At 46.0% G+C, this 56,613-nt stretch carries 44 protein-coding genes, 1 tRNA gene, 1 pseudogene and 1 CRISPR repeat array; of the genes and pseudogenes, 15 read left to right on the forward strand and 31 right to left on the reverse strand.

Annotated features, from left to right (window positions below):
- The 3 genes and pseudogenes from C942_RS20090 to sstT all read left to right on the forward strand — a co-directional run.
- Nucleotides 1–357 (forward strand): annotated as a pseudogene (locus C942_RS20090) (hypothetical protein); the annotation flags it as partial.
- A 7-nt stretch (nucleotides 358–364) separates the two neighbouring features.
- A complete protein-coding gene (locus tag C942_RS20095; RefSeq protein WP_007469672.1) occupies nucleotides 365–2,092 on the forward strand; it encodes a BatD family protein in 1,728 nt (575 codons plus the stop codon).
- A gap of 286 nt (nucleotides 2,093–2,378) precedes the next feature.
- The gene (gene sstT, locus C942_RS20100) at nucleotides 2,379–3,626 is read left to right on the forward strand and encodes a serine/threonine transporter SstT (protein ID WP_007469674.1); all 1,248 of its coding nucleotides are present in this window, start codon (nucleotides 2,379–2,381) and stop codon (nucleotides 3,624–3,626) included.
- Nucleotides 3,627–3,718: 92 nt separating this feature from the next.
- Here sstT and C942_RS20105 read toward each other — a convergent pair whose 3' ends face one another.
- The 24 genes from C942_RS20105 to C942_RS20220 form a co-directional block, all read right to left on the reverse strand.
- A complete protein-coding gene (locus C942_RS20105) occupies nucleotides 3,719–3,919 on the reverse strand; it encodes a YtxH domain-containing protein (RefSeq protein WP_007469676.1) in 201 nt (66 codons plus the stop codon).
- Nucleotides 3,920–4,043: 124 nt separating this feature from the next.
- Nucleotides 4,044–5,054 (reverse strand): hydrogenase nickel incorporation protein HypB, encoded by a 1,011-nt coding sequence (hypB, locus tag C942_RS20110; protein ID WP_007469678.1) that lies wholly within the window; start codon nucleotides 5,052–5,054, stop codon nucleotides 4,044–4,046.
- 1 nt (nucleotide 5,055) lies between these two features.
- The gene (hypA, locus tag C942_RS20115; protein ID WP_007469679.1) at nucleotides 5,056–5,397 is read right to left on the reverse strand and encodes a hydrogenase maturation nickel metallochaperone HypA; all 342 of its coding nucleotides are present in this window, start codon (nucleotides 5,395–5,397) and stop codon (nucleotides 5,056–5,058) included.
- A gap of 42 nt (nucleotides 5,398–5,439) precedes the next feature.
- Nucleotides 5,440–6,432, reverse strand: a complete 993-nt coding sequence (gene hypE / locus C942_RS20120) for a hydrogenase expression/formation protein HypE (protein ID WP_007469681.1) — start codon at nucleotides 6,430–6,432, stop codon at nucleotides 5,440–5,442.
- Nucleotides 6,433–6,449: 17 nt separating this feature from the next.
- A complete protein-coding gene (gene hypD / locus C942_RS20125) occupies nucleotides 6,450–7,562 on the reverse strand; it encodes a hydrogenase formation protein HypD (RefSeq protein ID WP_007469683.1) in 1,113 nt (370 codons plus the stop codon).
- Nucleotides 7,559–7,816 carry a HypC/HybG/HupF family hydrogenase formation chaperone gene (locus C942_RS20130; protein ID WP_007469685.1) on the reverse strand — a complete coding sequence of 86 codons (258 nt, stop codon included), beginning with the start codon at nucleotides 7,814–7,816 and terminating at the stop codon, nucleotides 7,559–7,561. Before C942_RS20130 ends, hypD begins: the two co-directional genes overlap by 4 nt.
- A 34-nt stretch (nucleotides 7,817–7,850) precedes the next feature.
- Complete coding sequence (gene hypF / locus C942_RS20135) at nucleotides 7,851–10,247, reverse strand: carbamoyltransferase HypF (protein WP_007469686.1); 2,397 nt, start codon at nucleotides 10,245–10,247, stop codon at nucleotides 7,851–7,853.
- 16 nt (nucleotides 10,248–10,263) lie between these two features.
- A complete protein-coding gene (locus C942_RS20140) occupies nucleotides 10,264–10,842 on the reverse strand; it encodes a HupE/UreJ family protein (protein WP_007469688.1) in 579 nt (192 codons plus the stop codon).
- A gap of 34 nt (nucleotides 10,843–10,876) precedes the next feature.
- The gene (gene fdhD, locus C942_RS20145) at nucleotides 10,877–11,701 is read right to left on the reverse strand and encodes a formate dehydrogenase accessory sulfurtransferase FdhD (protein WP_036801305.1); all 825 of its coding nucleotides are present in this window, start codon (nucleotides 11,699–11,701) and stop codon (nucleotides 10,877–10,879) included.
- A gap of 88 nt (nucleotides 11,702–11,789) precedes the next feature.
- Nucleotides 11,790–13,847 carry a sigma 54-interacting transcriptional regulator gene (locus C942_RS20150; protein WP_007469692.1) on the reverse strand — a complete coding sequence of 686 codons (2,058 nt, stop codon included), beginning with the start codon at nucleotides 13,845–13,847 and terminating at the stop codon, nucleotides 11,790–11,792.
- 219 nt (nucleotides 13,848–14,066) lie between these two features.
- Nucleotides 14,067–16,211, reverse strand: a complete 2,145-nt coding sequence (fdhF, locus tag C942_RS20155) for a formate dehydrogenase subunit alpha (protein ID WP_083882381.1) — start codon at nucleotides 16,209–16,211, stop codon at nucleotides 14,067–14,069.
- A 25-nt stretch (nucleotides 16,212–16,236) separates the two neighbouring features.
- Nucleotides 16,237–16,785, reverse strand: a complete 549-nt coding sequence (locus C942_RS20165) for a 4Fe-4S dicluster domain-containing protein (protein WP_036801309.1) — start codon at nucleotides 16,783–16,785, stop codon at nucleotides 16,237–16,239.
- A gap of 225 nt (nucleotides 16,786–17,010) precedes the next feature.
- On the reverse strand, nucleotides 17,011–17,469 hold the full coding sequence (hycI, locus tag C942_RS20170; RefSeq protein WP_007469698.1) for a hydrogenase maturation peptidase HycI: 459 nt from the start codon (nucleotides 17,467–17,469) through the stop codon (nucleotides 17,011–17,013).
- Nucleotides 17,466–18,005 carry a formate hydrogenlyase maturation HycH family protein gene (locus C942_RS20175; RefSeq protein ID WP_007469699.1) on the reverse strand — a complete coding sequence of 180 codons (540 nt, stop codon included), beginning with the start codon at nucleotides 18,003–18,005 and terminating at the stop codon, nucleotides 17,466–17,468. The genes hycI and C942_RS20175 overlap by 4 nt, the downstream gene beginning before the upstream one ends.
- On the reverse strand, nucleotides 17,995–18,804 hold the full coding sequence (locus C942_RS20180) for an NADH-quinone oxidoreductase subunit B family protein (RefSeq protein WP_007469701.1): 810 nt from the start codon (nucleotides 18,802–18,804) through the stop codon (nucleotides 17,995–17,997). Before C942_RS20180 ends, C942_RS20175 begins: the two co-directional genes overlap by 11 nt.
- Nucleotides 18,801–19,349, reverse strand: a complete 549-nt coding sequence (locus C942_RS20185; RefSeq protein ID WP_007469703.1) for a formate hydrogenlyase complex iron-sulfur subunit — start codon at nucleotides 19,347–19,349, stop codon at nucleotides 18,801–18,803. Before C942_RS20185 ends, C942_RS20180 begins: the two co-directional genes overlap by 4 nt.
- A gap of 10 nt (nucleotides 19,350–19,359) precedes the next feature.
- A complete protein-coding gene (locus tag C942_RS20190; RefSeq protein ID WP_007469705.1) occupies nucleotides 19,360–21,105 on the reverse strand; it encodes a hydrogenase large subunit in 1,746 nt (581 codons plus the stop codon).
- A 9-nt stretch (nucleotides 21,106–21,114) separates the two neighbouring features.
- Nucleotides 21,115–22,068 (reverse strand): respiratory chain complex I subunit 1 family protein, encoded by a 954-nt coding sequence (locus C942_RS20195; RefSeq protein ID WP_007469707.1) that lies wholly within the window; start codon nucleotides 22,066–22,068, stop codon nucleotides 21,115–21,117.
- Nucleotides 22,068–24,014: a hydrogenase 4 subunit B gene (gene hyfB, locus C942_RS20200; RefSeq protein ID WP_007469709.1), complete on the reverse strand. Its 1,947-nt coding sequence runs from the start codon at nucleotides 24,012–24,014 to the stop codon at nucleotides 22,068–22,070. The genes C942_RS20195 and hyfB overlap by 1 nt, the downstream gene beginning before the upstream one ends.
- 4 nt (nucleotides 24,015–24,018) lie before the next feature.
- Nucleotides 24,019–24,624, reverse strand: a complete 606-nt coding sequence (locus C942_RS20205; protein WP_007469711.1) for a 4Fe-4S dicluster domain-containing protein — start codon at nucleotides 24,622–24,624, stop codon at nucleotides 24,019–24,021.
- A 248-nt stretch (nucleotides 24,625–24,872) separates the two neighbouring features.
- Nucleotides 24,873–26,702 (reverse strand): selenocysteine-specific translation elongation factor, encoded by a 1,830-nt coding sequence (gene selB, locus C942_RS20210; protein ID WP_007469713.1) that lies wholly within the window; start codon nucleotides 26,700–26,702, stop codon nucleotides 24,873–24,875.
- Complete coding sequence (gene selA, locus C942_RS20215) at nucleotides 26,686–28,107, reverse strand: L-seryl-tRNA(Sec) selenium transferase (RefSeq protein ID WP_007469714.1); 1,422 nt, start codon at nucleotides 28,105–28,107, stop codon at nucleotides 26,686–26,688. Before selA ends, selB begins: the two co-directional genes overlap by 17 nt.
- A gap of 108 nt (nucleotides 28,108–28,215) precedes the next feature.
- Nucleotides 28,216–28,307, reverse strand: a tRNA-Sec gene (locus tag C942_RS25190).
- 229 nt (nucleotides 28,308–28,536) lie between these two features.
- Nucleotides 28,537–28,998 carry a TetR family transcriptional regulator gene (locus tag C942_RS20220; RefSeq protein ID WP_007469716.1) on the reverse strand — a complete coding sequence of 154 codons (462 nt, stop codon included), beginning with the start codon at nucleotides 28,996–28,998 and terminating at the stop codon, nucleotides 28,537–28,539.
- Nucleotides 28,999–29,622: 624 nt separating this feature from the next.
- On the opposite strand from C942_RS20220, the gene C942_RS20225 reads away from it, so the two are divergent.
- Together C942_RS20225 and C942_RS20230 are read left to right on the forward strand one after the other, a co-directional pair.
- Nucleotides 29,623–31,269: an AMP-binding protein gene (locus C942_RS20225; RefSeq protein WP_198160272.1), complete on the forward strand. Its 1,647-nt coding sequence runs from the start codon at nucleotides 29,623–29,625 to the stop codon at nucleotides 31,267–31,269.
- A 290-nt stretch (nucleotides 31,270–31,559) separates the two neighbouring features.
- Nucleotides 31,560–32,585: a YdcF family protein gene (locus tag C942_RS20230; RefSeq protein ID WP_007469720.1), complete on the forward strand. Its 1,026-nt coding sequence runs from the start codon at nucleotides 31,560–31,562 to the stop codon at nucleotides 32,583–32,585.
- Here the strand turns inward: C942_RS20230 and C942_RS20235 are convergent.
- Both C942_RS20235 and C942_RS20240 read right to left on the reverse strand, forming a co-directional pair.
- Nucleotides 32,572–33,882 (reverse strand): ATP-binding protein, encoded by a 1,311-nt coding sequence (locus tag C942_RS20235; protein ID WP_157372664.1) that lies wholly within the window; start codon nucleotides 33,880–33,882, stop codon nucleotides 32,572–32,574. The genes C942_RS20230 and C942_RS20235 overlap by 14 nt on opposite strands.
- Before the next feature lie 13 nt (nucleotides 33,883–33,895).
- On the reverse strand, nucleotides 33,896–34,594 hold the full coding sequence (locus tag C942_RS20240; RefSeq protein ID WP_007469724.1) for a response regulator transcription factor: 699 nt from the start codon (nucleotides 34,592–34,594) through the stop codon (nucleotides 33,896–33,898).
- Between the two features lie 498 nt (nucleotides 34,595–35,092).
- Between C942_RS20240 and C942_RS20245 the strand changes: the two genes are divergently transcribed.
- A complete protein-coding gene (locus tag C942_RS20245; RefSeq protein WP_036801323.1) occupies nucleotides 35,093–35,794 on the forward strand; it encodes a VV20781 family protein in 702 nt (233 codons plus the stop codon).
- 128 nt (nucleotides 35,795–35,922) lie between these two features.
- Here C942_RS20245 and C942_RS20250 read toward each other — a convergent pair whose 3' ends face one another.
- A complete protein-coding gene (locus tag C942_RS20250; RefSeq protein ID WP_007469727.1) occupies nucleotides 35,923–36,315 on the reverse strand; it encodes an ACT domain-containing protein in 393 nt (130 codons plus the stop codon).
- A gap of 238 nt (nucleotides 36,316–36,553) precedes the next feature.
- Complete coding sequence (locus tag C942_RS25380; RefSeq protein WP_007469729.1) at nucleotides 36,554–36,709, reverse strand: hypothetical protein; 156 nt, start codon at nucleotides 36,707–36,709, stop codon at nucleotides 36,554–36,556.
- Nucleotides 36,710–37,286: 577 nt separating this feature from the next.
- Between C942_RS25380 and C942_RS20255 the strand changes: the two genes are divergently transcribed.
- The 8 genes from C942_RS20255 to cas2 are packed head-to-tail and all read left to right on the forward strand — an operon-like array spanning nucleotide 37,287 to nucleotide 50,436.
- Nucleotides 37,287–39,038 carry a Cas10/Cmr2 second palm domain-containing protein gene (locus tag C942_RS20255; RefSeq protein ID WP_007469733.1) on the forward strand — a complete coding sequence of 584 codons (1,752 nt, stop codon included), beginning with the start codon at nucleotides 37,287–37,289 and terminating at the stop codon, nucleotides 39,036–39,038.
- Complete coding sequence (locus C942_RS20260; RefSeq protein ID WP_036801317.1) at nucleotides 39,035–41,227, forward strand: RAMP superfamily CRISPR-associated protein; 2,193 nt, start codon at nucleotides 39,035–39,037, stop codon at nucleotides 41,225–41,227. The genes C942_RS20255 and C942_RS20260 overlap by 4 nt, the downstream gene beginning before the upstream one ends.
- Nucleotides 41,220–42,740 carry an RAMP superfamily CRISPR-associated protein gene (locus tag C942_RS20265; protein ID WP_007469736.1) on the forward strand — a complete coding sequence of 507 codons (1,521 nt, stop codon included), beginning with the start codon at nucleotides 41,220–41,222 and terminating at the stop codon, nucleotides 42,738–42,740. Before C942_RS20260 ends, C942_RS20265 begins: the two co-directional genes overlap by 8 nt.
- Complete coding sequence (locus tag C942_RS20270; protein WP_157372665.1) at nucleotides 42,737–43,348, forward strand: hypothetical protein; 612 nt, start codon at nucleotides 42,737–42,739, stop codon at nucleotides 43,346–43,348. Before C942_RS20265 ends, C942_RS20270 begins: the two co-directional genes overlap by 4 nt.
- The gene (locus tag C942_RS20275; RefSeq protein WP_007469740.1) at nucleotides 43,345–45,345 is read left to right on the forward strand and encodes an RAMP superfamily CRISPR-associated protein; all 2,001 of its coding nucleotides are present in this window, start codon (nucleotides 43,345–43,347) and stop codon (nucleotides 45,343–45,345) included. Before C942_RS20270 ends, C942_RS20275 begins: the two co-directional genes overlap by 4 nt.
- 2 nt (nucleotides 45,346–45,347) lie before the next feature.
- Nucleotides 45,348–47,393, forward strand: coding sequence for a hypothetical protein (locus C942_RS20280; protein ID WP_007469741.1), 2,046 nt, complete (start codon nucleotides 45,348–45,350; stop codon nucleotides 47,391–47,393).
- Complete coding sequence (cas1, locus tag C942_RS20285) at nucleotides 47,394–50,144, forward strand: CRISPR-associated endonuclease Cas1 (RefSeq protein ID WP_007469744.1); 2,751 nt, start codon at nucleotides 47,394–47,396, stop codon at nucleotides 50,142–50,144.
- A gap of 1 nt (nucleotide 50,145) precedes the next feature.
- Nucleotides 50,146–50,436 (forward strand): CRISPR-associated endonuclease Cas2, encoded by a 291-nt coding sequence (gene cas2 / locus C942_RS20290; protein WP_007469746.1) that lies wholly within the window; start codon nucleotides 50,146–50,148, stop codon nucleotides 50,434–50,436.
- A 241-nt stretch (nucleotides 50,437–50,677) separates the two neighbouring features.
- Nucleotides 50,678–51,550: a CRISPR direct-repeat array (repeat unit 35 nt; unit sequence GTTGCAGCATCATTTGCCGTTAAGGCAGTAGAAAC).
- A 158-nt stretch (nucleotides 51,551–51,708) separates the two neighbouring features.
- Here the strand turns inward: cas2 and C942_RS20295 are convergent.
- The gene (locus tag C942_RS20295; RefSeq protein ID WP_007469754.1) at nucleotides 51,709–53,595 is read right to left on the reverse strand and encodes a hypothetical protein; all 1,887 of its coding nucleotides are present in this window, start codon (nucleotides 53,593–53,595) and stop codon (nucleotides 51,709–51,711) included.
- 718 nt (nucleotides 53,596–54,313) lie between these two features.
- On the opposite strand from C942_RS20295, the gene ylqF reads away from it, so the two are divergent.
- Nucleotides 54,314–55,264 (forward strand): ribosome biogenesis GTPase YlqF, encoded by a 951-nt coding sequence (gene ylqF, locus C942_RS20300; protein ID WP_007469756.1) that lies wholly within the window; start codon nucleotides 54,314–54,316, stop codon nucleotides 55,262–55,264.
- A gap of 82 nt (nucleotides 55,265–55,346) precedes the next feature.
- Here the strand turns inward: ylqF and C942_RS20305 are convergent, their stop codons facing one another.
- Nucleotides 55,347–56,033, reverse strand: a complete 687-nt coding sequence (locus C942_RS20305) for a hypothetical protein (RefSeq protein ID WP_007469758.1) — start codon at nucleotides 56,031–56,033, stop codon at nucleotides 55,347–55,349.
- A gap of 91 nt (nucleotides 56,034–56,124) precedes the next feature.
- On the reverse strand, nucleotides 56,125–56,556 hold the full coding sequence (locus C942_RS20310) for a c-type cytochrome (protein ID WP_036801318.1): 432 nt from the start codon (nucleotides 56,554–56,556) through the stop codon (nucleotides 56,125–56,127).
- Between the last annotated feature and the right edge of the window lie 57 nt (nucleotides 56,557–56,613).

Genomic DNA, 56,613 nt, shown 5'->3' on the forward strand with positions numbered 1-56,613 from the left:
AATCAGCAGAATCAGCAGAATGCTGACAGCCAAAAGAGTGAACAGCAAGAGTCTGGTGAGCAACAGCAGGATAATAATCAACAGGCACAGAATAAAGACAGTAAACAGAGTGAAGCGGATAAGGAGCAATCCTTAAGCCGCCAGCAAACTGACAACAAAGATAACGGCAAACAGCCGGAGAAAGCTGAACCTGTGGCTGTTAACAGTAAGGAGCAACACAACTCACTGTCAGCCAGCGACCCTGTACTGAAAAAGCTAGAACAGGTGCCTGATGACACCAGTGAGTTGATTCGTGCCCAATTGATCCTTCAGGCACGTCAGAAAGACGCTCCGCAAGCGACTGAGAATTCATGGTAAGACATAAATGGATATGATGAAGAACAACAGCATCCCACTTATCGGCAACTTTCGCCGGGCCTGCTCAGGCATCAATAAAGGGATTATCTACAGCATACTGGTTATGGTATCAGCCATAATGATGCCCTCGTGGGCTCAGGCAGCACAAGCAGTGGCCACAGTGTCAAAAAATATCGTTGCCGTTAACGAAGTGTTCCAGCTGACTGTTGCTATTGATGACAGCGTCAGCAGCAACGCATTAGACCTTTCACCACTGGATAAAGACTTTATCTATGGTACGCCAAACGTCAGCAGTAACACATCTATGATCAATGGCGTGGTTACCCGCAACACACAATGGCGGGTTGCAATCGCAGCGAAAGAGATTGGTGACTTCACTATCCCGAGTTTCCGTATCGGTGCAACAACAACCGAGCCGATTGTCCTCACCTCAATGAAAAGCAGTACAACCAGCTCGAAACCACTTAACCAGCCAGCTATCCGACTTGATGCCGACCTGGACAAAAAGCAACTCTACGTCGGAGAGAGTTTCCGCTACAAAGTTCGGCTGCGCATTGGTGAACAAATGAGCCAGGCTTCTCTGGCGCCACCTTCCGGTGACGGGCTTGAAGTGAGGCAAATAGGTGATGATCGCCAGACAGAGACCGTTCTGAACGGTCGCCGCTATGTGATCATTATGCGTGACTACCAAATCACGCCGACCAAAGCAGGCTCAATTACCCTTAAGGGAGCTGAATTCAACGGCAGTGTGATCAAAGGTGGCCGTGGTTTTGGCTCCCGTTTGCAGGTTCCTGTCACTCAGCAACCAGAGGACATTACCCTTTCCGTCAAAGGCAAACCTGCTGGTTATCAGGGTCTGTGGATCCCGACCGAAGATCTTCAACTTGAGCAAAACTGGCAACCGGCTGGCGCTGAGCTGAAAGTCGGTGAACCTCTGACCCGTATAATCAGCCTGCGTATCAAAAATGCTGAACAGAGCAACATGCCGAACCTGACACTGCCCTACCCGAATTCGGTGAAGGTCTATGATGAAAAACCGGTTTACGGCAATGAAGGGGATTATACGGTGATGACCCTTAAACAAGTGATCATCCCACGCTCTGAAGGCAAACTATCACTTCCTCCTTTGGCTGTGAACTGGTGGAATACTCAAACTGATAAACAGGAAACCAGTAAGATTGCAGGGAGGGAACTCAACGTTCTGCCTGGTGATAACACCAATAATATTGTCCTGCCGTCTGTCAGCAACTCTGTTCCCGTACCACAGGATCAACCAACGGCTCCGGTTGAACCTCAGGTGATCACACAGGTAGTCACAGATGCAGGCTTCTGGCCGTGGCTGACAGCTTTGTTTGCCGCGTTATGGCTGTTCACTACGGTTCTGTGGCTGAAAGCCCGATTCTCAAAACAGCATGTGATTGTGCCTGGCAGCGGACAAAAAATAGTTCCTCCTACTCCTCTTACCGGGATGAAGCAAGCCGCAGAAGCTAAGGAGCCGATTAAAGTTCATACCTATTACAAGCAATGGGCTGAGAGTAATCCGGAACATCCTCAGCAGGAAGCACTTCACCAACAAGTCACCGCAATGATGAATGCGCACTTTGGAAAAGAGCCTGAGCAATGGGACAGTAAAGAGCTGATAAACCTGCTTCGTTCACTGAAAAAGAACAAACCAGCAAAGAATAAAGTAATTTCAGAAAATCAGGCACTGGCTCCGCTGGTTCCTGAAAGATAATTACAGTTATTCGCCCTGCCTATCCTTAAAAATTAAAGCTCGCGCCTAACGCGAGCTTTTTCTTAACATTTTTCCTTTCCCACCTGTTATTCATTGTTAACGTGCCACTCTGCAAAAGCCCCATATTTAAAGCGTCGCCCTCAAATAGCAAAAAATCACGTTAAAGACTTGTAAATTTAAAGTTTATTAAAAGAATAGTGGAAAAATTACAACGTTCCTGTTAAAAACAATTCTGTGAGTAAAATATAATGCTTCAACCATATAATAAATTTATACAGGAATTAGTATGAACCAAGCACAACAACCCTTTTTAGCCCGTGTTGCTAACGGAAGTCTGGTTGTCCAGATTCTCGTTGGTATCATCGCCGGTATCCTCTTTGCGTCTGTCGCACCGGAATCAGCAGTCAAAGTCGGTTTTCTTGGTGGCCTTTTCGTTAGCGCCCTTAAAGCCGTAGCGCCGATCCTGGTATTTATCCTGGTAGCCTCTTCTATTGCAAATCAGAAGAAAGGCGCTCATACCAATATGAAGCCAATCATCGTTCTGTACCTGTTCGGTACACTGATGGCTGCCCTGACTGCTGTTATCATGAGTTTCCTTTTCCCAACCACTCTGACTCTGGTAGCAAGCGCAACGAGTGCCACTCCACCGGAAGGCATTACTGAAGTTATCAATACCCTACTGTTCAAGATCGTTGATAACCCGGTTAACGCTCTGATGACTGGTAACTTCATCGGTATCCTGGCATGGGCTATCGCACTTGGCTTCGCACTGCACCAGGCAAGTGATGCTACTAAGCAGGTTTTCCATGACGTTTCTAACGGCATCACTATGATCGTTCGTTTCGTTATCCGTCTGGCTCCTATCGGTATCTTTGGTCTTGTTGCTAACACTTTCGCGGCAACTGGTTTTACCGCTATTGCTGGTTATGCTCACCTGCTGGCCGTTCTGCTTGGCTCAATGTTTATTATCGCGCTGGTTGTTAACCCGCTGATCGTTTTCTACAAAACCAAAGAAAACCCATACCCACTGGTACTGCGCTGCCTGCGTGAAAGTGGTATCACTGCTTTCTTCACTCGTAGCTCTGCTGCAAACATTCCGGTTAACATGCAGCTATGTAAAAACCTGGATCTGCACGAAGACACTTACTCTGTATCTATCCCTCTGGGTGCAACCATCAACATGGGTGGTGCGGCAATCACTATCACAGTGCTGACTCTGGCTGCGGTACACACACTGGGTATTCAGGTTGATATGGCAACAGCAGTACTACTGAGTGTTGTAGCGGCGGTATCTGCATGTGGTGCATCAGGTGTTGCCGGTGGTTCACTACTGCTGATCCCTCTGGCTTGTAGCCTATTTGGTATCTCGAATGACGTTGCAATGCAGGTTGTTGCTGTTGGCTTCATTATCGGTGTGATTCAGGATTCTGCGGAAACAGCACTGAACAGTTCAACAGACGTTATCTTCACAGCAGCCGCATGTAAGGCAGCTGAAGCAAAGATGGAAGCGTCTGAAGTGGCGCAGCAATCATAAAAAATATAAGCAAGCACACACATCGCAAATAACAAAGAGGCAGCCAACTGGCTGCCTCTTTTATTATCTTTTTTGTTCCCGCTAATTGGCTGTTACTGAGCCTTTGATTTCAGCTCTTCGAACTTTTCACTCAAATCACTTGCCACATCTGAAGCTTGGTCAGTAGCATCCTCAAATGCATCATGAACCTCTTCCATTGAGCGAGAATCTGTCAAATCTTCAATTTGGTCTTTATATGTAACGCCAATATAAATACCAACGCCCACCAAAGCCAACATAATGTACTTCATCATGAGTTTTACTACCTGTATATAACCAACATTTTGATTATATCAGCTTGCCGGGGCAGGCTCATAAAAATTCCACAGAAAAATACCAAACGTCGGCAAACGTGCTTTAAATTAACGTATTGTGTGATTAAAGGCGTGACACTTTCTCAGCCAGCAGACCTTTTAACCAACTGGTCCAGGCCTCCATTCCCTCGCCGTTCTTCACCGATAACTTAATGACCTGAATATTCGGATTAACCTTACGGGCATTCTCGATACAGCGTTCAATATCAAAATCGACGTAAGGCAAAAGATCCGTTTTATTAATGATCATCAGTGAAGATGCTGCAAACATATTCGGATACTTCAGCGGCTTATCTTCCCCTTCGGTTACAGACAGAATAACCACCTTACTATCTTCACCTAAATCAAAGCTGGCAGGACAAACCAAATTGCCGACATTCTCAATGAAGACAATTCCCGACTCCTGAAGATCCAACTGATGACAGGCATCATGGACCATCTGAGCATCAAGGTGACAACCTTTTCCGGTATTAACCTGAACAGCCGGAACTCCGGTTGCACGAATCCGATCAGCATCATTGCTGGTTTGCTGATCCCCTTCGATAACTGCACACAAATGATCATTTTTCAGCAACTGAATGGTTTCTGTCAGTAAAGTAGTTTTACCTGAGCCAGGACTGGAAACCAGATTCAACACCAACTGACCGCCAGCACTGAAATGCTCCCTGTTATGTGCAGCCTGATGGTTGTTATTACCCAGAATGTCCTGTTCGAGTGTCAGCAACTGGCGCTGCGACACACCGGCGACATGCACCTGAGCTTCGCCTTTTCCATAATGCAAATCGCCATGCTGCATTTTTTCCGGCTGATGATGATCACCATGAACATGGTGTACTTCGTGTTCATGGTTATGCGTTGAAGAAGGTAAAGATGCTGCACTGCTAGCATCATAATGAACATGATGGTGAACATCGCCCTGATGGTAATAATGGTGATGAATCACCACTGGTTGCTGTGTTTCAGGCGCAACATGCGGGTGTTGATGATGGTGAGCTGTATCATGATGATGATCGTCACCGTGACTGTGGTGGTGCCCCTCGATATGACTGTCACCGCAACCGCAGACATTACACATATTATTCAACCTCTATATCTTTAATTTTCAACTCTTCGCCGGTTTCGATTGCCAGCCGGTATCCCTGGCAATTCGGGCAACACATTCCACGGGCCTGAAGCGAAACGGACTGACAACAGTCCTCGCACCAGGCCTTTGCCGGGATCATTTTAATTTCCAACCCGGCCCCTTCAGCCATCGTTCCCCGACAGGCAAACTCAAACCCGGTCTGTAACGCCTGTGACTCAATACAGGACAGGGAACCAATTGCCAGCCTGACTTTGGTAACCCGACGAAAACCTTGTTGCCTTGCGTGTTCAACAACCGCATCCACGGTATTCAGGCTCAGAGACAATTCGTGCATGACTTTTCCTTTATCTGATGTCTTTCACTGTTTCTGAGTGTTTCAGCAAATACGAGGCAATAGCTCACCGCCCGGTAAATCTAAATACCGACGACTTCCCCAAGGGCTATTCAGAATGACTTTATTCGGTGTAGCGGCTTCAGCCCTGCCGACAATAGCGGCTTGACCTGAAAACGCTTTAAGCACAGCCAGTGCAGCGTCAGCAGCATCCGTCGGAACGGCCATAACAAACGTTCCTTCATTTGCTAAATCATAAGGATCGAAACCAAACAGCTCACATACCCCGCGGACATGATCACTGACAGGTATAGCCTCTTCATCCAATGACAACTGAACCTTTGAAGCCTCACACCATTCATTCAGCACCGCAGAAATACCGCCACGAGTCGCATCTCGTAAGCTGTGAATAGGAATATTCTGCTCAATACAAGCATGAATAACCGGCCATAATGTTGCGCAGTCGCTTTGTAACGGGCTCGACAATCTCAATGATTCGCGGGCAGATAACAGACAAGCACCGTGACAACCGATATCACGGGAAATAAGAATGGCATCACCGGGACAAACATTACGTGCAGAAATCCCCGGCTGGCGGATATGGCCGATACCTGTGGTATTAATAAACAAGCCGTCAGCGCAACCTTTCGGTACCACCTTGGTATCACCGCAGACAATACGAGCTCCTGATACAGTCAGTTCCTCCGCCATGGATTTAACAATCTGCTCCAGTTCATCAAGCAACAGACCTTCTTCAATGATGAAACTACAGCTGAGATACTGTGGTTCTGCCCCCATCATCGCCAAATCATTCACCGTTCCGGCAACGGCAAGTTTGCCGATATTACCGCCAGCAAAAAACAACGGTGAAACAGTAAAACTGTCCGTTGTCATCGCAACGCTGCCATTACATTCCAGTACCGCTGCATCCTCTGTACGAAGGAGAATGTCATTGCCTAAATGACGGAAAAAAAGCCGGTTGATTAATTGATTCATTTCCTGACCGCCGCCACCGTGGCTAAGTTGGATTCGTTTCATTTCTTTCTCCTTCAAAATCAGCCAAGGTAACGGTAATAGGCATTGCAGGCGCCTTCTGAGCTCACCATGCAACTACCCATTGGGCGATTAGGTGTACAAGCTTTGCCAAAAACTTTGCAGTCCGGCGGTGTTGCCAGACCTTTCAGAATGTCACCACAACGGCAGTGCTTGTGATCGGGGGTATAGATGTGAGTGAAATGTTCCGCGAACTTGAGTTCGGCATCACGGTGCTGATATTCAGGTTTCAGCTTCAGCGCAGAATGCGGGATATTCCCCAGGCCACGCCAGTTAAATTCATTCCGCAAAGTGAAAACCTTATCCACCTGCTGCTGGGCTGTAACATTGCCCTGATAACTCGCAGCGCGGCGATACTGAAGTTGTAATTCAGCCGAACCGGATACCGCTTGTTCAGTAAGCATCAACACAGATTCAAGTACATCAACAGGCTCAAAACCGCCGACTACCAGTGGGACCTGATAGCCTTCAACAATAGGCTGATATAACTTAGCACCGGTGATCACACTGACATGAGACGGACCGATAAAGGCGTTAATGCAAGATTGACCATCGGCCAGCACTGCATTCATTGCCGGGATCACCAGCACATGATTAATATGGAAATAGAGATTTGCGAGCTGTTGCTGCTCAGCACACTCCACCAGCAATGCGGTCATTGGCGTGGTAGTTTCAAAACCGATGGCAAAATACACCACCTGCTTATCCGGGTTTTCGCGGGCGATTTTTAGCACATCCATTGGGTCGTAAACTGCTTCAACATGACCGCCTTTTGCCCGGCATTGCGCCAGTGTGCTTTTTGAGCCGGGAACTCGAACCATGTCTCCCAGCGTAACCAGAATCACATCCGGCAAACCAGCCAGAGCAATAGCCTGATCAATGCGTTCTTTCGGCATAATACAAACCGGACAACCCGGCCCGTGAACAAATCGAATGTTATCCGGCAGTAACTGCTTCAGACCGTATTTCATGATGGTATGAGTATGACCACCACACACTTCCATGATATACAGCGGGTGTTCCAGCAACTTGGCTTTATCAGCGATTTTTTCAGCCAGCGCTTTAATCACATCCGGCTGGCGAAAACCTCGGTAAAGATCGACATTCATACTCATGACAACAGTCCTTTCACGTCATCTTCATCCATTTCTGCGATTAACTGTCGGTAAGCTGCCAGATTTTCCTGCGCTTCATCCAGATCCATTTTGCTGATGGCAAAACCGACATGAATTAAAACATGATCACCGCAGGCCAAAGGCTCCGAAATCAGATGGGTACTGACCTGGCGTTGAACACCCAAGGTTTCTACCAGCGCAGAAGACTGCTCCGGGTAGACTTCTACGATGCTAGAAGGAATACACAAACACATTATTTCCTCGATATATGAACATGGCCTTTTTACATCACGCCTTTGCGTCATGATGTATGGCGTACCACAACTGACCTGCGGCTAAACCTCCGTCGTTAACAGGAATCGTCTCGCCGCAATATAAAGGTTGGGGTGATGCTGAAAACAACTGATGCACCCGGTTAAGAAGGATTCGGTTCTGGAATACCCCGCCGGATAACACGACGGGATAATCAGAATAAGATGAAGCGATTTTTTTTATGCTGACAGCAATGGCATCAAGCAAAGCTATACTGAAATTTTGAATTTGAGTGGAAGTAAATTCAGAGTGGTTTAATTTCGATGCGTGAAGCGTTTTTTCCAACAGAGGTTGCCAGTCAATTACACCGTCATCAGTAACCGAAAAGCCGTCTTCGCCACAAGCCGTGACACTGTCACCCAAATGAGCTGCCTGCTCAAGCAACAAACCACACTCGCCCTCGTAGTCCACCTCATCAACCAACTCCAATAACGCAGTCCAGGCATCAATTAAGCGGCCCATTGATGAAGTAAATGGAGAACGATTCCCCGAACGCCACAACTGGTAGAGGTTGTCCATTTCGCTTTCGGACCACCGGTTAAACACACCAAGCCGCATTAGCTTGATTTCATCTAACTCATAGCATTCCAACAGCATGGCAAGGACAAGACGTGCTGGTTGTCTTATCGCTTTCTCTCCACCGATGAGACGAAAAGGACGCAAGTGGCAGACACGCTCAGACTGTTGCGTATTGGCCAGCAATACTTCTCCGCCCCACACCGTTTCATCATCACCCCACCCCGTACCGTCAAAGGCAAAACCCAGAACAGTCTGAGTCAACTGATGCTCTGCCATCACTGACAGAATATGGGCATGGTGATGCTGAACCTGAATCAGATTAGACTCTGATTCACTATCTGAACCTTCTTGTGAAATTCGATCTCTGGCAACACGAGTTGAGACATAACCCGGATGCTTATCGCAAACCACAGTTGATGGCTTTACGCGATACAATGATTCGAAATTATCAATGGTTTCGAGATAGCGTTGCTGGGTGTCGATATCATCAATATCACCGACATACGGCGACATAATCCATTGCTGCGGCAAAGCTAAACCTATCGATGCCTTCTGCTGTGCCCCCAGCGCCAGAACCGACTGCTGCCCTGTTGCTATAGATAAATGTTGACTATATGGCGCGTATCCACGAGCCATTCTCAGCACGCGGGCTTTACTTCCAGCAATATGAACCACACTGTCATCACAAGCGTGAAGGATGGGACGATTATGATCGAGAATACCGTCGATTAAGCCACCAAGCTGCGCCTTTACTTCATCGAATTCAGTGGTAATCGGCATCCCGGAGCGATTGGCACTGGTCAGTACAACAGGGAAATCCAGAAGATCGAACAAAAGCGCATGCAAAGGGGTGTACGGCAACATAACTCCGAGATAAGGGCCGGACGCTGCAACATTATTGGCAAGCGAGCTGAAACCGGAATGCTTACGCATCAGCACTATTGGCTTGGCCTGAGACTGCAATGTTTGCCACTCCTGTTCATCACCATGAACCAGAGAGCGAGCCATTTCACAATCGCTCACCATCACAGCCAAAGGCTTTCGCCGACGCTTTTTAAGCTCTCGTAAACGGGCTACAGCCTTTAAATTGCGAGCATCACAAGCCAGATGAAAACCACCCAGCCCTTTGATGGCAATTACGCCTCCCTGTCGGATAACATTAGCCACCCTTTCTATTGCTTCATCCTTAACAGCGTTCTGAATGCCATTAAAAGACACATAGCGAATCTGCGGGCCGCAATGAGTACAGCTTATCGGCTGAGCGTGATAACGGCGATCCAGCGGGTTCTGATAAGCGTGTTTACATGGCTGGCAAAGTGCGAAATCACGCATTGTTGTCGCCACACGATCATAAGGTAACGATTTGATGATGGTGTAACGCGGGCCACAATGCGTACAGTTGGTAAACGGGTAATGATAAAAACGGGAACTGGGATCGCGCACTTCTGCAAGACAAGCATCACACAGCCCCTGATCAGGAGAGAGGCAAACACTGGTGCTGTTTCGCTCACGACTTTGCTCAATGGTGAAATCATCCACTGAATGAAGCGGCTTATCCTCAACAGATATCTGATCAATCCGGCTCAGCGGCGGCGCCAGTTCGGAAAGTCTATTAATGAACTCACGAACTATTTCCGCTTCCCCCTGAACATCAACTTTGACGCCTTCGGAGTCATTAATCACTGTTCCTGCAAGTTTTAGCCGGGTTGCTTGTTGGTAGACAAACGGCCGGAAACCGACACCCTGCACTATACCTGTAATATGTATAAACTTGCGTTCAGGAATGCCATTAACATCATTAATTTCGCTTCCGCAATGCATGTCTTTACCAATATTCCCGTTTACCATCTTCATCTTGCTACTTCGTGGATTAAGACAGCATCAGGGAGCCACCAAATACGGCCATCACCGCGCCGGTAACTCGCATAACACGACGATTAGACGAACAGGCAGCAATAAGCTGAGCAAGAAAAATACCGGTAACATGCAACATTGCGGTTGCCAGCACAAAGCCGCTGAAGTACCAGAATGCCTGAGAGTCCATCGGCATTTCCATACCGTGTGCCATACCATGAAACAATGCAAAGCCCATTACTAAAGCCAGAATCGCTTTTTCAGACAAATGAGCACCAGAGCAAAGCATCACGCCCATAGCAACGACAGAGATTGCGATACCTGTTTCAACGCCCGGAACAACCAAACCGGATACGCCAAGCGCACCACCAATTATCATCACAGCAACAAAAGCCAATGGCATACGAAATTTCGCCTTACCGCCAACCAGAGCAGCCAGCATTCCCACACCCAGCATGACGCTAAGGTGATCCAAACCTGTCAGTGGGTGGATAAAGCCGCTTTCAAAACCATGTGAACCAATATGACCGGGATGAGCCAGCGCCAACGGAGAAAACAGAGCAAACAGTGCTGGTAATAAATATTTCTTTTTCATGTGAAATGTCTTCTGAAAATATAAAGGAAGGAAATCAAATCATGCCGTAGACACGCTCCGGGTGGGCATACACATCTGCACGCCCCGGACGACAATATCCAAGCAAAGTAACGTTAAGTTTTTCTGCCAATTCAACAGCCATATTTGTGGCCGATGAGATAGCGAGGAGTATTTCGATGCCGGCGGCAGCAGCCTTCTGTACCATTTCAAAACTGGCGCGACTGGTCACTAATACTGCACCGCCTTCTAGCCGGTGGCGGTGGATATATCCCACCAATTTATCAAGCGCGATATGGCGACCGACATCTTCAAAGATGGCTTTTACCTGACCGTCTTTATCCAGGTATACCGCAGCGTGAGCAGAACCTGTAAGCTGATTGAGCTGCTGTTTAGCTAACAATTGCTCAAGCGAGCTTTCCAGTTTGCAGATATCAAACGTTGAAGAGGTCGTCAGCGGTGACAGGATCCGGCATACGGTTTCCAGCTTTTCCTCACCACAAATGCCACACCCGGTCATTCCCGCCAGAGAGCGACGTTTTTCTTTCAGCGTTCTCAGACAACGGTTTGCGACCGTAACATCAACAGCAATACCATTTGGGCCGGGATTAATTTCGATATCATGCACTTCCCGGTGATGTTGAATAATGCCTTCAGACAACGAAAAGCCGATAACAAAATATTCGATATCCCTTGGGGTACACATCATTACGGTATAAGCAATTCCATTAAATGAAATGGCAACCGGCCTTTCTTCAATAATATAATCCCTGTCCTCCCAGCTTTCCCGCCCTTTACGAAAACGAACAATAGGCAATTCAAGAGCATGGTTGGACGTTGGAACTGAAATCAATTCACTCATATTCAGGCTCAAATATACTTTCTCATTTGCATACAGATATCCCCTCCCAGTCCAATAGGAAGGAGTTGCATTTAACTATTAATCATTGTTATGCGTTGCTGACTAACGCATCATTCAGATAATCATCACTCTTAATTCCCATCTTTTGCATTCGGGATAATAAGGTTGTACGTTTTAGTCCTAATTTAACAGCAGCCCCTCTGGCACCACCAATAATCCCATTACTTTCTTTAAGAGCACTTATAATCGCATGACGTCCTGTCTCACCCGCAGATAAGTTAATTACCGGTGGATTATTAGACTTAATATCTGCCGACATTTGCTTTCTGGCGAATCTAAGTTCATCAACAGGTACATTTAATACATTGCCTCGAGTCAGTATGACTGAGCGTTCAATGATATTTCTCAATTCCCTGATATTGCCCGGCCATGGAAAACCGGATAAAGACTCCATTGTTTTAACCGGGATCTTATTAATATCTTTACCCATTTTTTTAGAAAGAGTCCGGGTAAAGTGTTTCACCAGTAACGGGATATCTTCAGGTCGCTCCCTGAGCGGTGGAACCCGGATTGGAAATACATTCAGTCGATAGTAAAGATCGCTGCGGAATTCCTTTGATTCCACCATAGATAAAAGATCCACATTTGTTGCACATACGATGCGGACATCCACAGGAATAAGTTGGTTACGCCCTACTCTTTCGATTTCATTTTCCTGTAAAGCTCGCAGTAGTTTAGGTTGCAGATCCAATGGCATATCACCGATTTCATCAAGGAAAAGCGTCCCTTTGTGAGCTTGTTCAAAACGCCCCACTCGCTGACTTATGGCTCCAGTAAAGGCCCCGCGTTCATGACCGAAAAGCTCACTTTCAAACAAACCGGCTGGCACTGCTGCACAGTTCATTTTCACCATACGGGTTTTACTGCGACGACTCAATTTATGAATCGCTCTGGCAATCAACTCTTTACCAGTACCCGACTCTCCCAGAATCAGAACAGTACTGTCACAGTCGGCCACCATCGCCACTTTCTCCAGCACCTGATTCATCACCTCACTCTGGCTGATAATGTCATCGAAAATTGCGTGCTCAGTGTAGCTGTCTTCTATCGTGATATAGTCCGTTTTCGGTGCTGTGCGGATAATCGCCTGATGCACTTTCAAGCTGTGGATTGCCATCGCAACCCTGGCTGCAATCGGCATAAACAGCTCAACATCAGCGGCCTTAAATGGCGCGTTTTCCCGCTGCATGTAACAAATGTAGCCATTAGTATGATTACGGAATATCAACGGCACGATACAAGCGCTTTTCACCTGAACGGGGAAAAAGGGAACGTTGTTTTCAAGACTCAACTGACGAATATCTTCAGCAGAAAGAAATACTGGCTTCTTTTTTTCGACGGCATCCTTGATCACACTATCGTTGGTAAAAAAATGACAGCGATAATCAATCTTCCCTTCGTTATAACCACACGAATGCTGACCATAATGTCCTTCATGTGGCTGGATAATAGATAGATCACTAATACCGAAATACTGATACAAAAATTTCAAAAGAGCGGTCATCAGTTCTTTTTTTGTACTTCGGCTTATTACCGCGTTAGTAACATCAACCAGTAACTGGTAGTTGCTGTCATGCTGAATCATCTGCTGTGTCACACTAGACACATGTTCATGCTCAATAATATGTTCAACAATAGATGCGATCATATTAGTGAACAGCTTTAATTGTTTTTCAGCCCCTTCATCATCACGCAAATTGATGTTAATAAACTCAATCGCACCCAATGGCTTACTGGCAGAAAAAAGAGGTATTTTACAATAGCTACTGATATTCCGATAAGCCGGGTGTTCTTCTAATTGTGGATAGCTGAAATAAAGCGCATCCCCTTTAATATCATGGGTACAGTCATCATTAACGATACCATGTACCTGCATACTACTCCGGGTATATTTGAAACGCTGTACACTTTTATCATCATCACAGTAATAAAGAATATCAGGATCATTTTTCAGAAAAATATTGACTCTTTCAACCTGAATAAACAGCAAATCATTATTGTTCAAAAAATTCATCAGGCTGTTGATGTCATTGCTCGAAAGCAGCGCCCTGGATAGATTCTTCAAATCGCTTTCGAAATGTTCCATTGTCCGGTCATCCATATTGCTCATTCAAATGGGTGATCAAGATCACCAAATCATTTGTAATACAATTCTGTTCTATTCACGCTGCCGGGCATTGATCTGAATCATCTGAATTAACAATACCAAATCAAAGGCATATGCCATTTGAGCAACTTAATTTACTGAAAATGATATAACTGTGATTTCCCCGACATCTGAAATGCCGGGGAAAACACATCACAGTTACGCGTTGGCCACCTGATTTCTCAAGCGAGCTTTCAAATTACTGTATTCAGTCTGTACGTAATTTTCAGCCCAAACCTGATCCTCAATTGGCTCAACTTTCACCGCACAATATTTAAACTCCGGAGTGCTGGATACCGGGTCGAGGTGTTCAATGGTCAGCTCATTACAAGCACCGATCCACCATTGATACGTCATATACACCACGCCCATATTGATCCGCTCACTACAGTTAGCACGGGAAATCACCTTACCGCGACGGGAAGAAACCCACACCAGTTGCTGATCTTTAATACCCAGTGCACGGGCATCATCAGGATGCATCTGTACATAACCCGGTTCATCGGCCAGGGTCTGCAAAGCAGCACAGTTACCCGTCATGGAGCGACAAGAGTAATGGCCGACCTCGCGAACGGTTGAGAGTACCAGCGGATAATCACTGTCCGGCTGTTCTAGTGGTGGCCGCCATTCCGCCGCAACCAACCGTCCCTTACCTGAAGCCGTGGAGAATTTATTACCCTCAAACAAGTACGACGTGCCCGGATGGTCTTCTGTCGGACAAGGCCACTGGACCGATTTGAGCCCTTCCATTTTTTCATAAGTCGCCCCGTAATAAAGCGGACACAAACCGCGCAGCTCATCCCAGATTTCTTTCGTATTGCTGTAGGCCATCGGATAGCCCATACGTGTTGCCAGCAGACTGAAAATTTCCCAGTCCGGTTTCACATTTGGCGGCGGTGTCACTGCCTTATAGAAACGCTGGAAGCCACGGTCGGCACTACTGTAAACACCTTCATGCTCACCCCAGCTGGTTGCAGGGAAGATCACATCAGCCATTTCGGCTGTCTGGGTCATGAAGATATCCTGAACAATCACCAGATCCATCTTGCGCATGGTTTCACGCAATGCAGCCAGATCCGCTTCTGTCTGAGCCGGGTCCTCACCAAAGACATAGAATGCCTTACAGACACCTTCATCCACTTTATGGCCAAGATCCGTCAGGCGATAACCAGGTTTGGCAGGCAGGCTGACACCCCAGGATTTCTCGAATTTCTCACGGATACTGTCATCTTCAACAGACTGATAACCCGGGAACTGATGAGGAAGCATCCCCATGTCGCAAGTACCCTGAACGTTGTTCTGACCGCGAACCGGACCACAACCGACACCACGGCGGCCAAAGTTACCGGTAAGTAATGCCAGCGAAGCCAGGCCACGCACCACATCTACAGCCTGTCCGTACTGAGTTACGCCCATGCCCCACAGAATCATAGACTCTGATGCTTCAGCATAAGTACGGGTTGCCTGGCGGATTTCCGCTGCTGTCAGGCCGGTAATTTCTTCAACCGATTCCGGTGTATAGTTCGCGACAATCTTGCGGAACTCTTCGAAACCTTCGGTGTATTGCTGAACATACGACTTATCGTACAGCTCTTCTTCGATCAGCACGTTTGCCATCGCATTAACCAGCGCCATATTGGAGCCGTTCTTCTGCTGCATCCACTGATCGGCGATCCGGGCCGATTCGATTTTGCGCGGGTCGCAAACAATTATTTTGGCACCTTTAGCACGTGCCTTAAGAATGTGCCTTGCTACAACCGGGTGAGAATCAGCCGCGTTGTAACCGAATATGAGTAAACATTTAGCATCTTGAATTTCGGGAATGGCGTTACTCATAGCACCATTACCTACTGTTGTCTCCAGACCGGAGACTGAAGGAGCGTGTCACACCCTGGCACAGTGATCGACGTTGTTTGTCCCGAGGACCGCCCTTGCAAATTTCTGCATTACAAAGTTGGCTTCGTTACCCGGACCACGGGCAGAGCCGGTTGTCATAATGGCATCAGGACCATATTTCTTCTTGATCGCCAATAGCTTTTCGCCGGCGAACTCCAGCGCTTCATCCCAGGACACAGCCTCTAGAGCCGCATCACGGGTACGGCGGATCATCGGCTGCTTCAGGCGTGGCGTCAGCAAGTTTGTATCATTGATAAAGTCCCAGCCGTAATAGCCTTTCAGGCAAAGTTCGCCTTCATTGGTACGGCCATTGGCAGGCTCTGCTGCAACGACTTTGTCGTTCTCAACAACCAATTTTAATTTGCACCCTGTTCCACAATAGGGGCAAACAACAATGGATTTTTTCATAACAACCTATTTAAAAATCTGTTTATCAAAGAGTGGGAACCAAAGCAGCTCCGAGAGCAGCAGCTTCACGTTTTTGCTTACTGGTTTCACTCAGGGTCTCGGGTTCGATAATTTGTATAGCGCTGGTCGGGCAAACCTGTACACAAGCAGGCCCTTGTTCACGATGGCTACACAAGTCACATTTCAAAGCCAGAGATTTAGGAACATAACGCTTAAACAGCGCAGAGCCTTTATCGTCCTCGACCATTTTGGTCACAATATTCATTGCCCCGTACGGACAGGCAATGGCACATGTTTTACAGCCGATACAGCGAGACTGAATGACTTTGACATGGCCATCTTCAAGGACAATGGCGTTATTGGGGCAAACCTTGGCACATGGCGCATCATCGCACTGGCGACACATAATTGGTGTCGTCACTTCTGCATTCTTCACCAGCGTCAGGCGAGGTGTAAAATCAGACGGGTCCAGTGCGGCAATCGTGTTTTCTTCCTGATGGGAGATCACACACGCCACTTCACAAGTCCGGCATCCAATACACAAATTTGGATCTGCAAAAACAAACCGGTTCATGGTGTATCCCTTATAGATAACGATACATCGAGGTGCATTTTTGCGACCTCGCCCCTTATATGCATTCAGTGTGCCAAAGTGCACAGCCCTGAAAACAAACACTTAATTAATTGAAACTATTCACAAAACAATAAAAAGCCCGGAAAAAACCGGGCTTTGATTTAATGTCGAAACTCAATGTCGACGCTATTCGTCACAAGTGTCGATGACACTCGACACTTTTCGTCAGCAATGTTCGAAGCTCGCTTCACCCTGCCAGTCCTTTAGTTTGTCGTATACTTTTTCAACCGCAGCCTGAACCATCTCAGTTACAGGAAATGAAAAAGCGACAATTGCAGGCTGGATACCGACAAAAACCACTTCGGGAACAAAGGTTTTAAGCTCATCAATAAGGAAATTTAGCGGCAGACTGTGAGTTGACACCACAAACATATCGGCAATGGTATCCGGATCAATGACCCGAATCGTACCAGCAGTTTCACCGATATCAGCCGCATCGACAACCACAACCCGAGCAGGCTGTGCAGCACGGATCAGATGCAGGCAATCTTCAGGCATTGAACCGCCCTCCATTACTTCCCAACCAGCAACCGGCTGCTGTTTCAACTTTTCGGCCAGTAACGGTCCGGCAGCATCGTCTCCCATCATGTTATTACCAACTGTCAGTACGATTTGACGACTCATTTCCCACTCCTGATCATCATGTACATTGACGGCTCGTGATAAATCGCGGTCAGAGCTTCAATAAACCCTTTTGTCAGACGCTGTGAAGTCTCTGACTGGCTTTCTGCTGAAATCGCATCAAATGCACAAGCCAACATATTGATATGCTCTGCATAAATCGTGATTTCCCCGAACACCAGAAAACCATACATCTTGCGATAGGCTTCGCTATCCAGAGGCAGACCACAAATCCAGTCGAGGTAATTTTTACCACTGCATTGCAACACGGCATCCAGACAATCAACAACACCGAGGTGATGCCCAATCGCCAGGCTGTAATACATGATCTGACGCGCTTCTTCCGGCACTTCACTTTCATCGACAAACTTGCGGCTCAGGCTGTAAAAGTACACCTGGCTGTCAAGGTGACGGGATTGAGCGACTGAGCCGGATTGTTCAGCAGATTGGGATTGTTTAGTGAATCCGCTTTTATCAACACGACTACTTTTATTAACACTACCACTGTTATTAACAGACATACTCTGATCAACGGGCATGACACGCAGCTCCTGTCTGTCCGGTCAGCTCCGCCATAGCTCGGCTAAGCAGGCAATTAACGATCTCTGTCTGACGAGGGTCGTTTTTCTCCCGCAGGTATTCACCGACTTTGACATCGACATCGTCCGAGTTGCATGTCACCAACACATCCATCAATTCTTCAGCAATACGCTGGCCCTGGCGATAACCAGCCAGAAGACGTGCTTCCCTTTCCAGCATGACCCGCATATCCAAAGGAATACCGGTATGCTTTAAGCTGGCTTTCTCGTTTTCAGGCTGATGGGTGGTTGCCTTTAATTTCTGGTCCAGCAAGCCCAGAGCAACAGCAAAACCATAAACGGTCGCAGCAGGTGTCGGAGGACAGCCCGGAATATAAACATCAACCGGAACGATTTTATCTGTTCCGCCCCATACGCCGTAAAGGTCATGAAAAATACCGCCGTCGCAACCGCATGCACCGTAAGAAACCACCACTTTCGGATCCGGAGCCGCTTCATAAGCACGAATTGCCGGTGCCCGCATCGGACGAGTTACCGCTCCGGTGAATAGCAAAATATCGGCATGACGTGGTGACGCTACCACCTTGATACCGAAACGTTCAGTATCGTAAACCGGAGTAGTCGCGGCGAAAATTTCAATTTCACAACCGTTACAGCCACCACAGTCAACACGGTACACATAGGCTGAACGTCGAATTTGTTTGATCAGAGCTTCTTTCAGCTTCTGGCTGTCGGGAGCAAGCGCAATCGGTTCGGCCTGAGTGTGAGCCGTACCTGACAGCTGTTTTATTCCTTTCACTCTTCTTCCTCCAGGTAACGCTGGTGACACAAGTTTTCAGCATCAAGCATATTGTTGGTACGACGGCATGACGGACAGGTTTCCAACTGATGACGACGTTGCTCCAGCAGTTCTCCGGTATCGCCACTTTCCGCCAGCATATCAAGGGCATAATCAAGCAGCTTTCGGGCAACAAACGGACGACCGCATTCACGGCAGTTCGCCAGGCTAAATACCGCCTCTTCATACAAATCAGACTTTTTGGTCACAGCCAACTCAAAATCTTCCGACAGTTTAATGGCATGAGTCGGACACACTTCTTCGCAGCGACCGCAATAAATACAGCGAGCCAGAGATAACTCCCAACGACGAGTGCCGTTGGCTTCATCATTTTCCATGATCAACGCATTGGCAGGACAAGCGCGGGTACAGGCACCGCATGAAATACACTGGCTGGCATTGAGCTCTGGCTTACCACGGAAATCCGGGCTGACTGCTAAAGGGGCAAACGGATATTTTTCAGTACTTTCCCCGGTTTTGATGACAGTTTTCAGTAATTTAAACACGACATCCCCCTCATGACAGCTTCAATGGTGAGTTACGGCGGCTGATACTGTATTGCTCAATCGCCTTGTACGGGATGGTTTTGCTGCGTTTCTTGCGGGTATCAACAATAGTGACACGGTCAGTACAGGAGTAGCACGGATCCAGACTACCGATAATCAGCGGTGCATCCGCCACCGTATTGCCACGTAGCATGTAACGCAGTGTCGGCCAATTCGCATAAGTGGCAGCACGACAACGCCAGCGGAACAGCTTCTGATTATCCCCGGTCATACTCCAGTGCACATTCTCCCCGCGCGGTGCTTCGGTAAAGCCAAGAGCAAACTTGTTAGGTACATAGTTGAAACCTTCAGTCAGGATGCTGCCGGCAGGCAGGTGATCAAGGCCATATTCGACAATATTGAGCGAGTCGAATACTTCCCGGATTCTTACTGTCACCCTAGAGCGCACATCGCCGTTTGGCATGGTCTGCAAATCAAGCGGGACTTCACCGTAAGACTCCAGAGACTGACCATGAATAATACGGGTATCTCGATTGAAACCACTGGCGCGGATAAGCGGACCAACCGGGCTGTAATCTCGTGCAATATCTCGGGCCAGAATACCGACACCGTCAATACGGCTGTCGATATTCGGCGTTGCCAGCAGCATATCCACCAGCTCGGTAAATGACTTACGCACTTCACGAACCAGCGCAATCCCTTTAACACGTTGCTCTTTAAGGAAATCGCGGCGTACACCGCCAATCAGGTTCATACCATATGTTTTACGAGCACCGGTCAGTAACTCTGCCAGCTCCATGGTTTTCTCACGAATGCGGAAGAACTGCATAAAGCCGGTATCAAATCCAACAAAGTGACTGGCAAGGCCAATGTTCAGCAAATGACTGTGCAAACGTTCCACTTCAAGCAAGACAGTTCGGATCATCTTTGCTCTGAGCGGCACAGGAACTGACAAGGCGTTTTCAATGGTATTGCTATAGCCTACGCTGTGGGTAAAACCGCAAATACCACAAACGCGATCAGTCAGAAAAGCTACTTCCTGATACCCCATCCGGGTTTCAGCCAGTTTTTCCATACCACGGTGAACATAGAACATGCGGTAGTCGGCATCGACAATATCTTCACCATCGACGAATAAACGGAAGTGACCCGGTTCGTCTGAAGTAATATGCAACGGGCCAACAGGAACAATACGGTTTTTATCGCTGCCAAGCTGGTTATCAAACTGGTAAGTTTCAGTTTCTGAAGTTGGCTGCGGGCGCTGACGGTAATCCATCGCATCTTTTCGTAACGGGTGCAAATCTTCAGGCCAGTCATCCGGCAGCACCAAACGACGTTCATCCGGTAGACCGACCGGATGCAAGCCATACATATCGCGGACTTCCCGCTCCCCCCAGACTGCCGCCGGAATATAAGGCGTGATCGAGATAAACTCCTGGCTTTGCGCATCAACCAGCACCTTCACGGTTACCCAGCTTTTTACTTCGCCTTCCATTGAAAGAGCGTGATAAACAGCAAAGTGACCATTGAGACTGCGTTCATCATTACCGAAGGAAACAGTCAGCCAGCCGCCTTGATCGTAATAAAGCCACTTCATCACTTCGACCAGAGAAGTCATCTTAACCGTAATCGTCACCTGGTTTTCAGTCTGCCACTCTTCATCCAGGATGGCTGAAGGAAAGAAATGGTTAACCCCATCGATGTAATGCTTGCCGATGCGGTTCTGTTGTTTTTGTTCAATCGTTCCGATATCCATTTTTACCAATTACCAACCAAGAATAAAAAAGACCAAAGCCAGCACAGCGATTGCTGTAACCGGGAAAACCGTGCGAAGCATATTAAGGAAACGAACCCGCGCCATGCTGTTCTCAAGCCAGGCAGCCAACAGGAACACCACAAAGAGTTTCAACAGCAGAATAATCACGGCCGGAATCAGTGAGACCATGTCCAGCGATGCAGCTTTGCCCCACGGAATGAAAATCGCCAGGAACAACTGAGCAACAACCAACTGCTTCAGACCAAGGCCCAACTTAACCATCGCCAGAGCAGAACCTGAGTATTCCGTCACCGGACCTTCCTGCAATTCCTGCTCAGCTTCAGCACTGTCGAATGGTAACTTGCCCATTTCGACAAATACGGCAAAGGCACAGGCAATACCAGCCAACACAATTGTCAGTGGTCGCTGCCATTCCTGGGTCTGCATGCCCTGACTGATGATGCCGAGGTCAGTCGAACCGACAATCAACGCCATCACTAAAATCGACAGCATGAAGATCGGTTCTACTAACACACCGAGTGTCAGTTCACGGCTGCTGCCCATCCCGGCGAACATGCTGTTTGAGTCAATCCCGGCAAGAGAGAAGAAGAATCGGAAAATCGCCAGCAGATAGATATCAGTGATCACATCACCTGAGATCGGGAACGGAGAAAACGCAGTCACAGTCGGTAACGCCATTCCGACCAACAACATAGTGATCACCAGCACCCAGGGCATGACCCGGAAGATAGCACCGGAATTTGCCGGCGCTACTGACTGACGACGAAACAGCTTATTGATATCCCGATAGTCCTGAAGGATACCGGGGCCTTTGCGAGAGTGGATCTTGGCGCGGACAACCCGTGAAAAGCCGGTTGCCAGTGGCGCAAGGAGCAACATCGCAAGCGCCTGGGCAACTGCGAAGGCAATCCAACCACTACTTGGCATTTCAAGTGCAGGCATTAGTTAACTCCTGAGATGAATGGGAAGAAAAGGAGAACAAACAGCACCATCACACCGCAAAGCAAATACACTCGCATGGTGTTGTAGTGAACCCCGTCACGGGTACGGTTACCCAGAGGTATCAGAACGAATCGTTCGATCAGAGAAAGCTGTGGACGATTGCGGTATACGAGGCTGAAGAAGTGACGCAACGGCTGAGTAATTGCACCGGCATTGACAGTCATACGCTGCTCATACTGGTAACCACATGCCCACGGGTCGCCAGCATGACGACGACTGCGGCGATGTTTTCCGAACACAAACAGAATCACCGCAGGAATAACAAGCAAGAGAAGCAAGGCAACAGCAATCACCGGAGTAGACAGAATCGCCTGCGAGGTATTTGCCGGGTACAGTGTCGCCCCATTACTGACGTGCAAACTTGCCGCGCCGAGTACCGAAGAAGCTACAGAAGAGATATAAGGAGAGATCCAAGGAGAGCCGACACCCAGTACAATACAGAGCACCGCCAGCATTGAAGTCGCGACAACCATGCCGACACCAACTTCTGTTGCCAGCTCTGCCCTTGCCGATTTAGGTGCACCGGAAAAACAAATCCCGTAAACCTTAACGAAACACATACAGGCCAAAGCACCAGTCAAAGCCAGCATAATGACAGCAAATGGTCCGGCGATAAGGAAACCTGTCGAGCCGATTTTGCTCATGCTGAACAGCGACTGGTAAATAAACCACTCACTGACAAAACCGTTAAGCGGCGGCAAAGCAGAAATAGCCATGGTGCCGATAAGAAACGCCAACGCGGTATAAGGCATTTTTTTCGCCAGACCGCCCATCAGATCCATATCTTTGCTGTGCATCCTGAACACAATTGAACCAGAGCCCAGACATAGCAACCCTTTAAACACCGCATGGTTCAGCAGGTGATAAAGTGCACCCAGCAAGCCCAACAGCGCCAGCGTCTGATGCTGCGACGCAAGGCCAACCATACACACACCGACCCCAATAAGGATGATGCCGATATTTTCGACCGTGTGATAAGCCAGCAGCCGCTTGATATCGTGCTCTGCCAGCGCATACATCACACCAAACACAGAGGAAAGTGCACCGAAAATCAGCACCAGATAACCCCACCACAACTGAGATGCACCAAGGAAAACAATCCCGACTTTGATAATGCCGTAGATGCCAATTTTGACCATGACGCAAGAAATCAGAGTGGAGCAATGGGACGGTGCAACCGGATAGGCTTTTGGCAGCCATCCATGCAATAAAATACCGCTTGCTTTGATACCAAAGCCCACCAGCGCCAGTAAAAAGGTCAACGTTGCCTGACCAGCCGATAAGCCTGCATCACTGAAGGTCGCCATCTCAACACTGCCAGTGTGCTGATACAAAATGTAGAACGCCGCTATAATCAGGACACTGCCGAGGTGATCCATCAGGAAATACTGCATCCCTGCTTGCTTACTTTTCTGGCTGCCGTCACTAATAACGATAAGGAACGATGCCAGCGAGATCAGCTCCATAAACAGCATGAAATAGAGGGCACTGCCAGATACCACCAACGCGACCATGGCAATTGCAAATACATTAAACAGCGCACTGATATACCAGGCCCCCTTGCCAAGGTACTCTTCCAGGTAATTAATGGAGAACAGCGCCGAAGCCAATACCACAACAGAAATCACCAGCACCATCAGCGCGGCTAATCCATCCATCGCGACAATAAAATCCCCCGTTGGCAGAGAGAAAGAAGCAACTGACTTTGCAACAGGATCAGCGGAAATTGCCATAACCGCAGCTATAACGCCAAACAGCCCGCCAAGGGCAGTCAGCACACCGGACAAACGAATTGCCCTGTCTTCATTCGAGCTGCCAAGTAACGAAATTACGCAGGCAAACAGGTAAAGTCCTATGGAAAAAGTTAATAAAACTAAGGGATTCATCAGGCTATAGCTCCACGGTAATACTCTGGGCAACATTCGCCGCCTCTTCCCGCTTTCTTTCCCGGGCTTTAATGATCTTGTCTTCATCGACAACCATCAGCGCCTGAGTCGGGCAGACTTCAACACAAGCCGGACCTTGTTCGCGGAAACCACATAAGTCGCATTTCACAGCAATACTTTTTACGCCCGGTTCCCAGGCGAGAATGTCCTGGCCAAAAACACCGGGCACAGAAGTTGAAGGGTTACTTGAACGAGTCGTTGAGGGAATAAAAGTGTCATAACTGTTGGCCATCGCCACCGGGCGGCTGCCATCAAAAGCAATCGCTCCAAAGGGACAGGCAACAGCACAAAGTGTACAGCCGACACACAGGGTTTCGTTGATATAAACCCGATCATCCTCTTTAGTGATCGCCTGAACAGGACAAACTCTTGCACAGGGTGCATCTTCACAATGCCTGCACATCACAGGCGCTGTCGCATCCTTATGCTTGATCACAGTCAGCCGAGGATGACTCTGCAACCCCACTTTCTTGTGCTCTGTAGAACATGCCGCCATGCAGGTTCCACAGCCGATACACTTCAGGGGATCGGCAATAACAAAGCGTTTCATGGCATTCCTGGTTAATTATAAAAACCCAGCCAAAGCAAGGTGCATGCCAGCATTTAATCCATTTAAATTCAAATACTTAGAGCCAATTACCTCAGATTTATATTATTCTTGTGTCATCAACTGTCAGATTTCGACACTAGTGTCGACGCCCTGAAAGATAACTCTGGAAATTTCTGGGCATAAAAAAACGGCAGACACATAATGTGGCTGCCGTTTTCAGCTTTAACACTGTAGTTAAGACTTCTCGCTTATGACCAAGGCTTAACAATGATCCTTTCATCACCGTCACGCCTTACCCAGCCATCTTTCTCCATCCGGTTGGCCAGTGGGATAGCATATTTTCGGCTTAGACCGGTATTGTCTTTAATGTCTGCCATAGAGATGCGCTCCTGCGCCTTATGCTCTGAAACTACGGCTTTCACCATCTCGGTATACAACGCCATATCATAATAAATCGTTTCATTCAGCGCGGTAATTAGCTTCTGGTGTGCCAACTGGCGCAGCCATTTCTTTCCGCCCGAAAGCGTTACTTTGTTCAGCTCCAAGCCATCCTTTCCATAGTGGCGGATCTGCGCAAGTAATTCCTGGGCTTCCGACGGTAATTCATCCTCACTCATCCCCTGTCCCGGATACCATTTACCATGGCTCAGGTGTACCTTATCCTGTTGTTTCATCGCTTGCATGATAACGGCAACCGCTTCATTCTCTATCCGCAAACGGGTACTGATTTCACCGTCTCCCATTGCCCCCAACTCTGCCAGCAGGTTATGAATCGCCGCTTCATTCTTCTCCAGCCATTCCGGTTCAAACATAAATGGGGCTAAGTGAACACCATCAAAGCCAGAGGCAACGCCCATTTTCTCAGCATCGAAATACCCTCTGACATTCAGCAAAAGCCGGAATTCATCATCAAATTTCAATGTCGCAGGCAATTGCGCCAGTCCGTTATATATCGCCCTCTTCTGAAAGGAAGGAATGAATGCCTGCCAGACGACTTCCGCGCCATGAAGAAGACGGCTCCCCCCTTTTACAATCACCGCCAGACGCTGGCCAAACTGCAACGGTACAGCCTGTTTAAATACCAACCTTGCGAGCTGAGTTTCAGGGATATAACAAATTTTGGCGACACCATGCCAGGTTCCCACGGCCACCTCGACTTCACGCTGTTTTCGGACGATTACTGAAGAATCAAATAATCCTAGCCGAACGATGCATTGTTCACATAGCGTCACAGCCCGATTCGTTCCGACCAGCAACCCTCCTCGACCAATATCCTTGCGGTTTAACCCTTTAACATTCAGCGCAACCCGGCAAGTGGAGTTAACGGAGTCCAATTGACGGTGATAGGCCTGAATCGAGCGAACCATGCCAACCTGACCGGACGGATAACAACGCACTTTGTCACCAACCGCAATCTTCCCCTGCGCCAGAGTTCCGGTGACTACAGTTCCAATACCATTAACCACAAAAGCACGGTCGACATAAAGCTGAGGATCATGCTCTGCCGGAACCTCTTCATCCATCTCTGCTACAGCCGGCATGACAGTTCGAGCCACTGATTCAATGATTGTCTGACGCAAGATGGGAATATTCTCTCCGCTCATGGCAGAGACGGAAACCAACTCAGGGATCAAGCCAGTCATGTCCATTACCATCTCCAGTGCCAGCTCTTCGGTTTCCGCCAGTTGCTGCGAAGAAACCTTATCGCACTTGTTTATACACAGGATGATCTCTTTGAGCCCCATGGCATGGGCAACTTCAAGGTGGGACGTGGTCATCGGCATCCAGCCCTCATCGGCTGCGACTACCAAAATCAAAGTATTTAAATGCCAAACCCCGGCAACCATATTACGGAGGTAACGTTCATGCCCCGGCACATCAACAACACCTATGGTGTTGCCTGCATCGTCATTAAAGTAAGCAAAACCTAAATCCTGAGTCATCCCCAATGCTTGTTCATGAGGACGAGCGGTCACAATACCTGTCAGTGCTTCGATAAGCGCCGTCTTACCGTGATCTACATGGCCGGCCACGCCGACAACGGCCTGATACATCACATTATTACTTTGTGTCAGCATCACAGCCTCCGGCCTTAGCATCTGCTTCAGATTGTCCTTTTTCTTTAACCAGAGATTGCAAATAATTGCCCATCTGAGCTTTAAATAACGGCAGGTCTTCTTCTAGTAAAGTCGCCAGATTCAGCATCAATTTATCACCATGGAGATAACCGATAATCGGAGTCGGCATCGACCTGAGAGCATCAAGGTGACGCTGAGCTTTCCCCGGCAGCGACAACGCCAGTCCATAGCAATCATAAGTTTCAGACGGAATCGAACCACCGCCGACCTGCATCTGCAAAGGAACAGCTTTAGCCCAGGGTTGCCACTGGGTCATTAAATCAACAGCCCGGTCAGCAGTTGTCCCGCACCGATTCAGGGTATGTTGCGCCACACCCTCACCGGATGCTTCACGATTCAGCTTACGAACCAGCATTTCTTCTAACAACGACAATACAATTCGTCCGGGACGAAAAGCCCTCATCATCGGATTTTTAGCCAGAATCTGTGTCAGTGATTGCTTACCAGCAATAATCCCGGCTTGTGGACCACCAAGAATTTTGTCGCCGGAGAAACAGACTAGATCGGCTCCCAACTGCAGATAACGGGAAAGCGGAGTTTCACTGTCGGCATATTGCTCAGAAGACAAGCCCGAGCCCTGATCCACCACCAAACGAACATGTTCAGGTAGGCGCCTGGCAACATCCTCAATGTCCGGTGATTCGGTAAATCCCTGAATAGAAAAATTAGACTGATGTACCATCAGTACCAGAGCCGTATTTTCGGTGATCGCATTAATATAATCGTCACTGGTGGTGATATTTGTCGTTCCAACTTCCACCAGCTTGCAACCGGACATCAGCAGAATATCCGGGATCCGGAAACCACCGCCGATCTGTACCTGCTCACCACGGGACACAATCACTTCCTTACCCGATGCCAACGCTTGCAGAACCAGATAAACAGAAGCGGCATTGTTATTAACCACAACACAGTCTTCTGCCCCTATCCAGTTTGTAACCAAAGCAGGCAACAGGCCATTACGACCACCACGCTTTCCGGTACTCAGCTCCAGCTCTAAATTGCTGTAACCGGTATTGACCCGCCGGACACTATCCCATAAGTCCGTCGATAGTGGAGAGCGACCAAGATTGGTATGCACCGCAATTCCGGTAGCATTAATAACCCTTGTCAGACGTTGCTGCCTGTATTGCTCGCAAAGCTGAGTAATGTCTTTTATGACATTCACGCCCTCAACACCTTTTTGTTTAAAAGCATCGGATTGACGGATTACCGCTAATTGATTACGAATAATATTTGTCACCACCGGACGGCTGACTGACTTAATGTATTTCTCTAAGGAGGGATGCTGTAAAAGCTGCTCTACCTGGGGTAGACGGTAGTTAATTGCAGATGTAACGGCCACGAGCGCATTCCTTGAACTAATTCCAGAACTGATTCCAGGTTTCACAGCAGCTATGTACTATTTAATCCACAGCTCTGTGCTGAAAATGCCATTAACGCGCGTTTGAAATGGCGGAAGAGGCAGGAATCGAACCTGCCAGAGCCTATTCAGCTCACATCGGTTTTGAAGACCGGGAGGGCCACCAGACCCCATCTCATTCCGAAAACATGGTGCATATTATGCGAAAGATATGCGGATTTTATTGATATAAATCATTTTGTCATACAAATTAAAATTCCATTTATGATCAATTGATTACATATATGGCGTTTCCAACCTCAAAAGTCAGATAGCGAACAATGAACTTATGTGAAAATTACGCATAAAAAAACAGCTTCGAATGAAGCTGTTTTTGAATAACCCTTGTACAGAAAAGCTACTGAAAGCGGTTTATCTCACCATGCTAATCAGCGATTTGCCCAGCAACCACTCAAGCTCTTTGTCGCTGCCATCGCCAAAACGTTCCTGACAAAGTGCGTACAATCGCTCAATACCACGCTTAGCGAATTCATCAGTTTCTTCAGCAGAAGCGATATGGTGGAACAACAGGCGCAGTGTTGCACGGAATTTATCGTCATCCAGTGCCGCCAGCCAGCTTTTGACAAAACCGTCCATACCATTTTCTAAATCCAGCTTATCGACGAACAAGCGGAAAATCCGTCCGTCTAAAGCATTGGCAAAATCTTTCTTCTTAGGGAAGTGATGACTGATGCCAGTTCGCGAAATACCTGTCTGCTTGCTTAATGTTGTGTATGACATCTTGTCATAACCCAGTGTCAGGATCTGATCTACTACAGCATCCATGATCTTCTGGATTGTAATCTCTGTATCTTCTTTACTACGCTTTGGCATAATGAGTTGACTCTTTATACTTTTTATTACATCAACAAAAAACCATCGAAAATCTATCCGATGGAATATCTCAAGTTATGTTTATCCGTTGTAATTCGAGCAGCATTACAAAATGCTGTCCTGTTAACTAGTATTCTTGCTGATTTTTTCTGTTTTTCAAACCATAACATGAAAAACCTGAATACCTATGCGAAAAATTATAAAAATGACTATAAATTCAGGCAAATAGCGCACAAACATCAAATTATTAATAACCTCGATGCATAACAAATAACAAATCAAACTCATCCAATTTCATAATAAAAACACTGAAACATATACGCTTTTAAACTAATTCATCAAAAATTAATTCCTTCACAAGCGCTTCCCTGACCTTTGTAAAATCAAACACTTGTTTAGAACAAAGAAACAAAAACTTAACACAAAGCCAAAAAAATTTGACTTTGGTCACTATTTTTTCATACTTGGTTTCAGGAGTTTTATGAAAAACAGATACTTGACTGCGAAACCACGACAGCATTAAATTAACAAGGTAGTAACATAAACAAGGACGGATTTATGACTTTACCTCTGCCCACGGAACGCGTACGAGACACAATGATGAGCCAGCCACTCCCAAATGAAATGATTCTGAAATGGGCAGAAGAACGCCCAGATGATGTTTATCTGCGTCAAATCATTAACCGACAGTTTGTTGATTTTACTTATGCTCAGGTAGCCGATAAGGCACTGCGCCTTGTAAGTGCACTACGTAGTATGGGGGTTGAACCCGGAGATCGCGTCGCACTTATGTCTAAAAACTGTGCAGAATGGTTCATTACCGATCTCGCATTAATGCTGGGCAGCTATATCAGCGTGCCAATCTTCCCGACAGCTGGTCCGGAAACCATCGAGCACTGTGTTACTCACAGTGAGTCGAAAGTGCTGTTGATTGGTAAACTGGATGACAGTAAAGCCGTCAATTCAGTCCTGGAAAATCATCAGGACTTACCGACGATTTCGTTCCCATATTCAAGTGCTCCACCTTGTAAATACGAGTTCAATACCCTGCTTTCACAGCATGAACCTTTCAAGGATTACCCACAGCATAAGCCTGAAGATCTGATGTCGATTGTGTACACATCAGGTACTTCCGGGTTACCTAAAGGAGCCATGCTGACCTATGGTGCTTTTGCCTGGACAACTCAGCGCCTGATTGACCATATTGGCATGCAGGATGATGAGCGTCTGTTCTCCTACCTGCCACTGGCTCACATCACTGAACGAGTTTATATCTTCGGTTCATCTGTCATGGCAGGTATGCAGGTGGCTTTCCCTGAGTCTCTCGATACCTTTATCGACGATGTAAAGATGCACCGCCCGACGCTGTTTATCTCGGTTCCTCGCCTATGGACCCTGTTCCAACAGCGAATCCTGGAAAAGCTGCCACAAGGCAAACTGAACATTCTGCTGAAAATCCCGTTCATCTCAGGTGTTATCAAGCGCAAACTTGCCGATGGCCTCGGATTGAACAAGGCTCGTGTACTGGGTTGTGGTTCGGCACCGGTATCCGCTGCCCTGCTGCGCTGGTATGAAAGTATCGGCCTGCATATCACTGAAGCCTGGGGTATGACTGAGTCTTTCGCCTACAGCACCATTAACCATCCGTTCCGCAGTGAAAAAATTGGTACGGTAGGTAATGCCGGACCTGGTATTGAGATTAAGATTGCTGACGATGAAGAAATTCTGGTTCGCTGTGCCGGTCTGTTCTCCGGTTATTACAAAAACGAAGAGGCATCCAAAGAGTGTTTGGACGATGATGGATGGTTGCACACTGGTGATATCGGCTTCCTGGATGATGAAGGCTACCTCACTATCCAGGGGCGTAAGAACGATACCTTCAAAACTGCCAAAGGTAAGTTTGTCGCACCGGTTCCGATTGAAAAACGCCTGTTCGAGCTGAGTAATATCGAGATGATGTGTGTTGTCGGTTCAGGTATGCCAGGGCCAATTCTTCTGGCGGTACCACATGAGTTCCCTGACTTTGACTATGAACGTTATGAGCGCAAAATCACTGATATCATCAATACCATTAACGTAGAGGTAGAGTCTCACGCCAGGATCAAAGGTGTGCTGATGATTGAGGATCCATGGAGCATTGAGAACAACTTGCTGACCCCTACCCTGAAAATCAAACGTCATCTGTTGGAAAAGAAATACCACGATATCGGCGCTAACTGGCCGAAAGACAAGCTGATTCTCTGGGAAAAAGACTTACCGAAGAAAAGCTGATTCGGTAAAAGAATCATAAACAAGCACCACTCAAAAAGCCGCCTGAAAATTCAGGCGGCTTCTTTTTATATCGGTTTTGTTCTATTTGTTCTTTTTCTTAGTAAGTTCTTCGTAACTAATCAACGAAACAATAACGCCTTCAGAATCAGGAACGGCACACATTCAACACAAGCATTCAGCCATACCTAGTTTCTGACCTTTGCCCCATGGACGGATATATTTGATCTCATATACATGCTGTAGCATTATCCTGAACTCTACAGATTTCGCACTAATTAGGAGCATCTACGATGGTTACGGATAACCTGCAACATGCACTTTCTGCCTACAATAGCCCGAATAGGGATCAATATCCGCTTGACGGTAAAACAGTCAGCAATCTGGATGCGGTCAAGCACTTCTTGCGACAGGCAATAACGCAATTACCCGATCATTTCGGCTTGCCTCTGACCATAGCCAACATGGAAACATTTCGAGGAAATATCCCGGCTGCACTTCAGGTTTTTCAACAGTGTTTCAGATCAACGACTGACGATAATGACAAAATCATTGCGCTTACCTACTTAGCTGTATGGCACCACTACAGCCAAGCTGTGAATGACGACATAGCTCAAAGAAATGAAAGCATTGCGCTATTAAAGAAATTCAATGAAAAACAAGCGCGCGAAGTCGAAAACCTTCTTCATAGCATAGAGGCCATTATGGCAACCCCGCTCTGTATTAACCCGAACAAAAACTGCGGATATTTCAAATCTTTGCGAGGTAACTATGTACGAGGTAGCTATACACGAAATAACCATGCAATTGTTATTATGGGGTACATATTGAATGAGGATGGTTCAATGGCAGACAGGCTGGTTCAACGCCTTAAAGTCGCTATAAAGCTTGCCCGACTGTTGCCTGACAGTCAGCTGATAGTAACAGGCGGACTGGCTAAAAAAGGAACCACTGAATCCCAGCAGATGCTTCAATGGCTGGCTAAGAATGGGATTAATAGCGATCGAATTATTGAGGAAAGTAAGGCCATTAACACCATTGAGAACGCCCGTTTCAGCCTTGATATTTTACATGACAAAAAGGTATCTAACGCGACGATTATCAGCGGTTCAAATCACGTCCACCGCTCACAAATTCTGTTTGAAATCCTGCAATCAAAAACAGACAGACCATCACTAAAGTTCAACCATTGTGCAGTCAATGACGGACTGATGACTACGTTATTTCCAACTGATCAAACCAAACTCTTTTGCTACATTGATGCCCTTCGGGCCTTCGGACTGCCGGCGTTTAACTGTGAACCATTTATACAGGTTTAGGTATAGACACAGTAAAACGCGCACCACCATACTGACTGTCAGAGACGTCAATCATCCAACTCTGCAAACCCGCAGCGCTTCCGGCTATCGCTAACCCAAGCCCAAAGCCACCGGTACTTGCAGTTCGGCTTTTATCCAGACGAAAAAATGCATAAAAGATCTCATCATATTTATCTTCAGGGATCCCTGGCCCGTCATCTTCAACATCAATCTGCCATTGCTCACCATTATCAGACAGGTTCACCCATACCTGCTCAACCGCATACTTGTCGGCATTTTTAACTAAGTTGTCGATAACCAATCTTGCTAACGTACGATCAAACAATGCACGCTTTGAGTCAGCCAAAGCTGAATTAAATCTTCCTTTTTCTGGCGCCATTGCTGCCAGGCGTTTATGGAAAAATCTCTCAATGTCGACAGATTCTCTGTTCAATAATTCCTGAGGGTTATTTTCCGGAGCTAACCGGTAAAGAGTGATAATGTCGGATGCTAAGCCATTAACATCGTCGATATAACCATCAATATCATCGAACAATGGTTGCTCTTCTTTCCTTGCGTTAAGCCTGGCCAGATCTGACGCCAACTGAATACGACTTAAAGGAGTGCGAATTTCATGAGGAATTGCGTGGGCAAAGATCTGGCTTTGTCGTACACGAGTTTCGATATCACTCGCCATATCATTGAAGCTCCTTGCCAGAGAGGCTACCGGCTCAGGTATATTCGTTTGTGCCCTTACCTGCAACTTGCCCTGACCAAACTCCACCTGAGTATGCTGTAGAGTCTTTATCTGGCCCTGTAATTTCCGTAATAAAATATAAACAGGCAAAGACAGAGACAAACATACAAAGAGTACCAACCCCATTAAAAACAGATTTTCAGTATGTTGATACCACTCGACTTCCGGACTGAAAAAGTCCCGGTTCTCACTGAATACAAACAACTGACCACTATCTGGAAGCGGAAAAACGGTAACGTAGAGTTGTCCGTCTTTCAAATAAACCGGTGAAGAATCTATTTCATATAAAAATTCACATTCATCACAGGAAAAAGCTTCTACGGTGCTTTTCTCTAATGAAAGATCGAAAATATAAAATTTTTGTTTATTACTTGTTATTAACTCTTTATACAAAGAATCAGGATTTTCATACTCTTCCAGATACTGTTTAAAAAAGAAACGACCGTCATTGAGAAATATACTCGCTTCAGTTCTGCGCATATAACCATCACCTAACGTGATAAAGCTATAAAGCGCTAAAATAAGCGCAGCAATAATCCCAGCATATAACCGAAGAAACATTGACGATCCAAATTTACGCATCAGAAAGCATATAACCTTTATTTCGGATTGTTCTGACCACCGCCGTATTAACATTGTGATTAGCCAATTTTCTTCTTAAGCCTGAAATCCGCATGTCAATGGAACGGTCATTCACGTTATAGTCAATGCCGCGAATATGCTTACAACACTCTTCACGGGAGACAACTTCACCACTATGTTCAAACAGCAACTGCAGCACTTCATATTCAGATATCGTTAAGTCTAACTGTTTATTCTCAAAAAAAGCCCTTTGGCTAGAGTTATGTAACGATATGCCGAATTTTTCAACAACACCTTTCGGTAACTTAAAATTCTTGGGACGCGCTCGTCTCAGCAGAGCTTCAATCCTCGCCAATAAAATATGCCCACGAACAGGCTTGGTGACATAATCGTCCGCGCCGAGCTTAAATAATGTAACTTCACTCATTTCATCAGCAGAGGCTGTCAGCACTAAAATCATTCCGGTATAAAACTCCCGGGCTCTTCGGCAAATTTCAGCACCATCCAAACCTGGCAACATTAAATCCAGCAGAACAACATCAGGGCTAAACTCTTTTATACCATCAAGTGCAACATCTCCACCGTCAATGACCTTTGTTTCATAACCTTCTGTTTCAAGATACATCTTTGTCAGGCGAGCTATCTCACTATCATCTTCGATAATGAGTATTTTATTTTCCGACTCAATCATATTTATTTTTCTTTGATAAAAGACTATCTATAAATCGAGTCAATATTAACTCATCACCTCCAAAATGGGTAATTTAGATACTAAATTATCAAGCTTATGATTTTCTGATAATAATCTGAAATATGTAATTAAATCCTCACAATACAGTCTGTTTTAACAGCAAATTAACTGCCAACTCTTACACGAGCTTACATACAGAATTTATCATCAGACAAACCGTCATATAGCAGTTAATGCCACCATCATAAGTAATTAAATCAAAATAAAACTCAAGTAAAACCCTGATTTCAGCGTAAACCACTAAGGCAGTGTTGTTTTTGTCGCTTTTAATCTCGCTTACATTTCTTTATTCACATCAATAGTAAATCAATTGCATTAATGACCTTATTTATCCAACTGATTACGATCCCACAAAACATGGCTACCCGCCTGACTGAACCTGTATGCCGAACCAACAGCACGCAAGCTCAAAATAATGAATCAGATCCGGATATAACAATGAAAAAGACCACAACAGCCCTACTCCTCCTAACCGCTATGTCACTAACTGGCTGCGGCACTGTCGCTATCATGAACAAATCAGATGCAGTTAAAGCTCAGCCCGAAATGATGGTAAAAACTGATGGTGATTTTTGGGGACTAGGTAAAGAAGGGACATTCGATATGGCCGGTCAGTACCATGGTCAATATACTCGTAGTGCCTCAAATTCCACTTGGTTCAATACTCTGTCATTCAAAGATGGAGCAATGGGTGCAACCATTACCCGCAATGACAATAATGAAACCTGGAGACTGGTCTGCTCCGGCGGCGGTGTTTCAGTCAATTACATGGGAGTCAGCTTGGGTGGTAACGACCCATATGTTTGCGATATCCACCAGAACGACAAAAAAGTCGGTGAGTACCGCATTGAGCCCCAAAACAACATGATCAACATTGGACTGGCGCAATCTGAAAACGGGTCAGTTCGAATTGGTTCAACCCATTTCAACATTGAAACTGTTCATACTGGCGAAGGGATGATAATGCCAGTAGAAAAAGCCCTCGGCTACAGCTTCAAACGTGGTAATCAGGAAGTTGGCGCAGCTCAAACTAACGGCATGATCACCCTGCAGATGCTGCCGGATCTGTCTGACAACGAAAAAGACTTACTGGCGGTAGCGACCATTGCCAGTGCGTTGAGCTGGCGTCCGGAAGAGTAATCAGCTCAGACAAAAAAAACGGTGAAATAGCACTGTCAAAAACCAAAGGCCATACATCGAAAAAAGTATGGCCTGCTAAATACCAGTAACTTCCCGCATCTCATCGAGATCTGAAAATAGGCTCTTTACTAACTAAACTCTTCCAGTGCAGCTAATGCTTGTTCTGCTTTCTTACTCTGAACAAAAATATGATCATGGTAATAGGCAGCAATAACATTCGCACTTATGCCTTTTGATGCCAGCTTAGAAGCCACAGCAGCGGTCAAGCCAACAGCCTCCAGACTAGAATGGACAGTTAATGTGATTAATTTAAACGAAGCCTCAAACTCAAGCTTTGCTTTCTTTGCCACGTCCTTGTCCAGAACTAACGTCAATCCTTCCTGTTCGTTAAAAGTCGCCAATGGTTCTAAATGAGAGTACTCAGAACACGAGCCAGCAACAGTACAAAACACATACTCGCCATCCTGAAGGGCTGGTGACATAGACTGTAACAATTCATCTAATTCAGTTATCCCGGCCATAACTGACTCTCCCTTTTTTACTCAAGCTTATACGCCCCATAAAAAGCAAATATTTATTTGAACATTATTAGTAACCACTAAGACTTGAATGATAGTAAAGGACTATAAAACTTCTCCAATCCCAAAAGTAATAACCTTCATCCCCAAAACAATCACCACCGCCATAGATGGTGGTTTAGGGCTGAAAAACAAAAAGGTAGCTCATAGCTACCTTTTTTGTGATTTTCTGCAGTAATAGTTAGGCTTTTTTAAGGTATTTAGCTGGATAAGTCAGAGTGTGTTGGTCACTCGTTTTTACATGCACATAAAAGCCACCACCGCTTAAGCCAGTAACCACCATTGGACCTAAATCCACACCTTTTGTAGCAACTACTTGATCATCAACTTCGAACATGTAAGTACCTTGAATTCAAAAAACAAAGACGAATTTATCGGCCGTTATTAAATCAGGTGCAAAGCTTACAGACTAATCAGTTTTTTTATCGTGATGATTGAATTCCCTTATAAATCAAATTGACTATCACGATGCGAGAAAATTACTGACAGAATAGTTAATGAAATCTCAATGTGCTTAGCTATACGACCAAGAAATGAAAAACATATCAGTAAACCTATCAGCAGAATCAAATAACAAAACGATGCCATTGAAATAACCATTGCTAGGTTAATTGGGTTTATTGAGCAAGTCAAAGATTACATAAACATCAGGCCAAGAAAATATTTTTTCACATAATAAAATATTGATAGATATGTTAATCCGATAATGAAAAACATATTAAGTGAGATAAAAGTCAGATCTTAATAGCAAAGGATTAAAAATATAATCAGATCACAGAAATTATATTGTTAATCATCGAATTTTTAATATCTTCATATAGATTAAAAAAACGACCTCATTTAATTTAGTAAGCTGCTCTTTTAAAAGAATACAAGTCAAGAAAAACTTTGCTCAAAAATATGGGAAAGGACTTATGTATATAGCGCAACTCGAATGTAAACGGATTCAGACTTTTCTCTTTGCCTCATCCCGCTTACGGGATATGGTCGCCGCCAACGCTCTGCTGGGCCATACTCTGCGTATTGAGCTGGTAAAAGCTGCAATAAATAATAATAGTTGCAGCCCAGAGGGAACAACCTCACCACTAACCGGCAAAACCACAGGCAAGGATACCGCTATTTCCGACTGGTCAACCACCGAGATGTTTAGCCACGGCATCCTCAGCCGCGACGGTGGTCATTTTTATGCTCTGTTCCCTGATAAAAAGAAAGCCGAGAGCTTTATTACTGTTGCACACAGCATTTTGCAGGAAAACCTGCCGGGAATTGCGGCCGAATACGCCATCTTCGAGCACAATAGCCCCCAAAGCCAACACTGTTTTACCTCACTTACCTTTACTCAACCACCAGAACTGCCAATCTTCGCCCGCTGTCAGCAATCCGGTCACGGGGCAGCCGAAAAGTCGACTAAACGCTTACTAAATGATACAAAGTTGCAGCCAACCAAACGCTATATCAGCCGGATAACAAGCAAGAAAAACGAACATTTTTACAACACCTTCAAAAAAGCAATTGAATTTACATCTGGTGACTACGCCAGTGAGCAAATGCAACAGTGGGTAGAGGATGAAAAAAGCATCTCCGATTTCGATGCGCTGGCAGGGAGCGATTATTTGGCGGTGATCAGTGCCGATGGCAACAATATGGGTGCACGTTTTAAGCAGTATCTCAACAAAAAAGATCCAAATCATCAAGCAAGCTTTATTGACAATCAAAAATGCGCTGAAGCGTTTTTCTCCAGCGCCCGTAACGCGTTAAAAACCGCGACACAGAGCGCACTTAACAATACATTCGACGAAATCATAGAGCAAAACAAGCCTCTGCCCTTTCACCTACTGATGCTCGGCGGCGATGACCTGCTGCTGGTCTGCCGCGCCAAACAGGCGCACAAACTGGTGCAAGCAATTGATACGCATCTACAACAACACCCCATTGCTGATGATCACCCGCTTACTATGGCATACGGCATTGCTATCGCCTCTTATACCCTGCCGTTTTACCGCCTTTACCACTGCGCAGAAGCTCTTAATGCCAGCGCCAAAGTGCTGGCACGCTCACAGGCAGCTCCTCAAAACGGTATTCAGCCCAGCGGGCTGGATTGGCAGATCGTCACCCAGTCATGGATCGATGATCCGATTGCAGAGCGAAAAAAACATAAAATCGTGCGCTACCGCGAGCAGACTAAAGACATCACCCTACTGCTGACGCAGAAACCCTATTTACTCGCCAACAATACACCCGATACAGAAAGCCCGTTTGCCCGCCTGAATACACTGGCCAAAGCGCTGACCAACCCGAATAAAGCCGACAAACAACAAAAGCCGGGGTCTGGTCAGGAAGACAATGCAGAACCACTGTTCGCCCGCAACCAGCTGTTAAAACTACAAGCCTCCCTTCCCAAAGGGCGGCTGCAAAGTGACTACCTGCTAAAGAACATATCTGCAAAATTCCAGCTAAATGATTTATCTGAAGAAGTCCGAAAAGCTTGGGAGCAATGCTTCGGTTCTGTTTCTTCTGCTGAAGCTTTCTCCCTACTGGACAAAACTGAGAACAATCACCCCTACTGCTACACCACACCACTGGGCGATCTGATCGAACTGATCGAACTGCAATATCTGCAAAGAGAAAACACACCAGACCAAGACACCAAGGAGAGTAACGGATGAGCGTACATCACTTCACCTACACCCTGAATATGACGCTGATTGACGATCTCCATACCGGCAGCGGCCTTGGCACCGGTCTGATCAACAGCCTGAATAGCCGTGACAACGCACAAATGCCGGTGATCTGGCGTCAGCATATTAAAGGACTGCTGGTACAGTTCAGCGATCGCGCGAGTACACTCGATTCAAAACATAAATACGCACAAGCATTCCGCGAGCTGCTCGCTAACGACACCCCGGGTTCACCCTGCACTCTAATACCAGGCTCGTTTTACTACCAGCAAAAAGAAAGCCCGCACCAAGACGATCCCTGTCTGATCTGGGCCAGCACCGCTAGAAAGGGCGCGCAATATCAGGGTTCAGGCAATCAGAAAATGCTGCTCGGTTTTAACCGCGCTCCCGCAACCGGAAGCCTGCGCAGCGCAGAATACATCCGAGCCGGCAGCGTGTTCCGCACTACCTGGTATTTACGCATTCAGGGTGAGGAAAACATAGACCATTACAGCGAAGCCTTTAAAGCACTGATGCGCGGGATCGGACAAGCTGGCAGCAAACGCAGACGGGGCTGCGGACAGATCCGGCTGGATGGATGGGATAACACAGAGCAAAGCTTCACCCCGATAAACTCAGAGCATAAGGCCACGCCATCCATAAATATCGCCGCCGTACAACCCAATGAGGAACTGCACTATGTACTGACCAACCGGGAGCCACTGCGGCTGCCAAATACCGATATACCGGGCAACATTATTCCTACCCACAGTCATATCAGCGGCGTTCAGTTAACTGGTGCACTGGCGGCATGGTGCAAAAGCCTGGGCGAAGATGAGCTATTCCGCGCACTGATAGCCGGCCAGTTTACTGTTAGCTATGCCTACCCGAGCCGTAGCGGTTGCCCCGGCATTCCCGCTCCCTGCCAGTTGCAAACCTCCAAAAAGCACGCCAGCGGATCCCTGCCTTGGTGGGCAGTCAGAGCCAGCCACGGAGACTATTACGATGCCTATGCGAATGATACTTGTGCGAATAACACCAGCGAGTCACAACAGCAAGAAAACAGCACAAAGCCTAAACTCAAACGCCTGAAAGGCCATTACTACCTTGAAAGATCAAGCGGACAACCCTCCAGCCATTATTACCTTCACAACCAGCCTGTGGCGATCCATATGCGAAACCGGGTTCACCGCGGCGGCGAAGAGGATGATTCCGACCTGTTCAGCGAAGAAGTGCTGCCGGAAAACACCCGCTTTACCTTTACCCTACGCGCCACTCAGGGCAACGGAGCATCCGCAGAGCTGCTGGCACGGTTAAACCACCTGCTGATAACCAGCCAACACTATCCGCTACAAATCGGCCGTGGCAAAGCGCCCTGTACGGTTCAGGCACAACCATCTGAGTACCAATTCCCAACCTCACTCGGGCAAGCAGAACCAGGACTGCCATTGGTGTTGGTACTGGCAAGCCCGCTGCTGGTCTACAACCCAGTTACGGTTACGCCCTACACACAGCTCAACCACCAGGTGATTAACCAACTGGCCAATGAATTACTCGACGAAAAACATAAACTGGACCTGAGTAACGAGGATTATCAAAGCTTCAGTGAAGAAACCCGTCTGGTGGGCTACAACTTTGCCACCGGACTGCCGAAAAAGCCGCAGCCCTGTATAGCAGCCGGCAGCAGCATCTGTATTACCGATCCTATAAAAGCCGACAAACTACGTTCGCTGCTTAGTGATCACCGTCAACTGGGCGAGTTACAGCCGCTAGGGCTGGGCTGTTTCTGGCTATACCAAACTCCGCTAACGATCCTGCCAGCCCAAAGCCTTACAGAACAAAATCAGCCTGAAGCTGAACACTCACTGGAAACGGCACTCAGCAAGCTAAAAGAACTGATTGAAGACAAAAAAACAAAAGCAACACTACTCTCAGCCAGCAGCCCCACTAAAACCCAATGGCAAAAATGCAAACAAACCGCCAAAAAGCAAAAAGCCAATAATCTCGCTGAAAATGAAAGCATCTTCCAGTGTATGCGAAATAATCAGAATGCCTCAGACAAGGTCTGGGACCATATTGTGACTATTACCAACGAAATCATCGATATTACAAAGCATGATCCCGCGTTAGCCATATGGGCATGCGATTTGGTTATCCAACTTCTGGAGCAGCAAACACTGGAGAATAACCATGAGTGAGACTAAACCTTATTACACGCTGTTCTTTATAACACTGCACCAGCACACAGAACTGTGCACCGGCGCAGCAGAGCACAATGCTTCAGGGCAAAGTGCAATAAAAAATAACAGCGATGTGGATCTGCCCACCGCACGCAATGGCCAGGGTGATCTGTTTATCCGAGGCACCAGTTTTACCGGTGCTCTGCTCGATCAGGCAAGAAAACTCGGTCTGACTATCGATGACGATATCAGTGGCACAGAAAGGGCAACCAATCGGTCAGACAATGAGAAACAGCCCCCGTTTAAAGCTTCGCGGATCAACGTATTTAACCTTTATCCCAAAAAACAAGAAGCGATCACAACCCTATTCCGCCAGCACGTTGCAATCAATGAACAAACTGGCGCAGCTGAAACCGGTGCACTCTACGATTTAGAGGTGATCCCCAGCCAGCAAGAATGGCGATGTGTAATAGAAGTAGATATGACCGGTATGGCCGACGACAGAACCCTTACGCCCGATGCCTTAGTCGCCACCGTACTGGATCACTGGAAAAACCATTACCTGTTTCTGGGCCACCGCCCGGCTGCCGGCTATGGCTGGTTTAAAGTCGAAGATGCGCAGATATTGCAGCTCACCACAGAGCATCTGTTCGATTACCCGGACAATACCCAGCCCATTACCACTCTCAGCCAGCCTAAAAAACTATTAGAAGCATCGGGATTAGAGCTCACCAGCCTTTTTGCAAAGGACAAGGAATCGTTATCAAGTGAGAAAGAGTCCTCCCTTATCAAAAAAGATCTGACGCCATTGGTAAAACAGTTACACATTGAATACTCACTGGAATGCGGCCCGAATCAGGACGAAGAAGGTAATATCTGGGGGCTGGACGGCTTCTTTATTGGCGGCCACGAACTGGAAGCGCCGCAGGACTGGCGAGAAGCGGGAGAAAGCATCAGCCAGCACTTCAACACCGGCTCCGACTACCAGCTTACCGACAGCGACTTTCCTGATCAGTTCTTTGTGAAAGATGATAAACACGATCCCTTTATCCCCAGTGGCAGTGTACGTGGCGTGCTGCGCCATGAAGTGCTCCGTAGCCACTCCAAACAGGCCAAAACGCTATTTGGTGATGCCAACGGCAACCATGCCAAAAGCTCAAACCTGTATATCAGCCCGGCCCGTTTAGAACCAAAGCAACCGTGGCAAGGACTGGTTCTGCATAACCATGCCGAAGATGAATTTACTGCTGGTGTTTACGGTAGCAACAAGTTCTGCCGCACCAGCATTGTGCAGGGTAAATTCTGCGGCGAAATCATTCTGGAATATCTGACCGCCCCGGACACCCCAGACACCCTGCCTCCGGCAATAGAAGAACAAAAAAACGCCCTGCTTGCAGCACTCGAAAAAGGGGCAAACAGACAACTGCCTATCGGCGCAAAACAGTGGGTAGATTCCGGCTGGCTACAATGGCACTACACCGTACAAAAGCCAGACACAGCAACCCAGCAGACCATTCAGGGAGACCAGTGATGAGCCATCAACACCTGATCAAAACCAGCCAGACCCAACTTAAGCCACATCAGATTTTAAAGGCCATCGCCAACAATAAACCTGACCTGCTGGCCGAGAATCCCTGCTTGCAACAATTTACACTGACCGACTCATTTTTACTCTGGCTGGAGCCCGTCCCCCTGCCCGAACCGGTAAGCTGCCCGCCGCTGGTTACTACCAGAGAAGAACTGCAGCCCCTGCTAAACAGCCCGGAAGCTGAGTTTGAGTTCAGCGAATTTCAGCTATTTTTGCCCGGCCAAACCCTGCAAGCAGTGGCAACTCAGGGCGCAACCCTGCTAAAAACCGCCTCGCTCCCTTTAGATGAACTGTCTGTAGATACAGAGTCAAAAGCAAAAAACGAGCAGGATAAATATCCGCGCTTTACGCCGTATTTTCATACCGACACCACTCGATTTGATAGCAACTACACGATTAAAAACGACGACACAACAAATAGCGACTGCAGCAATAAGAGCCGCTATAGCCGCCTGCACCAATACACAGGCAAACAATGGCAGTTCCGGCTGATTAAGCAAGAACAAGAACAACACATTCAACAGGTACTGATCTGGGAGGGAAATAAATGAGTATTAAAAAAGAAAGAACACTGAACTCGCCCTATCATTTTGTGCCGGTGAGTGAGTCATTAATCTCTTCAGGTACTTTTGAACACTCCAGAGGCTGTAAATTTACACCGCATGACACTCTATCTACTGATAAATTTAGTGGCGAGATAAAATGTGAGTTAGGAACATTAACCCCTTCGATATTTGCTTGTTATCAGGGTAATCAGACCAATCTGATAGAGGCCGCAAGAACCAAGCTAGGAGCCAGTGTGCACCGAGACAAACAGATTCTTTCACCTCTGTTTGTAGAAATGAATAACAACAAGCATCAAGTAATACTCGGCTCTTCAATTAAAGGTATGCTCAGAAATAATGTTGCCGCATTGCTTCCCGCCCCAATGAACAGGGTACAGGAGCGAACTTTTGCCTATCGCCCGAATATAATGCCAAAAGCAACAGACGTGGAAATGATAAAACAGACTTTCCCGGCGCTGTTTTTTTACAACAACGGGAAGCCGTTTGTGCATGTGTACACCAATTGGAAAAGAGGTACAGACTATTGCTTTAAATTTTTAGGAAATGCAAAAAAATACAAATACCGAGGGTCAGTAGACAGCGAGGGTAAACTTACCCGTTTATTCAAAGGCGGAACCCTCCACCATAACGCACATAAAACCGGCTGCTATATCACCCACAGAGCTTTAAAACAAAAGCCAATACGGCTTGATATTACAGAAAATGTGCTTCAGCAATTTGAAGCAACTACCAACCATTTAATTAATGATGATACTGGTCACTTAAACGTTCGGCACCCTAAGGTTAAAAAAGAGGATGTAGCAGATCTTAAGCGCTACATTAAACAAAACCGAAACTACCGCGAGTGGCAAGACAACCAGCTTATTTTTGTTGAAGCTGAACTTAACAACAACCAAACGCCAGAAAAAATTTCTTCATTCGGTAACAATTTCCGTTATTACTGGCTGCACTCTTCCAGTATTCACAAAAACAATCAAAATGAGCTTCGCCCCAGCATTCAGCCGAACACCCAAAAAAATCGCCCACTAAATGCACTCACTTGCCTTTTTGGTGATCTGGTAGAGCGAAGCGAACCAGAAGAAGATCTTCGCTTAGCGGGCCGTGTATCTGTTAACCATGCGGTCGAAGCCATCAAAAGAGAGAGCGTGTACGAGCGCGATATTTGGTATGCATTACCGCTTTGTGCACAACCCAAAGCCAGTGCCTATGAGTTTTATCTGGAGCAATTCTACAGTGGTAACCTGCTATTTGAGCTAAAAGACTACAATAGTGAACAGCTCCAACAACTGGCGGGCAGAAAAATGTATGTTCACCAAGACGGCTTCAACAATCTGTTTCATGAAAATGGCATAGCCGCTGATACACCGCAGGCGAAAAATGAACTACTTTCAGACAACAAAGCCCCAATTGCGAGTAAAGTCACCCCTACCTCGACTCAATTTCAGTTTTGTCTGCGATTTCGGCAGCTGAGTATATTTGAGCTGGGGCTCATTTATGCAGCTCTTGACCCTAACTACCTTCTCTCTGCCATAAAAAGCTTCCCCCCTTCAAATTCGACAATTAAAGAGTTGCATAATCGCACTCAGTACACTGTGTACACATTAGCCAATAAACTAGGCTATGGTCGGCCTCACGGATTTGGCAGCGTAACAATTAAGTGTAGAGAAACCATTTCAGAAAACATACCGACGCCAGCGGAATGTGTAAAACATATGTTTAGTAAACTTCTCGAAGATGTTGAAGGCAGTTCAAATGCAAATGCGGCAAAAATGGCTTTTGTAAAGCAAATCATACGTTTTATTAATATAAAGGAAAATGTAAAAGGCCAGACAGCACATTATGGCAGTGCTGAGGGAGCAAAAGCCACATTGGACTTCCACGGTGATATTCGAAAGCGCACCATCAAAAATTACCGGATAAAGCCAAAATATGCAGAGAAGGCATCTGAAAATAACAAACTAGCCAACTTTAACAAGGGATAGTTATGAGCAAGAGATCGATTCTAATCGTCACCATCGGCAATACAGATATCAAAGTACTGGCCAAAACGAAAGCTGGCAAAACTATATTAAAAAACACCAACGACAGGTCACGTAGTTACCTGGAAAAAAATGACCATATAAAAAAAGCAACCAATGGCACAGGTGATTACATTTTAAATGAAAATACCATTACCTGGAACAACGACCTCAGCAATCTGGATTACCTGGAGGCAAAACCTGGTTTTGTGGACTTTGAAGACATAGAGAGAAAACCATGTGTCCACTGCAAAAACAAAAGCACTTTACCAACGACAGAACTTATCGCAGACGAGGATAACCGAATTCAATTAGTCGCGAGTAAACTATTGCCACTTGTTGAACACATCAAACAAGCAGAGGATATCGACTTACCTAAATTGGTCATGGTGCTAAATACAGATCGCCCTGAATTAGACGATAAATCTCTGCGGCAGAAAGAACCCTACATGTTTGGGTCACTGCTTACCCGTTGGCTATGTGAGCAATTTAATTTAAGTTATGTTGGGCAATTAGCACTGCCGTCCGTTCCATCAGAGCAACATGCATTCTACGAGTCCTGTACCAAAGAAACGCTGAAGAGTTGGCAACATGCCGCCCCTGAAGGTATAGGCTTCTTTGTAAATTATCTCGATGGTGATCAACTGGCTGAAGGCCATTGTAAAGATGACCCGGTGTTGCGCCTGGCACTAACCCGTATTCAGGCCTGTATTCAGGCCGCCACTGAGACTTATCCTGATAGCAATATCATATACTCACCGGGTGGCGGGTTTGCCAAATTTAAACCACAAATCGAAGCCATTTGCGAACTCTATACCAGCAAGGTTTACAGCTGGCATGAACCTGAAGCAGAGCTAAGTGACAACAAACCTGGCGAAGCCCTTTCCGACACCCATAAATTCCCGAGTCCGGATGTTTCCTACCGCGCCCGTAAACAATGCATCACTCTAATTAAAAATGGCAACTTTCAGGGTGCAGCGGCTATCGCAGCGTTCTTTACCGACAGCAAAAACAAAAATCTGTGTGATAAAAACTGGGCCGCAGCCATTACCGAGGCCTCTCTCTGGTTACAGGGCCGCAGTGGTCTGGAAGCCCTGCACCAAAGCGTGAAAAAAGCACAAAACACCGCAGTTCAAAACAGCACTAAGCCCATACTGCCGTTTAAACAAGAAAGTGAGATGCCCAATACCCTGTGGGCAGCCTTCCGGGTAGAAGCCGCGCTGCGCCAGGGTAATATTCAGGATGCAATCCGTTTTTGCTGCGATATTAGCGATATTGCACTTCAGGACTTGGTTGGCTGTATGCAAAGTCCAGCCAACTACGAATTAAAGCCACCAGTAAAAATAGATAGCAAACAAGACAAGAACAATAAAGGGAAGAAAAAAGCAGCCAAATTTATAAGCTTGCCGCTAGCAAAAGAACATACCTCCTATACTGATGCGCTTACAACATTAATTAGCGACCAAGGACACTCCAAAAAGACAAGCATTCAAAAAATACTCACAAAAGAGGGTAATCTAGAACTGAACACTAATATAAAGCCAAGGGAAAACAGTGATCTTGTCGGTAGTCTGGCACTGAATATTGTTTGTGAATTGCGCCAAGCAGCAGCCCAAAGCTCGGTAACACTTAAAGACCTAAGCCAATCACATCCTCTTCAAATGTTTGAGATCAAGCTAAACGAACCATTAGAAGGAAGAGGAACTCCACGGCACTACCGCAACCAAATCACTCACGGTTTTATGTCGGAGACCGAAACCAATAACGCAGAGCAGGCTTTTATTGACAGCAAACTATGGGCCGAGAAAGACTGCAATACCCGATTTTTACAACAGCCGCTGATCATGGATTTGTATTGCAGCTTCCACTTGCCGGATGCGCAAAATCAACCTCTTGCTGAGCTTTACCGACACTTTACCGACACGCTGATCGCCATACTGCGCAATGCCCCTGTTGATTTTGAACCTAAAAGCGACATCCCAGAACAAAAAGAACCTGTCATGGAGCGCTAAATGAGCCTGTACCCATTGCAAATCTATGCCGTTTCGCTGCAATTTACCGCAGACACCGTGTTACCGTTTTTTCATCAGCCGATTGTCAGCGGCTTTTTGCGTACCCTTTTAGCTATTCCTGATGAAGTGCAAAACCGCCTTCGTATTCACACCCCAGAATCCGGCCGTGTGTTTTACTCAGCTGGCGAACATTACCGTTTTTATCTTTTCACCCTAAACCTTAACGATGACTACCTTGGCTTTCTGTTTGAGCAGTTACAACAACTGCCACACAGCGCAGAAAAAGCAGGCTGCCGGGGAAAATTATCTACAAACTTTAACCTACTTAGTATTACCGACGGTCTAAGCGGCCGGGAACTCTACTACCCACAGGCAGCTTGCACCATCGATCACCAATCTGTTTTAAGTGAAGCAGAGCAGTGGAAAAAGTATGCCAATGAGCACAAACGGCTGACGCTTCGCTTACTCAGCCCTTTGCGATTGAAGCCAGAAAATGGCAAGCGCCTGTGCCGGCAAGGCCAGGACCTCAGCTCAGGGTTGGTGCTTAACCGTAGTTTTGATGCCTATGCCTCAGTGTGTGATACGCTCGGGTGCGGACGACCACAAAGAAAGAGCACCCCGGCACATGGAGAGATGATAACCAACCTACACTGGAGTGATTGCACCTATACAACCCCAAGCGAACAAGTTCGGCAAATGGGCGGCCTGTTAGGTAATATTACCTTAGATTGCAATAAATATGATTACAACACATGGGTCTACCTGGTGCTGGGGCAATATATCGGCCTAGGCCAAAACCGCAACTTCGGATTTGGCCGCTATCGGCTGGTAGGTGAAAACGGCGAAACCGCCCTACCCGATATGCCCAGGGCACAAACCTTAACGAACACCATTTTCAACTACCCTAACCTTGAACAGGCCTGGCTGCTCGAAAGCAAAAAGCTGCCGAAAAAACTTCACCAATCCTTACCTCATGAAGATTTTGACCAACTTTATGAGCAGTTACATCAAGGAAACTACCAGACCGGTTTATTAACCCCAAGGCTACTTGAAAAACCGGGGCAAAAACGCCGCTTGTTACTTTTGCCACCTTTTATAGATAAAGTGGCACATAAATGCCTAAGTCGGTGGTTAGCCACTTCGCTTGATACCTTGTATAGCGCCAATAGCTACGGTTATCGCAAAGGCTACTCTCGGCTGACAGCGAAAGACAGGATCAGCTACCTGCTCAGTCAGGGCTATAAATGGGTTGTCGACGCCGATATCAAAGCATTTTTTGCCAGCATTGATCGCCAACAAGTAGCGGCTCGCCTACAAGCCCTATACGGTGATGATACACTCTGGCCAATTTTGGATAAGATGCTGAACGCCGCAATCGACCCAAACAGTGAATTGCCGCTTGAATTATCAATCAGCGGTCTTAACCTTGGCAACTCACTAAGCCCAATATTAGCCAACCTGATGCTTGATCACTTTGATGATGTGATCCGCGAACACAAACTGGAACTGGTTCGATACGCTGATGACTTTCTTATCTTGTGCCGTGAGCAACAACAGGCAAATCATGCAAAAGACTTCGTCGAACAACTATTGCATAGTCAGGCTCTTAGCCTTAATCCGAGAAAAACACGGGTTACACACGTCAACAAAGGCTTTCGTTTTTTGGGGTACCTTTTTATCAATGATCTGGTTATTGCCGTTAAACACGCAGAAGAAGCAAAAACACCTGAGCCCCCCTTACTACCGCCGTCCGAAAGCCAGTGCTATTTTGCCTCTCAACAACAGACGATCTGTATTACCGGTGAGCCCGCATATATTAATTGTCAGGGGAAAAGACTACACATCCAACAACATAATCAAGTTCAAGCAAAGCTCCCCTTCGCCCACATCCACACTTTGATCTTATTTGGTAACCACCATATAACCACACCAGCACTCAAGCGGCTGATGAAAACCGGTATCAGTGTGCACTTTGCCAATCAGTTTGGAAAACACACCGGAGTCGCCGCCGCGTTAAATCTCAGCCCGGAGTTACACCTGATCCAAGCCGCCAAATTAACCAACACGGAAAACCGTCTGCATTTTGCAAAAAAACTGGTCTATGCAAAAATCGAAAATCAGATTCAAGTGCTAAACCAGCGCCTACAACCGACAGAAGAGTTAAAGCAAACACAACATAGCTTGAAAAACGCAACGACCTTGAAGCAGTGTCTGGGCTACGAAGGCTGCGCCAGTAAAGCCTACTATCAGGCTCTGGCTCATTGCCTTCCTGAAGGCTTCCTGTTTAATGGCCGGATCAAGCGCAATCCTCCTGATCCAGTCAACAGCATGCTTTCTTACGGTTACAGCATGCTATACAGTCATATTGATTCCTTGCTTCGCGCCGCAGGCTTATACCCTACATTAGGAGGATACCACCAGGGCCGCGGACAGCACGCAGCATTGGCAAGTGATTTGATGGAGCCGTTTCGCTTTATTGTTGAACGAACCATGCTCACCGCGCTAAACCGCCATCAATTAAAACCAGATCATTTTATGACCAAAGAAGGACAATGCCGCTTAACAGATGCTGCTCGTAAAACATGGAGCAAACTATTGCTGGATGGGCTTCAACGACCGAATTACCACGAAGGCGGAAAAAGCTACAGCGTACTGGATGCCGCTAATCAGCAGAACAGCCACTTCATCCGTTGGCTTCGTAGTGAGTCCACCACTTTTGAACCATGGTCATTAAAACAGGTAAGGAGATAACATGGCCCTGATCTACGTCGTTTGTTTTGACATCGAAGATGATAAGCTGCGCCGACAGGTAGGTGATGAACTACTTGGCTATGGTGAACGGGTACAGTACTCTGTATTCGAAATTAAACTCAGCAATTCAAGCACACTGAAAAAGCTAAAAGCAGAGCTGAAAGCACTGGCTGAACACTATGAAGGAAGTGTTGATATCCGGTTTTACTACCTGAATGAAATAACGCTGGAAAAAAGTACAACGCTGGATAACAAGCCAGTAGCCCGCTTTCCCAGCGCAATAATTCTTTAAGGAAGAACATAAAGGCCCAGGCTGAACCTAGTTCATACTTTCACCGACATAGCTTTTTTATGGGAAATCAAACGGTTACAATAAATCAATGCATGGAGATTCAGCCGTTCTTTAAAATCATAGACTTAATGCTTTTTTTGAGGGCTATATCCCATAAATCACCAGCATTGATTGTTAACCTCAAAGGGTTCAGCCAAATCGCCGCTACAGGCATTGAAATATAAGGGCTAAAAAAGATACAGTTGCAGCATCATTTGCCGTTAAGGCAGTAGAAACCTAGCGCTTCATAAAGATCGCTTGATGGATAGAAGTTGCAGCATCATTTGCCGTTAAGGCAGTAGAAACGTTGCAACCAGCCATGAACTCCTCTTTTGACATTTTGTTGCAGCATCATTTGCCGTTAAGGCAGTAGAAACTATTTTGATAAACCGTAAAATCTCGTTTTTACTTTGTTGCAGCATCATTTGCCGTTAAGGCAGTAGAAACATGTGTTCTGTATCTAAACTTTTTTCTCCATTAGTTGCAGCATCATTTGCCGTTAAGGCAGTAGAAACAATAACGCAAATATTTAACCTAAAAACAAATCAACGTTGCAGCATCATTTGCCGTTAAGGCAGTAGAAACGTTTGAACAAAGGCTGGGTAACCAACATGCCAGCGGTTGCAGCATCATTTGCCGTTAAGGCAGTAGAAACAACTTATTGCAGTAACAACTCCCATATCTTGCATGAGTTGCAGCATCATTTGCCGTTAAGGCAGTAGAAACAATATTTGCATATAATAATCGCTCTGTTATGAAAGTTGCAGCATCATTTGCCGTTAAGGCAGTAGAAACTTAGCCTAATTTTATTTATTTCGTTGTACACATCAGGTTGCAGCATCATTTGCCGTTAAGGCAGTAGAAACTAAAGGCTAAACCCTGCATGTCCGTGAGGAGCTGTTGCAGCATCATTTGCCGTTAAGGCAGTAGAAACCATTTGCAATAAAGTTTACATTTCCGATATGTGCGTTGCAGCATCATTTGCCGTTAAGGCAGTAGAAACTTTGCATTTAGTGCATTTACTAAGATAGATGTATTTTGTTGCAGCATCATTTGCCGTTAAGGCAGTAGAAACTAATGCACTGTTTGTAGCACTATCCCTGGCTTTGGTTGCAGCATCATTTGCCGTTAAAGCTTTTAGCTGAAAGCTAAAAAACAATTAATTGCCAGATTTTAAGTTTGCTTTGAACAAAAAAAGGGACGATTACGTCCCCTTTTTGCATCTCATGTTTGTTATACCAAACTATTGATCCACATAATTCCAGCTTCTATCCGAAGCCACACCATATTAGTAGATAAAACAGACAGTAAAATACCTACCGCTATACCCGCCTTTGTAATAACTGGAAAAGGTTTTGAATTACTATATGCCCGTCCTATATACCAAGACGTAATAGCAAACACAAGACCAATAACCGTCCAGTGCCAATCACGACTAAAAAAGCTGATCGGCATTCCATCATATAGCATGGTCATCTCAAGAAAGTTTGTGCCAAAAACCCCGGTCAAAAAGATAAATGCAGTCCCAAATGTGGCAATAATCTGCATTTTCCTGTTATGTTCTTTCTGAGCTGCCAACTGCTGTTCTTGTTGTTCCTGCTGTTCTTGCTGATATTTTGCCGCCTTTTGCGCATTCAGCATGATAATATAGTTTTTATAGTCAGCTAAATCTTCAGCTAATAGCCTATGATATTCAGCCAGCCTGAAAACGTCACTCCAGCCACGATATGACTCGTTATGTCGGCTCACTACACTAATATCAACAACTCTATGATTTATCCTATATTTAAGAAGTTTTGCCTGCTGAGCTTCCAATCTGCTAAGTAGCATTTCATCTTCGCCACCTTCACGTACCGTAAAACGATTTTGTACCTCATATAAAAAATAATACTCGGAGTAGGCAAACATCATAACGGCAAAATACAATTGGCCTTCTTTGTTAATAAAGTTTTGATGAAACCCCCTATCATTATCAACGGCATTATTCGGATTCACCAACAAGCATCCCCCTTCACGGCTTGCACAGTGATAAATATCATGATCTCCAAAATAACTTACCATCGGTTTATCTGACAGGTAATTCACGGATTCCCTGCGACAGACAAGGGCCTGCAGGCGATTAATATAATCTTGTTTAAGTTGGCTCCAGCAGGGGTCTTCAGCAATTGATAACTGGCTATATACTAATGGGCGCGTATCGGTATGCCACTGTTTATCCAATAATTCTAAGCCCAAAAAACTTCTAACAATGTCGAGCCAGGTGGTCAATATACGGGAATCACCGTTTTTTAAGGCAGAGAGAGTAATCAGTTTTGCCTGCTTATTTCTATACTGCATACGATATAGTTGGTGATTAATCAGCGCGATATCTTCAACTGTTAGTGAATAATAGGCTACCACTTTACGGTTTACAGCATCCCAAGCAACAATTTGATGGAACTTAAATGTCACTACCAGCATTGATACACCGGTTTCAAAGTGTAACACCTCTAATTGATGGATCGACAACTTCAGGTAATATTCCCAATTAAGGAGTTCTTGATATGGAAAATAATCCTGTGGACTTTTCAATTTCATCATGAGTTCAACATTGCGCAACATTGTGGCTGCCGAGTCTGCCAATTGTAATATTGGCTTAACCGGGCCATCGTCTTTAGCCATTTCCAGTTGCTCAAAAATGGCTGGGTGTATCCCTTCACTTCCCTTCAGTAATTTACCCGTTTGCCAAATCCTATCCGGTATATTTTTTACACAAGCTTTTATACAATCAGGTAAATGCTGGGCAACATCTATAGCACTGACTGATTGTATTTTATTATAGCTTGCAACGGTATTTTCTTTTGTATGACCATCGTTATAGGCGAGCTTAATATCAAAATGAGAATTTAATACCATCCGTACTAAATTAGCATGCTTGTTTCCATCATATTGTGCCAAAGGCACTTGTAATCCCCTGGGTCTCTTTAAAGCAAGGAATCTCTGCCTGATTAACAGTTTATCTGGCTCGGGTAATGAATATAGCCAAGGTTCAATATCCTCAATACTCTGCGGTAAATCTGGTAACCCCTTTTTTTGATTTACCGTCAATGTACCCAAATAACGTTCAAGTTGTTCATCCATGTCTACACCTCGCTGTTTTTCCTTTTATAACAGCAAGTATCCTGGCAAACTAAACACTGGCTAGCATTTCTTGTTTTATTATTTAATTACAATATGGTTATTTACATCATGATAAGTATTCCTCACTGACTTGTATTGTGTATTTCAAATTAAATAACACAGAAGGTTGCTTGGAAAACCAACAAAAGCAAGAAAGACTATTACTGTTTAATCAATCACCATCGTGAGTTGTAAGAAACGTTTTGTTGGTGCCTCAACATTGCAATCTTAAACACTAAGCTAATTGCGAATCACTCCTAAACACCTTACAAGGTATTTAAAGACATCACCACACAACCAGGCCATCATCGAATAAAATGCATGGCAAGTTTACTTGACCTAAAAAACAGGATGATAAAGCTCTCCAAATCAGAAGTACTACATGCTAATTCAATTAGCTCATTAATGTTGAAAGCTCCCCTATGGCTATGTAGGGCTCTACTGTATAAGCTATCGATCTACTAAAGTGATTTATGTCTCACTCTCAGTACGTTAAACTCAACTCCAAATTCTTAATCTAACTATTCGTAATCAGTGGTGACATGGTGCCTTATACAGCACGCACAATATGCCTTAATCCGTCACCGGTGATTAACCCTGTTTCGTTAGCCTGCGCTTTCAATGCCCCAAGGGGTATCTCATATAGCGAGGCTTTGACAAAGAAAGAGTTATAAATCAGATGAGTAACACAATTCAGTGGTTCCCGGGCCACATGCATAAAGCTCGTAAAGAGATCGAAGAAGTACTGCCAAAGATCGATGTGATTATTGAGGTACTTGATGCACGTATTCCTTTCAGTAGTGAAAATCCGCTGATCAAAACCTTCCGTGAAAAAAATGATAAGCCGGTTGTTAAAGTACTGAACAAACGCGATCTGGCCGATCCGGAAATGACACAAATGTGGATTGAACACCTTGAAAAAGAGCAAGGTGTTAAAGCAATTGCGATCACCACTGAAAATGTTAATGAAGTTCATAAGATCATGGATCTTTGTCGTAAGCTTGCCCCTCACCGTGAAGAAATGGGCAAAAACATTCGTACCATGATCATGGGCATCCCAAACGTAGGTAAATCTACCATCATTAATACCCTTGCTGGTCGTACTGTTGCGGTAACTGGCAACCAGCCTGCGGTAACCCGTCAACAGCAACGTATTAACCTGCAAAACGGTATTGTGCTGTCTGATACCCCGGGGATCCTATGGCCGAAAGTTGAAAACCCGCACAGTGGTTTCCGTCTGGCCGCTACCGGTGCAGTTAAAGATACTGCGATGGATTACATAGATGTGGCCTTCTTTACTGTCGAATACCTGAAAGAGGCTTATCCGGAACTGATCAAAGCCCGTTACAACCTGGACAACGAACTACCGGAAACTGAAATTGAGCTGATGGAAGAGATTGGCCGCAAGCGTGGCTGTCTGAAAGCCGGTGGCCGTGTAGACATGCATAAAGCGTCTGAAATTCTGATCAACGAGCTTCGTAACGGTACTCTGGGCCACATCACGATGGAACGTCCAGAAATGATCACTCAGGAACTAATCGACGTTGCTATTGAAGCAGAGCGAAAAGCTGAAGAAAAAGCGCGTAACAAAGAAGAGCGTCGTAAGCGTTATCTACGTAATAAGCGCTAATCGCAAGTCGCCTCACACAAAATAGCCGAAAGCCAGTCATTGTGACTGGCTTTTTACGTTGGGCACTACGACAAGGATGCCCTTACTTAATTTTAAGTTGTTCCATATTAAGCTTGTGGCCAAGGTACTGAACATCAACTGTTGCATAGCCCAGGTTTACCGCTTCAAACTGCTTACTCAGCTCACGAGCATGCTGGGCATCTTTCGCCAGCATAGATACCAAATAAATCGGACGAACCTGACCATCACTGAATCTCTGAGTATTAAGGTATGAAGAAGTCACTACACCGCCCTGGTTCAAGCTAATGACCCGCTGTAAATCGATCCCCAGTACACGATCCATCTCAAGGCTGCTGACATTCTGGTTCCAGGTGAAGGTCACACCATAATTATTATTGATTGGTGTGTTATCCAGCCACTTGGCACCCAATGGTTTGATATTGGATATTTTCACCAATTCTTTTTTATACATTGGTAAATCGGCGAGTTTCTCTTTAACAGCTTTCTCGCTTTCTGCTTCGATAACAAAGCGTAATATCTGAATTGGCTTTCCATCTAACTGACTCTCAACCAAGTACATATCCTTTACTTCGCCCTTTTGAATCAGTACACCAAACGCAGCACGCTGCTCAGCCATGGTATCCAATACTTCCTCTGCATTGTTGGTGTTCCACTCCAAAGCAACGCCAAAATCTGCCGCTGATACGGATGCACTGAAAAAGCCCAATGCTGCCGCAATTACCATCGAAGTTCTCTGGTTTACTTTCATTATCTTTTCCTTCTCTTATTGAGTTCGGCTAATAGTTATATTCGAGTTGTGTAATACGATTTTGTTGAGCAACTAAACCGCGATTGAATATTTACCAACGTGAACGGTAGCTTCGGTGACAGCTCCTGCAGGTGTCCGAAGCCATCTCCAAACCGGCTTCAGCATCTGATTTATTCAGTGAAGTGCTTGCCTTGTATAAAGCCTTGAAACCCTGTTCCATTTGCTTCAGCAAACGCTGGAATTTATCCGGGTTATCCCATATTGCAGGCTTTGCTTTACTGCCCTCTTCACTCCCTTCAGGAAACGAAGACATCAAAATCTGGCTATGTTCCATTAACTCAGCTCCAATCAATTTGATGCTCAGCCAGTCTTTCTGATTACTATCCAGTTTCTCTTCTGCCTGCTCGAGTTTTGTTTCTATAGCTGAAAACGCCTGCTGTCTGGCCTGAATTTCATTGGCGAAATCCTGAGCCATACTGGTAAGCGGCATGATCAACAAGATTGTCGTAGCTAGTCTTTTCACTTGTTCTCCAATCATTCCTTATTGACTTCTACCCAACAAATTTACACAGCAATAGTT

The sequence above is a fragment of the Photobacterium marinum genome (assembly GCF_000331515.1).
In the GTDB taxonomy this organism is placed as follows: Bacteria; Pseudomonadota; Gammaproteobacteria; order Enterobacterales; family Vibrionaceae; genus Photobacterium; species Photobacterium marinum.

Excerpts from the sequence above, each read along its gene's own strand:
- C942_RS20165 (WP_036801309.1), bottom strand. The coding sequence starts at position 16,785 with ATGAACCGGTTTGTTTTTGCAGATCCAAATTTGTGTATTGGATGCCGG.
- C942_RS25380 (WP_007469729.1), bottom strand. The coding sequence starts at position 36,709 with ATGTTCGAAGTTGATGATCAAGTAGTTGCTACAAAAGGTGTGGATTTA.
- C942_RS20095 (WP_007469672.1), top strand. The coding sequence starts at position 365 with ATGGATATGATGAAGAACAACAGCATCCCACTTATCGGCAACTTTCGC.
- C942_RS20230 (WP_007469720.1), top strand. The coding sequence starts at position 31,560 with ATGGTTACGGATAACCTGCAACATGCACTTTCTGCCTACAATAGCCCG.
- hyfB (WP_007469709.1), bottom strand. The coding sequence starts at position 24,014 with ATGAATCCCTTAGTTTTATTAACTTTTTCCATAGGACTTTACCTGTTT.
- C942_RS20140 (WP_007469688.1), bottom strand. The coding sequence starts at position 10,842 with ATGAAAAAGAAATATTTATTACCAGCACTGTTTGCTCTGTTTTCTCCG.
- hypF (WP_007469686.1), bottom strand. The coding sequence starts at position 10,247 with ATGAAGATGGTAAACGGGAATATTGGTAAAGACATGCATTGCGGAAGC.
- C942_RS20240 (WP_007469724.1), bottom strand. The coding sequence starts at position 34,594 with ATGATTGAGTCGGAAAATAAAATACTCATTATCGAAGATGATAGTGAG.
- hypB (WP_007469678.1), bottom strand. The coding sequence starts at position 5,054 with ATGTGTAATGTCTGCGGTTGCGGTGACAGTCATATCGAGGGGCACCAC.
- C942_RS20225 (WP_198160272.1), top strand. The coding sequence starts at position 29,623 with ATGATTCTGAAATGGGCAGAAGAACGCCCAGATGATGTTTATCTGCGT.
- hycI (WP_007469698.1), bottom strand. The coding sequence starts at position 17,469 with ATGAGTCGTCAAATCGTACTGACAGTTGGTAATAACATGATGGGAGAC.
- C942_RS20295 (WP_007469754.1), bottom strand. The coding sequence starts at position 53,595 with ATGGATGAACAACTTGAACGTTATTTGGGTACATTGACGGTAAATCAA.
- C942_RS20280 (WP_007469741.1), top strand. The coding sequence starts at position 45,348 with ATGAGCAAGAGATCGATTCTAATCGTCACCATCGGCAATACAGATATC.
- hypE (WP_007469681.1), bottom strand. The coding sequence starts at position 6,432 with ATGAAACGAATCCAACTTAGCCACGGTGGCGGCGGTCAGGAAATGAAT.
- cas1 (WP_007469744.1), top strand. The coding sequence starts at position 47,394 with ATGAGCCTGTACCCATTGCAAATCTATGCCGTTTCGCTGCAATTTACC.
- hypD (WP_007469683.1), bottom strand. The coding sequence starts at position 7,562 with ATGAGTATGAATGTCGATCTTTACCGAGGTTTTCGCCAGCCGGATGTG.
- C942_RS20255 (WP_007469733.1), top strand. The coding sequence starts at position 37,287 with ATGTATATAGCGCAACTCGAATGTAAACGGATTCAGACTTTTCTCTTT.
- C942_RS20190 (WP_007469705.1), bottom strand. The coding sequence starts at position 21,105 with ATGGATATCGGAACGATTGAACAAAAACAACAGAACCGCATCGGCAAG.
- C942_RS20105 (WP_007469676.1), bottom strand. The coding sequence starts at position 3,919 with ATGATGAAGTACATTATGTTGGCTTTGGTGGGCGTTGGTATTTATATT.
- selB (WP_007469713.1), bottom strand. The coding sequence starts at position 26,702 with ATGCTGACACAAAGTAATAATGTGATGTATCAGGCCGTTGTCGGCGTG.
- C942_RS20130 (WP_007469685.1), bottom strand. The coding sequence starts at position 7,816 with ATGTGTTTGTGTATTCCTTCTAGCATCGTAGAAGTCTACCCGGAGCAG.
- C942_RS20265 (WP_007469736.1), top strand. The coding sequence starts at position 41,220 with ATGAGTGAGACTAAACCTTATTACACGCTGTTCTTTATAACACTGCAC.
- cas2 (WP_007469746.1), top strand. The coding sequence starts at position 50,146 with ATGGCCCTGATCTACGTCGTTTGTTTTGACATCGAAGATGATAAGCTG.
- C942_RS20205 (WP_007469711.1), bottom strand. The coding sequence starts at position 24,624 with ATGAAACGCTTTGTTATTGCCGATCCCCTGAAGTGTATCGGCTGTGGA.
- C942_RS20195 (WP_007469707.1), bottom strand. The coding sequence starts at position 22,068 with ATGCCTGCACTTGAAATGCCAAGTAGTGGTTGGATTGCCTTCGCAGTT.
- C942_RS20305 (WP_007469758.1), bottom strand. The coding sequence starts at position 56,033 with ATGAAAGTAAACCAGAGAACTTCGATGGTAATTGCGGCAGCATTGGGC.
- sstT (WP_007469674.1), top strand. The coding sequence starts at position 2,379 with ATGAACCAAGCACAACAACCCTTTTTAGCCCGTGTTGCTAACGGAAGT.
- C942_RS20150 (WP_007469692.1), bottom strand. The coding sequence starts at position 13,847 with ATGGAACATTTCGAAAGCGATTTGAAGAATCTATCCAGGGCGCTGCTT.
- C942_RS20260 (WP_036801317.1), top strand. The coding sequence starts at position 39,035 with ATGAGCGTACATCACTTCACCTACACCCTGAATATGACGCTGATTGAC.
- C942_RS20250 (WP_007469727.1), bottom strand. The coding sequence starts at position 36,315 with ATGGCCGGGATAACTGAATTAGATGAATTGTTACAGTCTATGTCACCA.
- hypA (WP_007469679.1), bottom strand. The coding sequence starts at position 5,397 with ATGCACGAATTGTCTCTGAGCCTGAATACCGTGGATGCGGTTGTTGAA.
- ylqF (WP_007469756.1), top strand. The coding sequence starts at position 54,314 with ATGAGTAACACAATTCAGTGGTTCCCGGGCCACATGCATAAAGCTCGT.
- C942_RS20235 (WP_157372664.1), bottom strand. The coding sequence starts at position 33,882 with ATGTTTCTTCGGTTATATGCTGGGATTATTGCTGCGCTTATTTTAGCG.
- C942_RS20175 (WP_007469699.1), bottom strand. The coding sequence starts at position 18,005 with ATGCCCGTTGATCAGAGTATGTCTGTTAATAACAGTGGTAGTGTTAAT.
- C942_RS20245 (WP_036801323.1), top strand. The coding sequence starts at position 35,093 with ATGAAAAAGACCACAACAGCCCTACTCCTCCTAACCGCTATGTCACTA.
- fdhD (WP_036801305.1), bottom strand. The coding sequence starts at position 11,701 with ATGAGTGAATTGATTTCAGTTCCAACGTCCAACCATGCTCTTGAATTG.
- C942_RS20220 (WP_007469716.1), bottom strand. The coding sequence starts at position 28,998 with ATGCCAAAGCGTAGTAAAGAAGATACAGAGATTACAATCCAGAAGATC.
- C942_RS20275 (WP_007469740.1), top strand. The coding sequence starts at position 43,345 with ATGAGTATTAAAAAAGAAAGAACACTGAACTCGCCCTATCATTTTGTG.